The 57671-nt window shown below is 43.5% G+C and carries 43 protein-coding genes, 1 pseudogene and 2 riboswitches (1 of these 46 running past the window's edge); of the genes and pseudogenes, 38 read left to right on the top strand and 6 right to left on the bottom strand.

The window, feature by feature from the left end; all coding sequences use genetic code 11:
* The 13 genes and pseudogenes from WBS51_RS09390 to WBS51_RS09335 form a co-directional block, all read left to right on the top strand.
* Positions 1–395, top strand: the 3' portion of a protein-coding gene (locus WBS51_RS09390) for a carbohydrate ABC transporter permease (RefSeq protein ID WP_294461017.1). The gene continues 508 nt to the left of window position 1, outside the view; the window shows 395 of its 903 coding nt (coding positions 509–903); the start codon falls outside the window, past its left edge; the stop codon is at positions 393–395.
* Between the two features lie 3 nt (positions 396–398).
* A complete protein-coding gene (locus WBS51_RS09385; protein WP_294461020.1) occupies positions 399–1250 on the top strand; it encodes a carbohydrate ABC transporter permease in 852 nt (283 codons plus the stop codon).
* A 135-nt stretch (positions 1251–1385) separates the two neighbouring features.
* The gene (locus tag WBS51_RS09380) at positions 1386–3173 is read left to right on the top strand and encodes a sensor histidine kinase (RefSeq protein ID WP_294461025.1); all 1788 of its coding nucleotides are present in this window, start codon (positions 1386–1388) and stop codon (positions 3171–3173) included.
* Positions 3166–3504, top strand: a pseudogene (locus WBS51_RS15250) (response regulator); the annotation flags it as partial. The gene WBS51_RS09380 and the pseudogene WBS51_RS15250, both read left to right, overlap by 8 nt.
* 12 nt (positions 3505–3516) lie before the next feature.
* Complete coding sequence (locus tag WBS51_RS09375; RefSeq protein WP_342694071.1) at positions 3517–4749, top strand: helix-turn-helix domain-containing protein; 1233 nt, start codon at positions 3517–3519, stop codon at positions 4747–4749.
* Complete coding sequence (locus WBS51_RS09370) at positions 4746–5756, top strand: hypothetical protein (RefSeq protein WP_294461030.1); 1011 nt, start codon at positions 4746–4748, stop codon at positions 5754–5756. Before WBS51_RS09375 ends, WBS51_RS09370 begins: the two co-directional genes overlap by 4 nt.
* A gap of 241 nt (positions 5757–5997) precedes the next feature.
* A complete protein-coding gene (locus WBS51_RS09365) occupies positions 5998–7299 on the top strand; it encodes a substrate-binding domain-containing protein (protein WP_173750070.1) in 1302 nt (433 codons plus the stop codon).
* A 155-nt stretch (positions 7300–7454) separates the two neighbouring features.
* Positions 7455–8963, top strand: a complete 1509-nt coding sequence (locus WBS51_RS09360) for a sugar ABC transporter ATP-binding protein (RefSeq protein ID WP_173750071.1) — start codon at positions 7455–7457, stop codon at positions 8961–8963.
* Positions 8964–8981: 18 nt separating this feature from the next.
* Positions 8982–10637 carry an ABC transporter permease subunit gene (locus WBS51_RS09355; RefSeq protein WP_291682869.1) on the top strand — a complete coding sequence of 552 codons (1656 nt, stop codon included), beginning with the start codon at positions 8982–8984 and terminating at the stop codon, positions 10635–10637.
* Positions 10638–10753: 116 nt separating this feature from the next.
* On the top strand, positions 10754–12364 hold the full coding sequence (locus WBS51_RS09350; RefSeq protein WP_173750073.1) for a response regulator: 1611 nt from the start codon (positions 10754–10756) through the stop codon (positions 12362–12364).
* Between the two features lie 22 nt (positions 12365–12386).
* Positions 12387–14222 (top strand): cache domain-containing sensor histidine kinase, encoded by a 1836-nt coding sequence (locus tag WBS51_RS09345; RefSeq protein ID WP_302702780.1) that lies wholly within the window; start codon positions 12387–12389, stop codon positions 14220–14222.
* A complete protein-coding gene (locus tag WBS51_RS09340) occupies positions 14209–15183 on the top strand; it encodes a substrate-binding domain-containing protein (protein ID WP_173750075.1) in 975 nt (324 codons plus the stop codon). Before WBS51_RS09345 ends, WBS51_RS09340 begins: the two co-directional genes overlap by 14 nt.
* 37 nt (positions 15184–15220) lie before the next feature.
* Positions 15221–16273, top strand: a complete 1053-nt coding sequence (locus WBS51_RS09335; RefSeq protein WP_294461044.1) for a galactose ABC transporter substrate-binding protein — start codon at positions 15221–15223, stop codon at positions 16271–16273.
* Positions 16274–16353: 80 nt separating this feature from the next.
* On the opposite strand, the gene WBS51_RS09330 is transcribed toward WBS51_RS09335, so the two are convergent.
* Positions 16354–17928: a glycoside hydrolase family 43 protein gene (locus WBS51_RS09330; protein ID WP_291682898.1), complete on the bottom strand. Its 1575-nt coding sequence runs from the start codon at positions 17926–17928 to the stop codon at positions 16354–16356.
* Positions 17929–18135: 207 nt separating this feature from the next.
* On the opposite strand from WBS51_RS09330, the gene WBS51_RS09325 reads away from it, so the two are divergent.
* On the top strand, positions 18136–19278 hold the full coding sequence (locus WBS51_RS09325) for a polysaccharide deacetylase family protein (protein ID WP_173750078.1): 1143 nt from the start codon (positions 18136–18138) through the stop codon (positions 19276–19278).
* An 83-nt stretch (positions 19279–19361) separates the two neighbouring features.
* Here WBS51_RS09325 and adhE read toward each other — a convergent pair whose 3' ends face one another.
* Positions 19362–21980, bottom strand: a complete 2619-nt coding sequence (adhE, locus tag WBS51_RS09320) for a bifunctional acetaldehyde-CoA/alcohol dehydrogenase (RefSeq protein WP_173750079.1) — start codon at positions 21978–21980, stop codon at positions 19362–19364.
* A 396-nt stretch (positions 21981–22376) separates the two neighbouring features.
* Positions 22377–24206, bottom strand: coding sequence for a translational GTPase TypA (typA, locus tag WBS51_RS09315; protein ID WP_294461049.1), 1830 nt, complete (start codon positions 24204–24206; stop codon positions 22377–22379).
* Positions 24207–24456: 250 nt separating this feature from the next.
* Between typA and WBS51_RS09310 the strand changes: the two genes are divergently transcribed.
* From WBS51_RS09310 to WBS51_RS09250, 13 genes are all read left to right on the top strand, one after another.
* Positions 24457–25083 (top strand): single-stranded DNA-binding protein, encoded by a 627-nt coding sequence (locus WBS51_RS09310; RefSeq protein WP_178024390.1) that lies wholly within the window; start codon positions 24457–24459, stop codon positions 25081–25083.
* Positions 25084–25202: 119 nt separating this feature from the next.
* On the top strand, positions 25203–25694 hold the full coding sequence (locus WBS51_RS09305) for a cob(I)yrinic acid a,c-diamide adenosyltransferase (protein WP_173750082.1): 492 nt from the start codon (positions 25203–25205) through the stop codon (positions 25692–25694).
* A 62-nt stretch (positions 25695–25756) separates the two neighbouring features.
* Entirely contained in the window at positions 25757–26647 is an 891-nt protein-coding gene (gene dapA, locus WBS51_RS09300) for a 4-hydroxy-tetrahydrodipicolinate synthase (protein WP_342694070.1), read from the top strand.
* Between the two features lie 46 nt (positions 26648–26693).
* Positions 26694–27452, top strand: coding sequence for a 4-hydroxy-tetrahydrodipicolinate reductase (gene dapB, locus WBS51_RS09295; RefSeq protein WP_173750084.1), 759 nt, complete (start codon positions 26694–26696; stop codon positions 27450–27452).
* A 177-nt stretch (positions 27453–27629) separates the two neighbouring features.
* Positions 27630–27980: a hypothetical protein gene (locus WBS51_RS09290; RefSeq protein ID WP_173750085.1), complete on the top strand. Its 351-nt coding sequence runs from the start codon at positions 27630–27632 to the stop codon at positions 27978–27980.
* A gap of 237 nt (positions 27981–28217) precedes the next feature.
* The gene (gene hpf, locus WBS51_RS09285) at positions 28218–28748 is read left to right on the top strand and encodes a ribosome hibernation-promoting factor, HPF/YfiA family (protein WP_291682966.1); all 531 of its coding nucleotides are present in this window, start codon (positions 28218–28220) and stop codon (positions 28746–28748) included.
* A 419-nt stretch (positions 28749–29167) separates the two neighbouring features.
* Positions 29168–35602, top strand: a complete 6435-nt coding sequence (locus tag WBS51_RS09280) for an endo-beta-N-acetylglucosaminidase (RefSeq protein ID WP_294461071.1) — start codon at positions 29168–29170, stop codon at positions 35600–35602.
* Between the two features lie 169 nt (positions 35603–35771).
* On the top strand, positions 35772–38342 hold the full coding sequence (secA, locus tag WBS51_RS09275) for a preprotein translocase subunit SecA (protein WP_173750213.1): 2571 nt from the start codon (positions 35772–35774) through the stop codon (positions 38340–38342).
* A 90-nt stretch (positions 38343–38432) separates the two neighbouring features.
* The gene (locus WBS51_RS09270; protein ID WP_173750212.1) at positions 38433–38678 is read left to right on the top strand and encodes a hypothetical protein; all 246 of its coding nucleotides are present in this window, start codon (positions 38433–38435) and stop codon (positions 38676–38678) included.
* A gap of 15 nt (positions 38679–38693) precedes the next feature.
* Positions 38694–39812, top strand: coding sequence for a peptide chain release factor 2 (gene prfB / locus WBS51_RS09265; RefSeq protein ID WP_294461078.1), 1119 nt, complete (start codon positions 38694–38696; stop codon positions 39810–39812).
* Between the two features lie 77 nt (positions 39813–39889).
* Positions 39890–40333 (top strand): ACT domain-containing protein, encoded by a 444-nt coding sequence (locus WBS51_RS09260; protein WP_173750210.1) that lies wholly within the window; start codon positions 39890–39892, stop codon positions 40331–40333.
* Between the two features lie 16 nt (positions 40334–40349).
* Positions 40350–41567 (top strand): homoserine dehydrogenase, encoded by a 1218-nt coding sequence (locus tag WBS51_RS09255; RefSeq protein WP_291683735.1) that lies wholly within the window; start codon positions 40350–40352, stop codon positions 41565–41567.
* 10 nt (positions 41568–41577) lie between these two features.
* Entirely contained in the window at positions 41578–42780 is a 1203-nt protein-coding gene (locus WBS51_RS09250) for a cofactor-independent phosphoglycerate mutase (protein ID WP_173750208.1), read from the top strand.
* A 58-nt stretch (positions 42781–42838) separates the two neighbouring features.
* Here WBS51_RS09250 and WBS51_RS09245 read toward each other — a convergent pair whose 3' ends face one another.
* Positions 42839–43597 (bottom strand): DUF975 family protein, encoded by a 759-nt coding sequence (locus WBS51_RS09245; RefSeq protein WP_173750207.1) that lies wholly within the window; start codon positions 43595–43597, stop codon positions 42839–42841.
* 87 nt (positions 43598–43684) lie between these two features.
* On the opposite strand from WBS51_RS09245, the gene WBS51_RS09240 reads away from it, so the two are divergent.
* Both WBS51_RS09240 and WBS51_RS09235 read left to right on the top strand, forming a co-directional pair.
* Complete coding sequence (locus tag WBS51_RS09240; RefSeq protein WP_173750206.1) at positions 43685–44113, top strand: DUF2752 domain-containing protein; 429 nt, start codon at positions 43685–43687, stop codon at positions 44111–44113.
* 62 nt (positions 44114–44175) lie between these two features.
* Entirely contained in the window at positions 44176–44658 is a 483-nt protein-coding gene (locus WBS51_RS09235; RefSeq protein WP_294461086.1) for a hypothetical protein, read from the top strand.
* A 66-nt stretch (positions 44659–44724) separates the two neighbouring features.
* Here WBS51_RS09235 and WBS51_RS09230 read toward each other — a convergent pair whose 3' ends face one another.
* Positions 44725–45327 (bottom strand): DUF4190 domain-containing protein, encoded by a 603-nt coding sequence (locus WBS51_RS09230; protein ID WP_173750204.1) that lies wholly within the window; start codon positions 45325–45327, stop codon positions 44725–44727.
* Between the two features lie 176 nt (positions 45328–45503).
* On the opposite strand from WBS51_RS09230, the gene WBS51_RS09225 reads away from it, so the two are divergent.
* The 7 genes from WBS51_RS09225 (at position 45504) to WBS51_RS09195 (ending at position 54411) form a co-directional block, all read left to right on the top strand.
* Positions 45504–47648 (top strand): Tex family protein, encoded by a 2145-nt coding sequence (locus WBS51_RS09225; RefSeq protein ID WP_173750203.1) that lies wholly within the window; start codon positions 45504–45506, stop codon positions 47646–47648.
* Positions 47649–47665: 17 nt separating this feature from the next.
* The gene (locus tag WBS51_RS09220) at positions 47666–49468 is read left to right on the top strand and encodes an aminopeptidase P family protein (protein WP_173750202.1); all 1803 of its coding nucleotides are present in this window, start codon (positions 47666–47668) and stop codon (positions 49466–49468) included.
* 67 nt (positions 49469–49535) lie between these two features.
* Positions 49536–49655, top strand: a riboswitch (FMN riboswitch).
* A 132-nt stretch (positions 49656–49787) separates the two neighbouring features.
* On the top strand, positions 49788–50426 hold the full coding sequence (locus tag WBS51_RS09215; protein ID WP_173750201.1) for an ECF transporter S component: 639 nt from the start codon (positions 49788–49790) through the stop codon (positions 50424–50426).
* A 1-nt stretch (position 50427) separates the two neighbouring features.
* The gene (locus tag WBS51_RS09210; protein ID WP_342694069.1) at positions 50428–51039 is read left to right on the top strand and encodes an NUDIX hydrolase; all 612 of its coding nucleotides are present in this window, start codon (positions 50428–50430) and stop codon (positions 51037–51039) included.
* Positions 51040–51214: 175 nt separating this feature from the next.
* Entirely contained in the window at positions 51215–52372 is a 1158-nt protein-coding gene (gene ytvI, locus WBS51_RS09205) for a sporulation integral membrane protein YtvI (RefSeq protein ID WP_173750199.1), read from the top strand.
* Between the two features lie 17 nt (positions 52373–52389).
* The gene (locus WBS51_RS09200) at positions 52390–53736 is read left to right on the top strand and encodes a TrkH family potassium uptake protein (protein ID WP_226853743.1); all 1347 of its coding nucleotides are present in this window, start codon (positions 52390–52392) and stop codon (positions 53734–53736) included.
* Positions 53737–53760: 24 nt separating this feature from the next.
* Positions 53761–54411: a potassium channel family protein gene (locus WBS51_RS09195; RefSeq protein ID WP_173750198.1), complete on the top strand. Its 651-nt coding sequence runs from the start codon at positions 53761–53763 to the stop codon at positions 54409–54411.
* Positions 54412–54449: 38 nt separating this feature from the next.
* On the opposite strand, the gene WBS51_RS09190 is transcribed toward WBS51_RS09195, so the two are convergent.
* Positions 54450–56006: an AMP-binding protein gene (locus WBS51_RS09190; RefSeq protein WP_173750197.1), complete on the bottom strand. Its 1557-nt coding sequence runs from the start codon at positions 56004–56006 to the stop codon at positions 54450–54452.
* A gap of 244 nt (positions 56007–56250) precedes the next feature.
* Between WBS51_RS09190 and WBS51_RS09185 the strand changes: the two genes are divergently transcribed.
* Together WBS51_RS09185 and WBS51_RS09180 are read left to right on the top strand one after the other, a co-directional pair.
* Positions 56251–57216 (top strand): carbohydrate kinase family protein, encoded by a 966-nt coding sequence (locus WBS51_RS09185; protein WP_173750196.1) that lies wholly within the window; start codon positions 56251–56253, stop codon positions 57214–57216.
* 112 nt (positions 57217–57328) lie between these two features.
* Positions 57329–57413: riboswitch (ZMP/ZTP riboswitch) on the top strand.
* A gap of 124 nt (positions 57414–57537) precedes the next feature.
* Positions 57538–57671, top strand: a 134-nt coding sequence (locus WBS51_RS09180; RefSeq protein ID WP_342694072.1) for a formate--tetrahydrofolate ligase, incomplete at its 3' end; no start/stop codon positions are given.

The following is a 57671-nucleotide window of genomic DNA, read 5'->3' as shown; positions in this document are numbered from 1 at the left end:
TTGTTATAGCATGGCAGTTTGTACCATTTTATATGGTTTATACCATGGCTGCATATACGAATATTTCAGAAGACGTATATGAGGCCTCTTTGATAGATGGAGCAACAAAAGGACAATATTTTTGGAAAATAGCACTTCCGCTTCTGACACCGTCATTAAAGAGTGCGGCCATTCTTTCTATGGTTGGTTCTCTTAAATATTTTGATTTGATTTATGTTATGACAGGCGGAGGACCTGGAAATTCTACAGAATTAATGGCTACCTATATGTATAAAAAAGCATTTACAGAATTTAATATGGGATATGGTTCTGCGGCAGCAGGAGGCATGTTTTTATTGATTACTTCTCTTTCCTTAATTACCATGCGCCTTATCAATGGAAAAAAGGAGGACTAGATAATGGAAGAACGTTATAAGAAAACAAAAATAAAGAGCACAGTGAGCTGGATAATTGCGATTGTTTTGGCTCTCACAGCCACAATCGTGGCAATTTTACCATTTGTGTTTATGATTATTAATTCTTTTAAGAATAAATTTGAAATGCTTACAAAGGGTGTTTTTGCGTTGCCGCAAAAGATTGACCTGGCTAATTATAAGGAAGTGCTTAGCGGCGGGTTTGCAGGATATTTTTTAAACAGTGTATTTCTGTTGGCAGTAGTGTTGGCATTGATTTTGTTTATTTCTGCCTGTGCAGCTTATCCTCTTTCTCGTTTTAAATTTAAACTAAATGGATTTATTTATGGAATTATTGTTGCCTGTATGTCTATTCCGATTCACATTACGCTGATTCCGGTATTTCAGATGACAAAAAATGTAGGAATTTATGACTCTATCTGGGCTTTGATAGGGCCAGATGTGGCATTTGCACTTCCAATTTCTGTATTTATTCTTACCAGCTTTATGAAAGGAATTCCAAAAGAAATTGAGGAGTCTGCGGAGATTGATGGATGCAACAAATATAAGATGTTTTTCAAAATGATATTACCCCTTGCAAAGCCGGGTTTATCTACATTGGCTATTTACAATGGAGTGAATGTATGGAATGAATTCAGTTTTGCATATACTTTGACTCAGTCCGTTCAGAGTAGGACATTGCCGTTAGCTGTATGGGATTTTCAAGGACAATATGCTATGAATACACCAATGATTATGGCAGTTTTGACTTTGACAGTTCTTCCAATGATTATTCTTTTTATTCTTGCACAGGATAAACTTGTAAAAGGTATGACGGCAGGTGCTGTAAAAGGATGATGTTACATTGTGGAAAATACATAATAATGTTAATATGGAAAAGCGTGTAAAACACTTTGGGATAAAAGAAAGGTATCGAATTTGCAAAGTTCGGTACCTTTCCGTATACAGATAGCAGGGAAGGCGGACAGAGGAATGAGAAAAAAGAGACAGAAGGTAAAGTTTAGGGAGAAGTGGAGAAAGCTGTGGAGTGTAGAGAAAAAAATTCACTTTGTAATGCTGACAGTGATTATTAGTCTGACTTTGATTGCTATTATTGTGTCTACCGTGTTTTTAACGAATGCTTTGACAGAACAAAATAGGCAATATGCATCAGAACAGTTAGGAATTATGGCTTCGGATTGTGAAGGAAATCTGGAACAGTATAAAGCACTTATGATAGCTACTGTGTTGGATGATTCGATACAGGAATACTGTCGTAGTGAATCTTTGCAGACGGCAGATAAAGTGTCAGATAATGTATATAGGGTATTGCAAAATATATTGAATATCCAGTCTAATGCCAACTTTGTAGCAGTTATAAATGGTAGAAATGAGAAATATGTCTACAACGGAAATTCAGGAATGACAGAGACTAATTTTGAAGAAATATATGAAACAGACTATAACGAGAATATTAAAAATCAAGACAGCAATAATATTGTTTTTAGTTTTTCTAACCATTATTACAGAGGAAAAAAATATACATTGACAGCCTATTTCCCTGTGTTTTCCAGTCAGCATGTAGGAGAAATAAATGGAACTATTGTTATGAATTTAGATGATAATATTCTTACACAATTGCAAAAAAAGAGAAAAGTTCCTTATTCTCAGATGTATCTCACGGATATGGAGGGACGGATTGTTTCGGGAAACCAAGAGAAAGAAAGTGCAGATAAGGTGAGGTATGGGAAATGGCTGAAGGGAAACAGTGGTTCTATACAAAAAGAAGGAAAATTGATTAATTATCAAAAAGTGGGGGAATGGAATTATTATTTAATTGATGAGATGCCGCTTTTTTATTTGTATAAAGACTGCATAGGGGTAATAGGAATATTGCTTATCAGTACGGTTATTATTATGCTGATTGCAGTTATTATTTCAAGAAAACTAATAGGAAGTCTTTATGCTCCCATGAATAAAATCATCCAAAAAATGAATGCGGTTTCAAAGGGGAATTTGAGAACTCGAATTAGTAATACGGATATGGATAGAGACAGTCAGCAACTGGCTGATGGATTTAATTTAATGATGAATGAAATTGATGTATTACTTGGAAAAGTGAAAAAAGAGCAGGAACAATTGAATCAAATGAAACTGAATAGCCTGCAATCCCAAATTCAGCCGCATTTTCTTTACAATACTTTAGAGTGTATTCATTGGCAGGCTGCTTCTGAGGGAAATCATGAAGTTTCTACTATGGTAAAAGCCCTTGCAAAGTTTTATCGCATATGTCTCAGCAAGGGAGAAGATATCATTCCACTGGCTACAGAATTAGAACACATTCGTCAATATATCATTATCCAAAATATGAGATATGGAGATATTATTGATATGGAAATTTTAATTCCTAAGCAATATGAAACGATTTTAATTCCTAAAATTACACTTCAGCCTCTGGTAGAAAATTCTATTTATCATGGAATTAAGGTCAAAGAAGGACGAACAGGAAAGATTTGGATATATGTGGAACCAAGTGAAAAGGATTTTTATCTGGTTGTATCTGATAATGGGGAGAGGCTGAACCAGAAACAGATTCAGCACATAAATGAAAGCCTTTCTTTTTTTGACAGAGATATAGGATATGGAATTAATAATGTTAATAAAAGAATTGAATTGATGTTTGGAAAAAAATATGGATTAAAGTTTTATCAAAATGAAAAATCTGGAATCAGTGTAAAAATAAAACTGCCTGGAACTGCGGAGGAGTCAGAAAATGTATAAAATATTGATTGTTGATGATGAACGAATGATTAGAATGGGGATAGAGAAAACAATTAATTGGAAAAGCCTGAAAATCGGAGAGGTTTATACAGCTGCATCTGCAAGAGAAGCTATGGAAATGATAGAGAAGTATAAACCGAATATTTTAATTACAGATATTAGCATGACAGAAATGTCAGGGCTGGATTTGGTGGGAATTATACGGGAACAGGAATCTGATATGCGTATTATTATTCTTACAGGATATGACAGATTTGATTATGCAAGACAGGCTTTACAGCTCCAGGTTCATGATTTTTTGCTCAAACCGATTGATGAGCGGGAACTTACGGAAAGTATACGAATGCAGATACAGAAAATCGAGGAAATAAAAGAAGAAAAACAAAGAACTTTGAATATAAAAAGAACAGAAGGAGTGTACCAGCAAGAATATCTGGAGTCTGTAATCTGGGATTACATGAAAGGAAATACGGTAGAAGCACAAAGAGAACAGGAATTTTTGCAGCAGTTCGGATTTGAGAGAAATGAAATGATGCGAATTGGAATTGTGATACCGGATAAAAAAACGGATCAGAGTTCAGATGAGGAAAAATTTTATCATCAAATGATGAAGCAAATTGCAATGAATTTGATAGATGACTGCAATAAAGGAATTACCATAACGGACGGAGAAGATCATTTAATTATAGTTTTCTTTTCCGGTTATGGAGAGGAGAAATTTGATACCTCTTCAGAAGCAGAAGAGTTAATGGATATTTTAAGAAACGAATGTAATGCAGAGCCTAAATTGGTTTTTGGAAGTGAAGTTTCAGGATTCAAAAACTTGCAAGTATCGTATAATGATGCTTTGTATGTGGTAAAAAGTGAAAGAAAAGAAATAGCAGATGTTTTTTATAGCAAAACAGATTCTAAGAGGAATGATATTTTTCAAGAGGTTTTCAGAGAATTTAAACAGGCTTGTATTCTTAATTGTTCCAATATTGAACAAGTTATGCATATTTTAAAACGTTTTAAAAGAGCAGTGGAATCTTATAATCTGGGAAGGAAATATGCAATAAATTGCTATTTTGAATTAGCTTCAGCTATTTATTTTTCTTACATTAATGAAACAGGAAATACTCCGGAGGAGAGCCTTAATTCTTTTACCCAGTCTTTAGTGGGGACTGACAAAGAGAAAGCAGAAGAAGTAACAGAAATGTTTCTTCAGAAAATATTGGCAAAAGAGGAGGGAGACGAACATGAGATTATCAGGAAAGTCAAGAATATGATTCATGAAGACTTAAATCAGGATTTAACAGTTGCCAATCTTGCCGCTCAGTTGTATGTGTCCCCTAACTATTTGTCAAGGTTATTTAAGCAAATAACAGGGGAAGGGTGTAACGAATATATTGTGCGTAAAAGAATTGAGAAAGCAAAATCCTTGTTGGAGACAACTAGCTTAAAAACAGGAGAAATTGCTATGATGGTAGGATATCATGATATGAATTATTTTTCCCTGGCCTTTAAGAAACATATAGGAAAAGCACCGACAAAATATAGAAATATTGTGCAAAAGCAGGAAAGGGCAGATTCATGAAATACATATATAGAAAGAAAATAGTTATGGTCACTGCATTGTTACTTTTAAGTGTATTGTGCAGTTGCAGAGAGAAACAAGAAAATAAGATTTCCGAAAAGAAGATAAATTATGAAAAAGAAGAGAATAGCATAGAAGTGTGGAAAGAAGAGCTTACGTTTGAAGAGGAGGAAGTTCCCAGTGCGGCGTCCGTTAGAGGCATGCAGGTTATAAAAGAGGGGGAAGTAAAGTTTGCTGTTTCCTATGAACCAAGAGAATATAAAAATTCTTATGACTGTTGGGCTATGTCTGTTCCGTATCATTCCTGGGTATCTGTAGATACAGAAAGATTGTATGAATATTTCTCATGTTTGGAAAATCTTTCATTAGAAAAAATTACTGATATACCAGAAAATACAGGATTGGAAGATAGTCAAACGTCTCTGTTTATAGCATACTATAGTGGACAAAATCAGCAAGAGCAGGGACAAGCAGAACCAGACAAAGGGATTACTTATCAGATAGGACTGAAAAATGCAAATGGAGATTATTATGTGAAAATAAATGAAGAAGAAGGGGTATGGCAGGCCGATGGAGCGGTTGTGAATGAACTTTTAAATCTGAATCCATTTGATTGTGTGCTAAAGGTAGCGAACGTGGTTAGTATTGAAACGATATCTACAGTAGATATAGATATAGAGGGAAAAAAATATATCATAGATTTTACAGACGGAGAAAGCTGCAGATTTAATAAGAAAAAGGTAGAGAAAGAAGAGGCATATGAACTGTATACTTCTTTAATAAGTATTTTTGTGGAAAAAGAAAATTTGAAAAAGGAACATACAGGAGAGATACCATTACTCACAATAACTTATAATCGAAATATGGATTCGGCACCCAGAATAGTAGAAGAATTTTATGCGTATAATGAGGAATACGCTTCTGTTAGTATAAATGGAGATGAAATTTTTCTGGTTGACAGAGAATCCGTAGATACTCTTATTGCCCAAATCCAATCGGCTTTCTGATTGCTCAGTATGATTTCAAAAAATATGCTTAGAATACCTTGTATCTGAGTGCGGTTAAAATATCCATATTTCGACAAAATATATGAAAATATTATACCATATAACCAATAAAATCTTAAAAATTTCAATGTAAAGCGAAAAAAATTCTATGTTTTATTTCCTGGATATTGTGTATAGTGTCAATATCAATAAAAGGCACGGACGAAAAAGAAAATGTGCCGATGGAAGGGAGAATATTTCAATGAAAAGAAAATTAGCAGTATTAACAATGGCAGCCGTTTTAGGTCTTTCCGCTGTTGCATGTGGTTCTGAACCAGCAAAAGACACAGCGAAAACAGAGGATACCGGCAAAACAGAAGACACTGGAAAAACAGAGGGTTCTGAAGTGGCGAACAAAGACAAACCTCTGGTATGGTTCAACCGTCAGCCGTCTAACAGCTCTACAGGTGAGTTGGACATGAACGCTCTGAACTTTAACAAAGATACATATTATGTAGGATTTGACGCAAACCAGGGTGCTGAACTGCAGGGACAGATGGTGAAAGAATACATCGAAAAAAATGCAGATACTATTGACCGTAATGGCGATGGCGTAATCGGATATGTTCTGGCTATCGGTGATATCGGACATAATGATTCTATCGCACGTACAAGAGGTGTTCGTAAAGCTCTTGGAACAGGTGTAGAAAAAGACGGCGCTATTAACAGTGAGCCGGTTGGAACAAACGTAGACGGAAAAGCTTCTGCAGTACAGGACGGTTCTTTAGAAGCTGGCGGAAAGAAATTCGTAGTTCGTGAGTTGGGTTCTCAGGAAATGAAGAACTCTGCAGGCGCTACATGGGACGCAGCTACAGCCGGTAACGCAATTGGAACATGGTCATCTTCCTTTGGTAAAGAAATTGATGTTGTTGTTTCTAACAACGATGGTATGGGAATGTCGATGTTCAATGCATGGTCAAAAGAAAACAAAGTTCCTACTTTCGGATACGATGCGAACAGTGATGCAGTAGCAGCCATTGCAGAAGGCTACGGCGGAACCATCAGCCAGCATGCAGATGTACAGGCTTACTTAACACTTCGTGTTCTTCGTAACGCATTAGATGGTGTTGATATTGATACAGGTATCGGTACAGCAGATGAAGCTGGAAACGTTCTTAGTGACCAGGAATATGTATACAAAGAAGACGAGCGTTCTTACTACGCATTAAACGTAGCTGTAACCGCAGACAACTATCAGGATTTCACAGACTCTACTAAGACCTTCGAGCCTGTATCCAAACAGTTAGATGAAAGCAAATCTCCTTCCAAGAAAGTATGGCTGAACATTTACAATGCTTCTGATAACTTCTTAAGCTCTACATACCAGCCGCTTCTTGAAAAATATGATGACCTTCTGAACTTAGACGTTGAATACATCGGTGGTGACGGACAGACAGAGTCCAACATTACAAACCGTCTTGGAAACCCGGGTCAGTATGATGCATTTGCTATTAACATGGTGAAAACAGACAATGCAGCTTCTTACACAGCTTTACTGCAGTAATTCATAACTCAGTAGCGTTTATGTAAAACGATGACAGACGGAGGGTGTCGCGTTAAGACAGTGTTTTTGATAATGTCCTTAATGCAGCAGCCTCCGTTCAATCTGAAAGCGAGAGTGCGCTGCAATACCAATATACAGATACAGGAGTAAAAAGAATGGCAGATAAGAAAGATGAAGTTGTCTTATCCATACGCAATATGAGTAAGTCCTTTGGACGAAACCGGGTTCTTGACCATATTAACCTGGATTTGAAACGGGGAACCGTTATGGGGCTTATGGGTGAAAACGGTGCCGGTAAGTCAACAATGATGAAATGTCTTTTTGGAACTTATCAGAAAGATGAAGGAAAAATCACTCTGGACGGCAGAGAAGTCAGTTTCTCCGGGCCGAAAGATGCTCTGGAAAACGGAATTGCCATGGTTCATCAGGAGTTGAACCAGTGTCTGGAAAGAAATGTTATGGATAATCTTTTCCTGGGACGTTATCCCGTGAATTCCATGGGGGTTATCGATGAAGGAAGAATGAAAAAAGAAGCTTCTGAACTTTTCAGAAAGCTGGGCATGACTGTAAATCTGACGCAGCCTATGCGCAATATGTCAGTATCCCAAAGACAGATGTGTGAAATTGCAAAGGCGATTTCCTATAATGCGAAGGTAATTGTTCTTGATGAACCGACTTCTTCTCTGACTGTACAGGAAGTCGATAAGTTGTTTGAAATGATGAGAATGTTAAAAGAACAGGGAATTTCTCTGATTTATATTTCTCATAAAATGGACGAAATCTTTGAGATTTGTGATGAGATTTCCGTACTCCGAGATGGTAATCTGGTTATGACAAAGAGTGCCAAAGACACGGATATGAATGAACTGATTGCAGCTATGGTTGGACGTTCTTTGGAAAACCGGTTTCCACCGGTAGATAACCAGCCAAAGGATGTAATCTTATCCATACAGCACCTGTCCACAAAATTTGAACCTCATCTGCAAGACATCAGTTTTGACGTAAGAGAGGGAGAAATTTTCGGACTTTATGGCCTGGTAGGCGCAGGTCGTACAGAACTTCTGGAAACGATTTTCGGTATTCGTACCAGAGCGGCAGGACGTGTTTACTTTAACAAGAAACTAATGAACTTCAACAGCGCAAAAGAAGCAATGGACCATGGTTTTGCCCTGATTACAGAGGAAAGAAAGGCGAATGGTCTGTTTCTGAAGTGTGATTTGACGTTTAACACAACGATTGCAAATCTGCCGCAGTATAAAACCGGCCTGGCTCTTTCCGATGCCAAGATGGTAAAGGCAACCGCCAACGAAATTAAAATTATGCATACGAAATGTATGGGACCGGATGATATGATTTCCAGTCTGTCCGGCGGTAATCAGCAGAAAGTTATTTTCGGAAAATGGCTGGAACGCAGCCCTCAGGTGTTCATGATGGACGAACCTACCCGAGGAATCGACGTTGGTGCAAAATATGAAATTTATGAGCTGATTATTCAGATGGCAAAACAGGGAAAAACAATTATCGTTGTTTCTTCGGAAATGCCTGAAATTCTGGGTATCACAAACCGTATCGGCGTTATGTCAAACGGACATCTCTCCGGTATTGTGAATACAAAAGAAACAAATCAGGAAGAACTCTTAAGACTCAGCGCAAAATACCTATAATAAGGGAGAAGAATGGATATGGCGAACGGAAATAGTAATATCCTTACAGCTGAACAGGAAATGAAACTGCGTCAGCCAATCGAGGATTATGTTGGTAAAATTCAGAAAAAAATTGACAGCCTGAGGGCTGACGGTACGGATAAAATCGTAGAGCTCCAAAACTTAATGGACAGCATTAAAAGAGACCGTACCCTTACAAAAGGAGAAAAGGAAAGCAGGCTTGCAAAATGTAAAACAGAGTTGGAAGCAGCAAAAGCAGTGGAAGCAAAGCATAAAGACGAAGTTTCTAAACTGATTGCAGATGCTGAAAATTATTTGAAAGAGCATTTTGATAAGGATTATTATCAGGCTGTAAAAGCCAGCTGTGCGGCAGAAAAAGCAGCAGCCAAAGCTCGCTATCAGAAAAAAGTGGCAGAGCTGGAAAAAGAACATAAAGCAGCTGTGGCAAAGCTTTCCGATCATCAGGAAATTAAAGACGAAAACTATGTTTATAAAAACAGGCTCTTTGACGCAAAGATGACCATGGAAAAAGAATTCCAGGAAGCAAAAGACAGAAGACATGCGGCGTATTCTTATAAGTTTCACTTAATTGATTTGCTGCGTATGTCCAAGTTTACTTTTATAGAAGCGAGAGCACAGAAATGGGAAAACTACAAATATACCTTTAACCGCAGAACGTTCCTTTTGCAGAACGGTTTGTATATTGCCATTCTGTTGATATTCGTTGCACTGTGTATTATTACGCCGATTGTTAAAGGTTCACCACTTTTGACTTACAACAATGTGTTAAATATTCTTCAGCAGGCTTCCCCTCGTATGTTCCTTGCGTTAGGTGTAGCAGCGTTAATCCTTTTAGCTGGTACAGACCTTTCTATCGGACGTATGGTTGGTATGGGTATGACAGCCGCAACGATTATTATGCATCAGGGTGTGAACACAGGTGGTGTGTTCGGGCATATTTTTGACTTCACAGGTATGCCGGTTATAGCCAGAGTGATTTTGGCCTTGGTGGTTTGTATTTTGTTATGTACTTTCTTTACAACCATAGCAGGTTTCTTTACAGCGAAGTTTAAAATGCACCCGTTTATTTCTACCATGGCAAACATGCTGGTAATCTTCGGTCTTGTTACTTATGCAACAAAGGGTGTGTCCTTCGGTGCTATTGAAGCTACAATTCCAAATATGGTAATTCCGAAAGTAAACGGCTTCCCGACTATTATTCTGTGGGCTGTTGCAGCTATTGCCATTGTGTGGTTTATCTGGAATAAAACAACGTTTGGTAAAAATCTGTATGCAGTAGGCGGAAACCCGGAAGCTGCATCTGTATCCGGTATTTCCGTATTCGGTGTAACAGTAGGCGCTTTCGTTATGGCTGGTGTTCTTTATGGATTTGGTTCCTGGCTGGAATGTATCCGAATGGTTGGTTCCGGTTCTGCAGCTTATGGACAGGGCTGGGAAATGGACGCTATCGCAGCCTGCGTGGTAGGTGGCGTATCCTTTACGGGTGGTATTGGTAAAATCTCCGGTGTCGTAGTCGGTGTATTTATCTTTACAGCGCTTACTTATTCCCTGACAATCCTTGGTATTGACACGAACCTGCAGTTCGTATTCTCAGGTATCATTATCCTTGTAGCCGTTACACTGGACTGTCTGAAATACGTTCAGAAGAAATAGGCGGAAGGTTTAAAAAGACATTATTCATAAGAAGATTTTCAAAAGAGTCAGATGCGGGTCTGGCTCTTTTATGTTATAATAATGCAAAAAGATGAGTGAAAATACGGAGAAGGAAAATGGATACATATACAGTACTTTTGGTAGATGATGAAGAAGAAGTCATTCAGGTGATTATGCGAAAGATTAACTGGGAGGGGTTGGGATTTTCTGTTATCGGATATGCCAATAATGGTGTGAAAGCACTGGAAATGGTGGAAGAATTTCAGCCGGATGTGGTGATGACGGATATTAAAATGCCCTACATGGACGGCATGGAACTGGCGGGACATATCAAAGCCGATTATCCGGCTACCAAGCTGCTTCTTTTTACCGGGTTTGATGAATTTGAATATGCCAAAGAAGCCGTCCATCTGGAAGTGGAGGAGTATATTCTGAAACCGGTGAATTCTGTGGAACTGACGAATGTGTTTACCCAGTTGAAGATAAAGCTGGACCAGGAAATCGGCGAAAAGCGAAATGCAGAATCCTTAAAAAAATATTATATGGATTCTCTGCCGCTTCTGCAGGCGAATTTTTATGCAACTTTGCTGGAGGGGCGGATTCGTGAAGAGGAACTGGATCGCTATCTTTCTGATTACCAGATTTCTCTTTCGGGCCCTTTTTTCTGCTGTCTTGTGATTCATACTTCATCGTCCCAGATACCGGAAGATATGAATCCGCTGCTTCTGGCGGCTTCCGTGGAAAAGCAGGCCAAGGAATATCTGGGGGAAAAGTGGAGAGCCAGGTGTTTCTCTTATCTGGGGAAAACCATTTTGATTGCCCAGTTGTCCGGAGAAAATGAAATGTCTGAACTGACGGATGACAGCGACCGTTTTTGCCGGTACGCACACCGGATTATCGGCGCCAATGTAACTGTGGGAATCGGCCAGGTGTGCGGAAGTATTCTGGAACTGTCCCAGTCTTACAGCAGCGCCAGAGAAGCCATTTCCTACCGGGTGCTCTACGGAACTTCCAGAGCCATTAATATTCAGGAAATTGCTCCACATGAGAGGAATAACCCGGGTTCCAGCCACGAAGGGGAACTGTCCCACCTGTTTAAAACCATTCGTCTGAACGAGCCGCCGGAAATCGCCCAGGCAGTCCATGAGTATCTTGGCAGCATTTCCTTTAAGGAAAAATCCCTGCAGCAGCACCACCTGGACGTCATGGAACTTCTCAGCGAATTCTGCCGGTTTGCGGCAAACAATGATATTGTACTGGGAGAACTGTCAAAAGATATGGGAAAACTATACGGCAGAGTTCTGGACATGGGACCGGATACGCTGGAAAAGTGGCTGGTAAACATCAGTGTTTCTCTTCACGAAAAACTGTTGAATGCCCGGACAAAGTCTACCAAATCCTTTGTGGAAAAGGCAAAAGATTATGTGCACAACAATTATGTGAACGAAGAACTTTCTCTGGACCGTATCTGTGAAGTGCTGGGAGTCTCCAATTCTTATTTTTCTACCATTTTTAAAAAGGAGACAGGGAAGTCCTTTATTGGCTACCTGACGGATTATCGCATGGACAGAGCATCCCGGCTTTTGTTGGAGACAAACGAAAAGAGTTATATTATAGGGAAGAAAGTGGGATATACGGACCCCAATTATTTCAGTTATGTGTTTAAACGGCGGTTCGGAGTATCGCCTTCCAAGTACAGAACGGAGTACAGAGAAAGTGAAAAATAAGTATTTCAGACAACTGAAAAAAATGAAGCCAAAGGAAATTCAGACCACCATTATGCTGGCTTCTTCCGTGGTGTCGATTTCCATTATGCTGATTCTGGGAGTGGTTCTGTATCTGCGGTTTTCCAATTCTGCCAGGGCGGAAACCATAAACAGTACACAGAAGCTGATGGAGCAGACTGGGGAGAACCTGGAAGAATATCTGATGAGCATGCGGCAGATTTCCGATGCGGTTTATTACAACGTGGTAAAGGAAAATGATTTTGAGAAGAATAAGCAGGATATTCAAAGCGGAATGAATCTCTTGTACGAGGCAAACAAAGAAAAACTCAGAAGTATTGCCATATATAACAACTACGGAAGCCTTATGGCGGCGGAACCGGTGGCCTCCCAGAAGGAAGACCCGGACGTGACCAGCCAGGACTGGTATCAGAAGGCCATGGAGGAAATGGAAAATATGCATTTTTCCACACCTCATATTCAGAATTTGTTCAATGACACAACACACCGTTATTATTGGGTGGTTTCTTTAAGCCGCGTGGTAGAATTGACAGACCAGGGAGTTCCACAGGCAGGTGTACTTTTGGTAGATATGGATTTTTCCAGTATTTCTCGTATGATGAAGCAGATTAATGAAGTGAACAACGGGCAGTATTATTATCTGTGCGACAGCAGCGGTGAAATTGTCTATCACCCCAGGCAGATACAAATCAGCGACGGAATTTGCGAAGAAAACAGCAAACGGGCAGCGACCTACAAAGACGGCGTTTATGACGAGGCTTTTCAAGGGGAAAACCGGAAAGTGGTGGTAAATACCATCAGTTATACCGGATGGAAACTGGTAGGAGTGATTCCCTATTCTACGTTTAATCACGGCATGGTAAATCTCCGTTATTTTGCGGCTATGATGATTCTGTTGATGACCATGATGCTGGTGGTGATTAACCGGGTGGTTTCCCTTAGGATTTCCAGCCCGATTTTGAAACTGAATCAATCGGTGCGGAAGTATGAAGCAGGGGAGAAACCGGAAATTTACATTGGCGGTTCTCAGGAAATCCGTCATCTGGGGTATTCCATTCAGAAGTCTTATGAACAGATTGATGAACTGATGAAGGAAATTGTCCTGGAACAAAATGAGAGAAGAAAGAGTGAATTAGACGCCTTGCAGGGCCAGATTCATCCCCATTTTCTGTACAATACGCTGGAATCCATTACCTGGATGATAGAGGGAGAACGGAACGATGAGGCGGTCTTTATGATTTCCCAGCTGGCCAGACTGTTTCGTATCAGTCTTTCTAAGGGCAGAACCGTGATTTCCGTAAAAGATGAACTGCAGCATGCGCAGAGCTATATGAATATACAGAAGGTCCGGTATAAAAACTCTTTTTCTGTGACCTTTGATGTGGAGGAAGAGTTGTATTCCTATTGTACAGTTAAGCTGATTCTGCAGCCCATACTGGAGAATGCTATTAATTATGGCGTGGGCAATATGGAAGACGGCGGAGAAATCCGGATAACCGGAAGGCGTGAAGGAGACTTGATTGTTCTGGCTGTTTCCGATAACGGGCTTGGTATGTCAGAGGAGGAAGTGGCTCTTGTACTGACGGACAGTAACCGGATTCACAAGCACGGCTCCGGGGTAGGACTGGTGAATGTCAACAGCCGTATCCAGATTCTCTTTGGAAAGGAATACGGGCTTGTGGTGGAAAGTGAACCGGATGAGGGAACCCGGGTTTCCATACACATTCCGGCTGTCCCTTATACAGAAGAAAATCGCAGGATACTGGAGATGGGACATATGATGAGCCGGGAAGAAATCGTAGACAGGAAAGTACAGGGACAAAGCAATGAAAAAGGATAAGAAGATGTTTATTCTGATACAGGCAGTTCTGAGCCTGCTGGTGATTCTGCTGGTGGTTGTCATGCTGCGGGAGCAAAGTGGAAAAGAGCAGTATCAGGTGTCTGTGATTGTGGAAAACTCAGACGACAATCAGTGGTCTGCCTTTAAATACGGATTGAAAATGGCAGCAGAGGACAGAGGGGCAGAAATGTTTATGGTCAGCACAGGGGCGGTGCTCACCCCGGAGGAAGAAAAAAAGCTGATAGAACAGGAAGTGAAAAACGGCGCAGACGCTGTGATTGCAGAGCCCGTTCCCGGCACAGACCCAGCGAAACTGCTGAAGGAAGTTCAGGGGAAAATTTCGGTTATGCTGGTGGGAGGAGAATTGCCCAAAAGTGAAAAGCGCAGGGGATTTCCGGTGGTTCGGGCAGATGATTATGCAATGGGACAGGCTTTGGCAGAAGAACTGTTAAAGGATTACGACGGAAAGCTGAATGGAAAAAGTCTTGGTATGATAGGCGGGCGGAGAGACTCACAAAGTATCCGGAACCGGGAGGAAGGATTTACAGAAACCTTAAAGGAAACAGGGGTGGAAGTCCTCTGGTCTGGTATGAAAAATCCGGAGGAAAATATTAAGGCTTTTCTGGAAAGCCAGCCGGAGGTGGATTTTGTGATTGCGTTTGATGATGACAGTCTGACTGCGGCGGGAGAATGTGGAGAAGCCAATAATCTCCACGGGGCTCTTGTGTATGGAATCGGCAATTCCACAGAAGCGGTTTATTATCTGGATGTGGGAACGGCAGAATGTGTGGTTGTGTCAGATGCCTTTTATGCAGGATACCAAAGTCTGACAGGACTTATGAACGGAATGGAGAATTCCTTCCGCAATTATGAAGAACCACAGATTTCTTATACGGTTATGAGGAGAGAAAATCTGTTTTCCAAAGAGAATCAGGATATTCTGTTTACTATGAGTCAGTAAAGGACGGGAAAACGGAGAAGAAATGCGGAGGTAAAGCATGAGAAAGAACAAAAGAAGGGCAGCGGGAATGCTCCTGGCTTTTGCAGCGCTGTTTCTGGGCGGCTGTAAGGAGGGGGAGTCAGAGGCGCCGGATAAACTTCATGTGGGAGTTGCTTCTTATAATCAGAGTGATACCTATATGAATGCCCTGATTGGAAGGTTTAAAGAAAATATGAATGAATTGGGCAGCGACAGGCTGGAAGTAACCGTAACGGTCCGGGACGCGGCTGGTCTGCAGAAGACGCAGAATGACCAGGTGGAAGAAATGATAGATGAGGGGTGCAATGTACTCTGTGTAAACCTGGTGGACCGGGCAGACCCGTCGGAGATTATTGATTTGGCCAGAGAAAATGACGTGCCGATTATCTTTTTTAACAGAGAGCCGGTGGCGGAAGACCTGCACCAGTGGGAACATCTGTATTATGTAGGAGCGGATGCCAGACAGTCCGGCATATTGCAGGGAGAACTGGCGGTTGACCTTATCAAGGAGGACGACCGTATTGACAAGAATAAGGATGGAAAAATCCAGTATGTGGTTCTGGAAGGAGAAATGGGACACCAGGATGCAATTATCCGCACAGAAAATGCAGTGAATACGCTGAAACAGAATGGCGTTGAAGTGGAAAAACTCAGCTGCAAAATCGCAAACTGGAACCGGGCACAGGCACAGAACAGAATGGAGCAGATAATAGGAGAGTATCAGAACAAAATAGAACTGGTTCTGGCCAACAATGACGACATGGCCCTGGGCGCTGTGGATGTGTATAAGAAGTTGAATTATACATCTTCGGCCTTGCCTGTGTTTTTTGGAATCGACGGTACGGATGTGGGACTGGAAGCTGTCAAAAAGGGAGAATTGCAGGGCACTGTATATAACGACAAAGAAGGCCAGGCTGAAGTCATGGCAAAGCTGGCGGCAGCTCTGATTACAGGCCAGAGTATGGAAGAGATTCCCTTTGAAAATGACAGGTATGTGTACCTGCCTTATCACAAAGTGAGCGATGAGAATATAGAACAATTTTCGGAGAAATCCATGGAACTGTCGCAATAAGAAGAAAGAACAGCCCCATGGCACGGCAATCCTGTATAAAGATTCTGATTGCCGTGTCATGGGGCGCTTTTTATGAGAGATTATTCCCCCTGGTAAGTAAACCAGTCAAAATCGGCGAAAGCCAGGGAATCTCTGTGGTTGGCGCTGGCGTACATACCCAGATAAGTACCGGTGAAGCCATTGTTTACATCGGAACTTAAAAGCACACCATCTGCGCAGAGGACCAGAGGAAGCATTTCCTGTTCCTCATATCCGTAGTAAAAAGAATACGTATCGGTATGTCCCTGTACACTGAGATAAAGGCGGGAGGATTCTTTGATTTCCTGTTCTTTTTTCAGGCTTCGGATTCCATTTCGGGTTTCCCAAAGCTGCAGGAAAGTCTTTCCCTGTTTTTTACGCATCGTCATAAGATAGTGGAAACGGTCATCCTGTACCAGAGCTAAGCCCGCCTCCTGAAAATCGGTTTCAGGCGAAAATTCCATAGCAGTTTTGGCCAGGAAATTTTTGTGCTGTTGTCTTCTGCCCACAAAAGCAGGGGTACAGATTTCTTCCATAACTTCAGGCCTTGTATAGAGCCGCAGAAATCCTTTGCGCTCAGTCAGGGAATACAGTGTCTGCAAGGGGGGATGAATGGTGTTCCACTGCATTTGCAGCACAGGGCTTTCAAAGTTATCAGAGGCAGGTAAGGGAGGATAAATGGTTTCCGGGAGTCTGGGCAGTCGTTCCCGTTCATTTACCATACCGTTTGCATTGTCAATTCTGGGCCAGCCGTCTTCGTCCCAGACCATGGGAATCATGAAGGTTTCCCGGCCGATGTTATAGTGTCCGCCTGTGTAGGGGCGCACAGCCAGCAGAACCATCCACCATTCCCCGTTCTGGGTATCGGTAATGTCCGCATGTCCTGTGACGGCAATGGGGATTTCCAGGGGAAGATGTCTGTGAGATACGATGGGGTTTCGCGGGCAGATTTCATAATCCCCATCAATGGTACGGCAGCGGGCCATCTGCACACTGTGGTTGATAAAGGTACCGCCTTCTGCAACCAGCAGGTAATACCAGCCGTCTTTTTTGTAAATATGGGGCGCTTCAATCCAACGGCTGTAGGTTTTCTTTCCGTCCCAGATAATGCGGCGTTCTCCTTTAAACTGCAGGGTGACAGGGTCCAGTTCGTTTAAGTAAATGCCATGGTGGCCTTCATAGAGACATTCGCTGCTGATGAAATTTCCCACATACCATACAGAGCCGTCATCGTCAAAGAACAGGCTGGAATCAATACCGTCAGCGCCCTCTACAAAGACGGGGTCACTCCAGGGGCCGGCTGGATTTTTTGCAGTGATGATATAGTTGTCACGGTCTGCCTCTCTGCCTTTGGAAACAAAGGTATTGATGATGTAAAAGGTACCGTTGTGATAACGGATAGAGGGCGCCCAGAGTCCTTCGGAAGTCTCACAGTTTTTGTAGTCTAACTGGTCGGGGCGGTGGATTCCGTGTCCGATTTGTTCCCAGTGCACCAGGTCTTTGCTGTGGAAAATGGGAAGGCCCGGAAAGTACACAAAGGAAGAGGTTACCATGTAATAGTCCTCGCCTACCCGGCAGATAGAAGGATCCGGATAAAAGCCGGGCAGCAGGGGATTGGAAAAAGTTTTTTCTGGCATTGTAAAAGTTCTCCTTGTTTTGAATTTCTACCTTGATTATAGAAAGAAATCCTGCGGTGGTCTACGAAAAAATTGCTTTTTTCTGTGCAAAAAGAAAGTTGAAACAAACTGGAGAAAAAAAGGAAAATTTGTCGAAAATTACCTATACAAGTACCGGAGGGTTGTGTATAATAAAAGTATATCAGAAACAGGAGAAAGGAGCGGATTATGGGACAACCATTCGATGAAATAGACGAAGAAGAGTACGAAAGACGAAGACGGGCATTAATTATGCGCAAACGGCAGGAGAAAATTCGGCAGATGAAAATTCGGAAGCTGACACGGTTGGTTATTATGGCGGTTCTTTTGGTAACCGTGGTTGTGGCAGCAGGAACGGGAATTACCAAATTAGCCGGAGGCGGAGACAAAAAGGAACCATCTAAAATTACCCAGGAGGTACAGGCTGACACAGAAAAGGGGGAGACGGAAACATCAGCGGCAAAACAGCCGGTCATGAGTTCCTCGGACATTGAAAAGCTGGCCTCTGATACCACGATTTTCGGCTGGCAGCAGGACGAAACTGGCAAATGGTATCGCAATGCAGACGGAACTTTTTATGAAAATGGCTGGAAAGAAATAGATGGTGCGCAGTACTATTTTGATGAAAACGGTTATGTAACTACCGGTTGGTTGGAACTGGACGGAAAAGATTATTATTTTGACGAGGAAGGAAAGTATGACAGCACGAAGGTTCGTCCTATGGTTGCACTGACTTATGATGACGGACCGGGACAGTACACAGAGAAGCTGTTGCAGTGTCTGCAGGAGAACAATGCCAAGGCTACCTTCTTTATGTTGGGAGAAAACGCAGAGAAGTATCCTGATATTGTGAAAGAACTGAAGGACGCAGGCATGGAATTGGGCAATCATACATATGACCATCAGATTCTTACCAGTCTCTCTCAGGACCAGATAAGCAGTGAAATCAGTAAAGCCAATGAAGCAATTCAAAACGGTGCGGGTGTTCCGGCAGATACGCTTCGTCCGCCGGGAGGAAGCTGTAATGAAACCGTACAGCAGCTGGCAAATATGCCTATTATCAAATGGAGTTTAGATACCAAAGACTGGAAGACAAAGAGTGCAGATAAGACGTATCAGAAAGTAATGGATAACGTGCAGGACGGTTCTGTAGTCCTTATGCATGATATTCATGAGTGGTCTGTAGAAGCGTCTTTGCGCATGATTCCGGAACTGGTGGAAAAGGGTTACAAGCTGGTAACCGTACAGGAACTGGCAGAAGCCAAAGGAATTACTCTGGAAAACGGAAAAGTGTACTATTACTTTGGTGAAGGAACCCAGCAGGTGGAATAAAACAGTCTCGTTAGATTGTGAAATAGGAAAAAGGAGGAAACTGCCAATGGACGGCAGTTTCCTCCTTTTTCCTATGGTCTTTATCAGCCTTCATGATAAGCTTTCAGATACATTTCTTTTATCTCTTTCATAAGCGGATACCGTGGGTTGGCGCCTGTACACTGGTCATTGAAGGCATTTTCAACCATTTCGTCCAGAGTAGCCATAAAGTCTTCCTCGGTAACGCCATACTCTTTAATCGTTCTCTTGATTCCTACTTTTGCTTTCAGTTCAGCAATGGCTTTGATGAAGTTTTCAAATACTTCGTCATCGTTTTTGCCCTGAATACCAATGAAACGAGCCATTTCGCAGTATCTTTCCTTTGCATGCGGATATGGATACTGGGAGAAGGTTCCCATCTTCACCGGTGCCGGGTCTGCGTTGTAGCGCATCACATGCTCAATGAGCAGGGCATTTGCAATACCGTGAGGCAGGTGATGGTAAGCGCCTAATTTATGTGCCATGGAGTGGCATACACCCAGGAACGCATTGGAGAAGGCCAGACCTGCAAGGGTGGAAGCATTTGCCATTTTTTCTCTTGCAATAGGGTCATCTGCGCCTTTTTCGTAAGCGGAAGGCAGGTAGTCAAAGATTAATTTGGCTGCCTTTAAAGCCAGACCATCGGTGTAATCCGTAGCCATAATAGAAGCATAGGCTTCCAAAGCATGGGTCAGTGCGTCAATACCGGAAGCGCTGGTCAGTCCTTTTGGCTGTCCCATCATATAATCAGCGTCAATAATAGCCATGTTTGGCATTAATTCATAGTCTGCAATGGGCCATTTCGTTCCGGTTGTGGCGTCTGTAATGATCGCGAACGGTGTTACCTCAGAACCGGTACCGGAAGAGGTAGGAATAGCAACCATCATAGCTTTTACACCCATTTTTGGGAATACGTAAACTCTCTTTCGGATATCCATGAAATCCATAGCCAAATCTTCAAAATTGCATTCCGGATGTTCGTACATCAGCCACATGATTTTAGCAGCATCCATAGCAGAACCGCCGCCCAGGGCAATAATGGTGTCAGGAGCAAAGGCTGTTAATTTTTCCAGACCTTTCTGAGCGCACTGCAGTGTAGGATCCGGGGCAACTTCAAAGAAGCAGTCATAAGTAATTCCCATTTCATCCAGTTTGTCTGTGATTGGTTTGGTGTAACCATTGTTATATAAGAAAGTATCGGTAACAATAAAGGCTTTTTTCTTGCCGTATACGTTTTTCAGTTCATCTAAGGCAACAGGCAGGCAGCCTTTTTTGAAGTAAACTTTTTCCGGTGTTCTGAACCAAAGCATGTTTTCTCTCCTTTCGGCAACGGTCTTCACGTTCAACAGGTGTTTCACTCCTACGTTTTCAGAAACAGAGTTTCCACCGTAAGAACCACAGCCAAGAGTCAGGGAAGGTGCCAGCTTGAAGTTGTATAAGTCACCGATACCGCCGTGTGCAGAAGGTGTATTTACCAGAATACGGCAGGTCTTCATACGGTCAGCAAATTTGTTCAGCTTTTCTGTCTGCGATGGGTGCAGATAGATAGAAGCAGTATGTCCGTAGCCGCCGTCTTTTACCAGCTGGTCAGCCATATCCAGGGCGGTATCGAAGTCTTTTGCTTTGTAAAGAGCCAGAACCGGTGACAATTTTTCATGGGCAAAAGGTTCGGAAATATCTACGGAAGTTACTTCACCAATGAGAATCTTGGTATCAGAGGGAACAGCAACACCTGCCATTTCCGCAATGACTGCCGCAGGCTGTCCGACGATTTTAGCGTTTACTGTGCCGGCTTCTGTAAGGATGATTTTCCGTACTTTATCCAGTTCTTCTTTGTTCAGTACATGGCAGCCGCGTTTGATAAATTCAGCTTTTACTTTATCATAAATATCAGCCAGAGCTGTTACAGACTGTTCGGAAGCACAAATCATACCATTGTCGAAAGTCTTGGAATGAATAACGGAATATACCGCTGTCTGAATGTCACAGGAACTGTCCATAATAACCGGTACGTTTCCAGGACCTACGCCGATAGCCGGTTTGCCGGAGGAATACGCAGCCTTTACCATGCCCGGGCCGCCTGTAGCTAAAATAACATCAACAGATTTCATTAATTCATTGGAAAGTTCAATGGTGGGTTCTTCAATGCAGCCGATAATGCCTTCCGGTGCCCCTGCTTTTACAGCAGCTTCCAGAACGATTCTTGCAGCCTCTGCAGTACATTTTTTTGCACGGGGATGAGGGCTGATAAGAATGGCATTTCTGGTCTTTAAGCAGATAAGGCACTTAAAGATTGCGGTGGAGGTTGGATTGGTAGTTGGGATAACTGCGCCTACAACTCCTACAGGCTCTGCGATTTTCTTAATTCCATAGGAGGTATCCTGCTCGATGACGCCGCAGGTTTTCACTCTTTTATAAGTGTTGTATGTATATTCTGCCGCATAGTGGTTTTTGATAACCTTATCTTCCAGCACACCCATACCTGTCTCTTCACAAGCCAGTCTTGCAAGAGGAATACGCATTTTGTTGGCAGCCATAGCCGCTTCAAAAAAGATTTTGTCCACCTGCTCCTGGGTGAATGTGGCAAATTTTTTCTGGGCTTCTCTCATAGAAGAGATTTTAGCCTGAAGAGCCTCGACACTGTTAATGGTTTCCGGTACTTTTGTTTCTGCTTTTTTAGCCATGGGAAATCCTCCTTAAATTAATTAAATAATAATTTTAATACAGTGTGTTGCAATAGCAGGAAGCATCTGATTTCCTGTTTTATTGATAAATATTTAACAAGTGTTGAGGCTATTATATCTCGTTGTTAAATATTTGTCAATATCAGATTCTAAGAAAAAAGGAAATACTAAAGTCGTTTTGTATGCCCTTATTATACCATAAACAGTGAGAAATATAAAGAAAAAAGATTGTTAAAATTAAAATTATCAGAAAATAGAGAAGAAGAGGATTTGAATACAATATTCTGGAATTAATGTACATTTCCATGGGTGAAATTGATAAAAAAATAACATAGCGGCAAAAAAGAAGAACTGTTCACAGGAACAGCTCTTCTGGTTATAGAAAATATAGAAGAATTATTTTTTCAGATTCTGTCTTTTCCGAAGTCTGGAATCCAGGATTTTTTTACGGATACGCAGGGTTTCCGGTGTGATTTCCAGAAGTTCGTCCGTATCGATAAATTCCAGGGCCTGTTCCAGGCTGAGGATTTTCGGCGGCGTCAGCTTTAAGGCTTCGTCTGCGGAAGAGGAGCGGGTGTTGGTCAGATGTTTGGTCTTACATACGTTCAGTTCAATATCCTCCGGCTTGCCGCTCTGTCCGATAACCATACCGCTGTAAACTTTTTCGCCGGGGCCGATAAACAGCGTTCCTCTGTCCTGTGCGGAAAACAGACCATAGGTAACGGATTCGCCTGTCTCAAAGGCAATTAAGGAGCCCTGTTTACGATACTGCATGTCTCCTTTGTATGGAGCATAGCCGTCAAAGGCTGTGTTCAGAATGCCGGAGCCTTTGGTGGAGGTCATAAATTCTCCGCGGAAGCCGATAAGTCCTCTGGAAGGAATGTTGAATTCCAGGCGGGTAGTGCCGTCGCTGGCGGGGCTCATGCCCTGCAGTTCACCCTTTCGCTCGCTGAGTCTTTGGATAACCGTACCGGAAAATTCTTCAGGAACATCTACATAAGCGATTTCCATAGGCTCCAGTTTACGGCCTCTTTCGTCCTCCTGATAGATGACCTCTGCCTTGCTCACAGCAAATTCATAGCCTTCCCGGCGCATGTTTTCAATCAGTACGGATAAGTGCAGTTCGCCCCGTCCGGACACCTTGAAGCAGTCGGTGCTGTCCGTATCCTCCACCCGCAGGCTGACGTCTGTGTTTAACTCTCTCATGAGACGTTCTCTTAAGTGGCGGGAGGTTACAAACTTCCCTTCCTGTCCTGCAAAAGGACTGTCGTTGACCATGAAGTTCATGGAAATCGTAGGCTCTGAAATTTTCTGGAAAGGAATGGGCTCCGGATTTTCCGGTGAGCATAAGGTATCTCCGATATGGATATCTGCAATGCCGGCAATGGCAACAATAGAGCCAATACCAGCTTCTTTTACGTCTACCTTGTTCAGACCGTCAAATTCGTAAAGTTTGCTGATTTTTACCTTCTTCATTTTGTCCGGGTCATGATGGTTGACCAGCACCACTTCCTGGTTCACGCTTAAAGTGCCGTTTTCCACCTTGCCCACACCGATACGGCCCACGTATTCATTGTAGTCAATGGTGCTGATAAGGGCCTGAGTAGGCGCTTTTGGGTCGCCGGTAGGAGCCGGGATGTATTTTAAGATGGTTTCAAACAGAGGAACCATGTTTTCCGGTGTGTCGTTTAAGTCCAGAACCGCATGACCTGCTTTTGCGGAGGCATACAGGAAGGGACAGTCAAGCTGCTCGTCAGAGGCATCCAAATCCATAAGAAGTTCCAGGACTTCATCTATAACCTCATCAGGACGCGCCTCAGGACGGTCGATTTTGTTGATGCACACAATGACATGAAGGTCTAATTCCAGTGCTTTTTTCAGAACAAATTTTGTCTGGGGCATAGCGCCCTCAAAAGCGTCTACCAGAAGGATTACGCCGTCCACCATTTTCAGTACACGTTCTACCTCACCGCCGAAGTCCGCATGGCCGGGTGTATCAATAATGTTGATTTTGGTATCTTTGTAATATACAGCGGTATTTTTTGATAAAATGGTAATGCCGCGTTCTCTTTCAATATCATTGGAGTCCATAACACGTTCCTGTACGGCCTGGTTTTCACGGAATACACCGCTCTGGCGTAAAAGCTGGTCTACCAGAGTGGTTTTGCCGTGGTCAACGTGAGCAATAATGGCTACGTTTCTGATATCTTCTCTTGCTGTTTTCATAAATAACCTCTTTTCTTTTAAATCAACAGATTTCAGTTGTTTTTATGCAGTAAACAGAATTTCCGCCGGAAAACCGGGGAAAAGCCTGTGTTTTCGGTAAAATCCGGATTTCATTCTATCACACTTGCTTCTAAATACAAAGGGGAAATAAAAATTTTTTGAAAAAAATAGAAAATGTGGTTCTAAAAGGTGCCGGGGCTGAATAAACATAATACAGACAAGATACGAGAAAGAGGAGAGGGAAAAAATCATGGCAGATAAAATTATTGAAAACAATCAGGTGTCAATTATGGGAAAGGTTGCATCCGGCTTTACCTTCAGCCATCAGGTGTATGGAGAGGGCTTCTATCTGGTGGATGTGCTGGTAAAGAGACTAAGCGATTCAGAGGACAGAATTCCGCTGATGGTTTCCGAGCGTCTGGTTGATGTCACACAGGATTACGAGGGAGAGTACATTATGGTGCAGGGACAGTTCCGGTCCTATAACCGCCACGAGGAGAAGAAAAACAGGCTGGTGCTTTCTGTTTTTGTAAGAGAACTGTCTTTTGTGGAAGAGGAAGATGATACGGTGAAGACGAACCAGATATTCCTGGACGGATATATCTGTAAGCCTCCGGTATACAGGAAAACCCCTCTTGGAAGAGAGATTGCGGATTTGCTGCTGGCAGTGAACCGGCCTTACGGAAAATCCGATTACATACCCTGTATCTGTTGGGGAAGAAATGCCAGATATGCGTCTGCTTTTGAAGTGGGCGGACATGTTCTTATCTGGGGAAGAATCCAGAGCAGGGAGTATATTAAGAAATTAAGTGAAAACCAGACCGAGAAGCGGACGGCTTACGAAGTATCTGTGAGCAAACTGGAATATGCGGATTAATACGGTCCGCATGGCTTTTGGGCTGTTTTGGTTGCAATATGCCCGCAGGTGTAGTAATATATACACAACTCTTAAACAAAACAAAAGCAGAACAGGCAGTCTGTAAGAGGTGTAGTATTATGTATGAAAAAAAAGGATTAACGCAGATATACTGCGGCCCGGGGAAAGGGAAAACCAGTGTGGCAATCGGCCAGGCTATCAGAGCCGTGGGGCATGGAAAACGTGCCATTGTGATTCAGTTTTTAAAGGGAAGAGAGACGTCCAGACTGGATTATCTGTCTTCCATGGAACCGGACGTCCGTTTGTTCAGGTTTGAAAAGAAAGACAAATATTATGAAGATTTGACCGAAGAAGAGAAGAAAGAAGAAAATGAAAATATCCGCAATGGTCTGAATTTTGCAAGAAAGGTGTTGCTGACAGAGGAAAGCGATATGCTGATTCTGGATGAGATTCTGGGTGTTCAGGAATTTGGAATTGTGACAGAAGAAGAAGTAATTGCACTGATTCAGGCAAAAGATGACGAGACAGAACTGATTATGACAGGCAATGTGGTAACAGATGGCGTAAAAAATGCGGCGGACAGAGTGGTTTCTCTGGAAGTAGTCAAATAGACTGCAGGTTTTGGAGCAGGAAAATGAAGAGAAAGAATCTTTACTATTGAAGGAGGAAGCGTATGTCTATTTTTACAGGTGCAGGTGTAGCCATTGTCACACCGATGAAGGAAAACGGAGACGTGAATTTTGAAAAGCTGGGAGAAATTCTGGAAGAGCAGATTGCAGAAGGAACAGATGCCGTTATTATATGCGGAACTACCGGCGAATCTTCCACCATGACCCATGAAGAGCATCTGGAGGCTATCAAATATACAGTTGATAAAGTCAATAAAAGAATTCCTGTCATTGCAGGAACAGGTTCAAACTGTACGGAGACCGCGATTTATCTGTCAAAAGAGGCAGAGCAGTATGGTGCAGACGGATTGCTTTTAGTGACTCCGTATTATAATAAAGCGACACAGAAGGGACTTATTGCCCATTACACAGCTGTGGCAAATGCAGTGAAACTTCCTATTATCCTGTACAATGTGGCCAGCAGAACCGGCTGCAACATTACCCCGGAAACGGCTGCATATCTTGCAGAGCATGTGGAAAACATAGTAGGTATCAAAGAAGCATCGGGAAATATTTCCCAGGTGGCGCAGATTGCAGCGCTGACAAAAGGGAAAATGGATATTTATTCGGGAAACGATGACCAGATTGTACCCATTCTTTCCCTGGGAGGAAAGGGTGTTATTTCCGTATTGTCCAATGTAGCGCCCAAATATACCCATGAAATTGTAGCGAAGTTTATGGAAGGGGAAGTGAAGGAAAGCTGTGAAATGCAGCTGGCAGCACTTCCGCTGGTACACGCACTGTTCAGCGAAGTAAATCCCATTCCGGTAAAAGCGGCTATGAACCTTATGGGAAAAGAAGTAGGGCCTCTTAGAATGCCTTTGACAGAGATGGAAGAGGGACATAAGGAGGCGCTGAAAAAGGCCATGACAGATTTTGGCCTGAAACTTGCATAAGAAGAGAGGAAAGTAGAGAAACTGCAAAAGAAAAGAGGATAAAAAGATGGTCAGAATCATTATGAATGGCTGTAATGGCCATATGGGGCAGGTGATTTCCGGGCTGGTATCTGAAGACGGCGGCGCGGAGATTGTGGCAGGTGTGGATGTTGCAGACAAGGGATTGTATACTTATCCTGTATTTACGGATATAACCAAATGTGATGTGCAGGCAGATGTGATGATTGATTTTTCTTCTGCCAAAGCGGTAGACGGGGTGCTGGATTTCTGCAGGGAGAAAAAACTGCCTCTGGTGCTTTGTACCACAGGTTTATCTTCCGGGCAGCTGGAGAAAGCGGAAAAAACGGCACAGGAAACCGCAGTGCTGCGCTCGGCAAACATGTCTTTGGGAATTAATACCTTGCTGAAGCTTTTGCAGGATGCAGCAAAAGTGCTTGCAGCAGCAGGTTTTGATATGGAAATTGTGGAGCGCCATCATAATTTAAAAGTAGATGCTCCAAGCGGTACGGCTCTGGCTCTGGCAGACAGCCTCAATGAGGCCATGGATAACCAGTATCACTATGTGTATGACAGAAGCCAGACCAGAGAAAAGAGAGATACCAAAGAAATCGGAATTTCCGCAGTCAGGGGCGGTACCATTGTCGGAGACCATGAAGTGATTTTTGCAGGTCCGGACGAGGTGATTGAATTCAGGCATACGGCTTATTCCAAAACTGTATTTGCAAAAGGCGCCGTGGAAGCGGCGAAATTCCTCAGCGGAAAACCAGCAGGTATGTATGATATGAGTCATGTAATTAACGGCTAAAAGCAGAGCTGTCACAGAAAGCGTTATAGAGAAGCAGAGACTTTTTCGGAGCGTTTTTTGGGGCAGTTTTTGTTTTATAAATTTTTATGAAAAAAATGGTTCTGTATGTCTCCTGCATAAAAAGTGTCCGGTATGCGCATATTAACAGCAGAACTTAAAAGAAAAGGAGACAATCTTATGAAAAATCTAAGAAAAATATCTTTGGGGCTGCTTCTGGCTATGAGCTTCTGTGCATTGACAGCATGTGGAAACAACACGACAAAGGATAACAATGGAAATACCACGACAGAGGACGCCAGAGACAAAAACAACACCAACACCAACAGAGACACGAATGGAACGAACAGAACAGACAGCACAACAGACGGAACAGGAAGTCGCGACGGAGTAATAGAGGATACCGGGGAAGCCATAGGAGACGGTATCGAAGATTTGGGTGAGGATATCCGTAACGGTGCAGAGGATATGGGGGGAAATACCAACGCAGCAGGAGAACGCACCCACACAGAGACAGATAATAACCGCTAGATTCTCGCAGAAACAGAGAAGTTTTGTGCTGCTTTTCTATTAAAAGTGTAAAAGAGCGCAAAACTTTTCTTTACATACAGAGTCCGGGAAAGTATTGGATTCGGTTATACAAAATATAATCAATTTCTAAATTTTCTAAAAACTCTTGAATTTGAGAAGGAATATTGGTATAATAAGGATACATTACAAGACCAAAGGTTCATTCTTGTAAAATACATGTAAAAGGGGTTGGACATAATGAAGTTTGTTATAAGCGGAAAAAATATTGAGGTCACACAGGGACTGAAAAATGCAGTCGAAGATAAATTAGGAAAGTTGGAACGGTACTTCACCTCTGACACAGAAATCATGGTTACATTGAGTGTGGAGAAAGAAAGGCAGAAAATAGAAGTTACCATTCCCGTAAAAGGAAATATTATCCGCTCCGAACAAGTAAGCAGTGACATGTATGTTTCCATTGATTTGGTAGAAGAAATTATTGAAAGGCAGTTAAGAAAATACAAAAATAAGATTATTGATAAAAAGCAGAGTGCAGGTTTCCAGCCGGAATTTGTGGAAAAAGACTACGAAGAGGATACGAATGAAATTAAGATTATCCGTACCAAGAAATTCGGCTTCAAGCCTATGTATCCGGAAGATGCCTGTGTGCAGATGGAACTTTTAGGACATAACTTTTTTGTATTTCTCAATGCAGAGACAGAAGAAGTCAATGTGGTTTATAAGAGAAAAGGCAATACTTATGGTTTGATTGAGCCGGATTTTGGTTGAATCAGGTACGGAGCAGCATAAAGAATAAAAAGAAAAAAGGATAGCAAGAATACCGTGTATACAGTCTGAGATTGTGTATACGGTATTTTTTTGTTTGCCAGTTATCAGGAAAATGAAATTTGGAATAAGAATAATGTTAAGTAACAAAATTAAAAGTTAACATAAAAATAGGTAAACAAACAAAATAAAAAGGAAGATAACAAAAGATGATGTCGTGCATGATGTGCAGGGTGTTTTTTGCATAAAAATAAAAAGCGGAAAAATGTACAAAAAATAAATGTAAAAACTAGGAAAAACAGATAAAATGTAAGTTGATATAAGAAAAGTATTGAAAAAATATAGGGAATATGTATACTCTAAATGTAAGGTAACAAAAGCAAAAACAATATTACTAATTATGTACCAAGAAAGGGGAAACCATGAAGAAAAAAAGCTTGAAAAAGACCGTGGCTGTCATGTTGAGCGGTGTGTGTCTTGCATCGGGAGTTGCAGTTCCGGCAGATACGGTGCAGGCATCAGCTGGTCTGGGGTATTGGCCGGAGAACCTGCCCATTCCCAACCAGTATTACTATCAAAAGGAGTCGCTGCAGCCATATGGAACCTGTCTGCAGATAGGAGAATTGAAGAACTGGAGTCCGGATAATGACCCGGATGCACGGTATAACCGGAGTTCCATTCCTCTGCGGCAGAGGTATATGGGACCCAGTGTAAATCCTCTGGCTTCCAGGGATGCCAAAGTAATGCCTCTAGCCATGTCTAACGCAAGGGCCAGTGAGGCAGAATCCCAGGGAGGAGAAGGAGATTTTGTCTATGCCTTCAATAATTTCCAGTATATAGACACCTACAATTTCTGGGGCGGTTCTTCAGCAGAAGGACCTATCTGTATTCCGTCTCCGGAGCACATTGATTCCGCTCACCGGAATGGAGTGCAGGCAACCGGTACGATTTTCATTCCGTGGGGGGATGAGGAGTATGGCGGAAGATTTGTGCGGGAACTGGTGGCGCAGGACGAACAGGGCAATTATCCATGCGCAGATAAGCTGATTGAAGTGGCTCAGTATTATGGTTTTGATGGCTATATTTTCAATGCGGAATCCGGTACAGGTGTCAGTGGGTTTAAAGAGTTTCTGGCTTATATGCAGGAGAAAGCCCCGGAAAATTTTCGAATCAGCTGGTACAACGGAAGCGGAACGCTGGGAGCAGATTCTATTGATGCCTGGATGCAGGATGAAGACAAGCGTATTACGGATGAGTGGTGGCTGGATATGTCCGGAAACGGAAACGTAGACAGTACGATAGACGCAACTTATGAAGCAGACAGAGATAAGTGGGACATCCATTCTACCTGGGAGTACATTCCTATGCAGGACGGTGCAAAGGGAGGAGATTACCACACGAGACTGGATAAGGACGGGAAGCTGAAGATTTCCCTTGGTATTCTGGCCCCTACGTCTACTTTAACCCAGTCGAAAAATTCGGATGACTTTATGAATGTGCAGGACCAGAAACTCTGGGTGGGACCGGATTTTGACCCGTCATCCACCAATCGCCCCGACGATGAATTTTGTGGTTTTGCCAATCTGGTAGCAGACCAGACACCGGTTCTGGGAACAGATTTCGTAACACATTTTAATCCGGGAAACGGCTATAAATTCTACGAAAACGGTGCAGTGATCGGCATGGAAAGCGGTTGGCACAACCGTTCTCTGACAGAAGTGCTTCCGACCTGGCGTTGGATTGTAGATGCCGAAGACGGTGCAAAAAAGGTGGAGCCTAAGATTGATTATGAAGATGCCTACTGGGGCGGTGCATCCATGAAAATCAGCGGTGGTTTAAGCGCAGGCAAGGCAAATCATATCAAGTTGTACAGCACTCAGTTGGATATTACAGACAGCTCTACGTTTGAACTGGTTTACAAGACAAAGAAAAACAGCGATGTGAAACTGTCTGTGGGACTTTGTTTTGGCGATACATATGAAGATAAGAATTTCCAGTTCTATCCCGTGGAAATTCAGGGAGATGGAAGCTGGAAAGAGGCGTCTATTCCTCTTGCAGATGAAAGCGGACAGAGGGTCAGTGCGATTTCTCTGAAACTGGAATCAGCAGGCGGTGTGGATGACTATAGCATGAATATTGGAAAGATGGGGATTGTGACAGACAAATCCCAGCCGGAAGCACCGGGAGAGATTACACTGGATGATGTGATTTATCCTACGGATTTAAGTGCAGAGGCAAGAATTTACTGGGATAAGGGGGAACATTCTTTTATCGATATTATTCACCGTGTACGTCCGGATGGACAGGAAGAATTTGTAGGTGCTACTCCTTCCGATGCGTTCTACATTCCAAAATTCCGCAAGCTGGAAGGGGAAAAAGAAGCAACCTTTAAGATTACTTCTATCAGTGAAAATGGAATTGAGGGTGATTCCAGAGAAATTAAGATTGCATGGCCCAAAGAGGTGCCGGACGGCTTTGGTCCCAGTGCAGAGTTGGGAGAAAATCTTGCTCTTCGAGCTCCGGCCGTGTGTGATGTGCCCTGTGCAGCAGATGGCCCGGTAGATAAAATCAATGATGGTGTTATTCCTTCCAGCAAATGGTGTGGTACGGCAAACAGCGGAAGCGCTTATTTGGATTTGGGGAAAGAAGTGGATATCAGCCGCTGGATTGTTTATCATGCGAATTGTAGAGGAGCCGGAGAAGGTGTAAACTACAATACGGTAGATTTTGAACTTTTATATGCTCCGGATGACGGAAAGCCAGTGTTGGACCCAACGGATAAAACTGCAGCGGAACGCGTGAAAAAGCTGAATTATAAAGAGGCAGACAAGGTAACCGGCAATAAGCAAAATGTGACAGACAGAAATCTGGATGGGCCAATCAAAGCCCGGTATATCAAGCTGCACATTACAGACTCAGATAACAGTCCATGGTCTGCAATCCGTATTTACGAGATGGAACTGTATGGAGAAAAAGGAGAAGGCAGTGTAGCGGTGCCTACAGCTCCGCTGGAAAGAAATGTTACCGTTTATAACGAAAAGGGCAATCAGGATAAGGTGATTATTGACAATGTGGGCATGCCTTATGCAGAAGGTTCTTATCCGAATGGAACTGTAAATGAGAAAACCGGAGTGGTATCTCTTTATGACAGCATGGATGCAAAAGAGCCCATTGCACAGGTTCGGGCCCAGCAGCCGGATAATGTGTATAAGCAGTACGCCGTGGGAATTGCCCAGTTTGACAATCTGAAACTCAAACCAGAGGGCGGACGCCTTTGGTATTCTGTGCAGGATGCATCCACGGGGGAAACGGTTACTACTCAGCGCTCCAGTGTGGCGTATCCGCCGGAGGATGGAAAGAAAATTCCAGAGGCTCAGGCAAAGCTTTATGGAGAGGCAGCCGGTGTGAACCTTTCCGGTGCATACGGCGCTCTGGAAATCAGCGGACTTCCCAAAGAAGCTACAGTGAAGGTTTATGACAGCAAAGATGCCTTAAAACCCATTCTGCATTCCGCTCCTGCAGGCGAAGATAAGAAAATTCTTTTGGAGAGCGTACCATTAAAAGAAGAAGGCGGAACGGTATATTATACCATTCATGCACCTGGATATTCAGATACAGAAAGATTGGAATTGGCCTATGGAGAGGTGGGGGCGCTTCCGGCTTATCAGGGAACCCTGGCAGAAATGGTCAATATGTATGAAAGAGGATTCTTTGAAGAAGAGTATATGGATTCTACCTGGGGTGCGTTTGCTTCTGCACGCACAAAGGCGGCCGGACTTTTGGAAGGAAATCCTACAAAAGCGGAAGCGGATGCGGTGCGAATGGAATTGAAACAGGCAGAATGCGGGCTTTTAAAGAAAGCAGATAAATCCAGAATTCAGGAAGTATGTGCAGACTATGAAGCAAATAAAGGTCATTATTCCAAAGAAAGCTGGGAAAAATTCCAACCAGTGTTTGAAGAAGTAAAAGCTTTTGCTCAGGCAGAGGATGAAACAGATAAAATGACCATTCAGACCCAGCGGGTAAAGCTGGACAAGGCAGCCAGACAACTGGTAGAAATTGTACCGATTAACAGCTCGGTGATTCCGGATGAAGCGCTTTTAAAAGCTATTAAGGAGCAGACGGGCTTTGAATCTGTGGACCAGTTAAGCACCTATGAGGGCACTCTGGATTTGACCAATCTTCCAGTGAAAGACCTTACTGGTTTGGAAAAAATGGAGAAACTCAAAGGACTTATTTTAGACGGAACAAAGGTAAAAGAAGTAAATGCAAAGAATCTGCCCAAAACGCTGGAAACGCTCAGTATGAAAAACTGTGGGGGTCTGGAAACCATCGACCTGAGAAACAGCGGAATGGATAAGCTGAAACAGGCAGACATTACAGGCTGTGAAAAACTGGTTCTGGTGTATATGAATACCGGAAATCTGGAAAAACTGGAAGTTTCCGAAAATGGAAAATATGCCAATATTTACGCTCTGGATATCAGTGGAAATAAGCTGGATTTAAGTGAGAAAACTCCAGAAGGCAAGTTGGCTGCAAAGGTGGAAGAAAATCTGAAGAAGAATCCGCCTGAAAAATTGGAGAAATATACAAATGTAACACAGGGACGGAATGTAACCGCAGACGTGATGCAGGGACGTCACGAAAAACCGGAAGTCATGGTAGATGGAAAGAAAGACCAGAATGCAGATATTTATTATCTGGATACAAATGGGAAGGCGGTTATCAATCTTGGAGAAGCAAAAGATATTTCCAAAGTGGGAGCAACTTTCCAGAAGGATAACTTCCCGGCAGAGTACAAGTGGGAATATTCCGAAGACGGAAAGGATTACAAAGAACTGGCTGTTGTAAAGAAGAATGAGAAGTATCAGACTGAAAATACGTTAAAAACTCCGGTGAAGGCGCAGTACTTGAGATTTACTGTGTTAAACAAAGGAAAAGGAGAAGCCGTTGTGGTGGAACTGGAAGGGTTTGAGAAGAAAACCATTGCAAGTGGTGTTACCAGCGGCAATCAGAAACCGGAAGCAGTAGTGGATTATAAGACCATTCCGGCAGAACTTTCACTAAAACAGGGAAGCGAAGCGGTGGATATGCTGGACTATATGAAAAACTGCTACAAAGAAGTAAAAACAGTCAGAGGAACAAAAATTGCAGAGTTGACTGACGCAAAATGGCTGGCAAAAGATTACGATATTGAGGCGGCTGCAAAGATGCCGGAAGGTATGAAGGTTGTGATTACCAAAGAAGATGGAAGCGCGTGTCAAAATCCGTTTGTACCTGAAAATACAGGAAACTACACGGCAGAATACCGAGTAGGAGAAGGCAAAGCACTGGCTTCGGTCAAGGTAAAAGTAACCGCGGATAAGTCTTATCTGGAAGAGTTGGCTGCTTCCTGTGAAGGAAAGAAGGAGACGGACTACACGCCTGCTACCTGGGCCGTTTTCCAGGAAAAACTGGCAAAGGCAAAGGAACTCTTAGAAAATGAATTTACAGGACAGGATGAAATTGATGCGGCAGAACAGGAGCTTTCAGAGGCATTGACCGGCTTGCGGGTGAAACCGATAAAAACGGTGCTGCATGTATTTATTGAACTCGCAGAAAAAGAACTGGAAAATGCAGCAGGTAAGGCGCCGGAAACCATGGATGCTTTAAATACTGCTCTGACGGAAGCCAAAACTGTTTTTGAAAATCCAAATGCAACGCAGGAGGAAGTAGATGCAGCAGGCGATAAACTGTTGGAGGCTCTGAACAGAATTCGTCCTATGGCAGATAAAGAAAAACTTCTGAATCTGATTGCTCGTGTGGAAAGCATGGAGACAAGCGGCTATACAGATGCAAGTGTAAAGACTTTGGAAGAGAAACTTGCAGAAGCAAAAACAGTGGCAGAAGACGACAATGCCTTTGAAGAAGATGTGGAACTGGCATACAATAATCTGTTGCAGGCCGTGGCTCATCTGGAGGTAAAGGTTCATACTGCAGAACTGGAATATGTGATAGCAAAAGCAGAAGATATTCTTGCTAAAAAGGACAAATATATTGCGGCAACACTGGAAGGTTTAAGTGAGGAAATCAAAAAGGCAAAAGAAGTTCTGGAAAAAGCGGACGCAACACAGGAAGAAGTGAATCAGGCAGCAGCAGACCTGGCATGGAAAGTCGGGAATGCAAGACTCAAAGCAGAGAAACAGGCACTTTTGGATATGCTGGAGGAGGCAGAGAAAATGGATGTTGCTCTGTACACCGAGGAAAGTGCCCGTGCCTTTACAGGGGCACTGTTGAAGGCCCGTCAGGCAGCAGAGGATGAATATGCAACGCAGGCGGAAGTGGATGCGGCCGTTTCTGAACTGGATGATGCTATGACAAATCTGGTGAAAGCAGAACCTGAGCAGCCGGAAACAAAACCTGAGGAAGAGCAGAAACCGGAGCAGAAGCCGGAATCAGAACTTGAGGAAGAACAGAACCAAGACAAGGGAACAGAAGAAGGGCAACAGGAAGAAGCTAAAGAAGAGAAACCGGAAACTCCTTCCTACCAGGCTCCTTCTAAGAAACCGGTAAGCGGTACCAGAGACTATGCAGTTCGCAGCAGAAGACAGCACAGTGATAATACAGCGTCACAAAGCAGCAAAGAAGAACAGACGGAAGAGAGAAAGGAAACAAAAGAAGAAACTCTTCTGGCAAAGGGAGACGGTGAAGAGAATTCCAACAAGGAGACGGAAGACACCGCTGATTCAGAAAAGGCAGAAAAAGATAAAACTGTCCAGAAAGAAGAGAAAGCTTCTTATGGCTGGATTCTGGCGGGAGTCCTGATTCTTGCAGCAGCTGGAGGTCTGTGGTATTGGAAGAAAAAACAGAAAAAATAAGCAGCAGTAGAAGATAAAAGAAAGACTGCAGGAAAGCAGAAACCGGATTTTGCGAGGACGGCTTCTGCTTTCCTTTATTTCGTGGAATTATTTGTTGTGCTGACAGGCGGAAAGTGATACAATAATCCATAGCAGTGTTAAAAATGGATAGATTTTAGGAGTATGACACATGAATGTATTTGAAAAAATGTTTGGAACACATAGCGAGAGGGAATTAAAGCGCATTACCTCCATTGTGGATAAAATTGAATCTCTTCGTTCCGATATGCAGGCGTTAAGTGATGAAGAACTGCGGGGCAAGACAAAAGAGTATAAGAACAGGCTGCAGGAAGGGGCAACCTTAGATGACCTTCTTCCGGAAGCATTTGCAACGGTAAGAGAGGCGGCCAAGCGCGTGCTGGGTATGGAACATTATCGGGTGCAGCTTATCGGTGGCATCATTCTTCATCAGGGGCGTATTGCAGAAATGCGTACCGGTGAAGGAAAAACTCTGGTATCCACCCTGCCGGCATACTTAAATGCCCTGGAAGGAAAGGGTGTTCACGTCGTTACCGTCAATGACTATCTGGCTCATCGTGATGCAGAATGGATGGGAAAGGTTCATGAATTTCTGGGGTTGACCGTTGGTGTGGTCTTAAACGATATGAAAAACGACGAAAGACGTGCCCAGTATGCATGCGATATTACTTATGTAACCAACAACGAGCTGGGATTTGATTATCTGCGTGACAACATGGTTATTTATAAGGAACAGCTGGTGCAGAGAGAATTAAACTATGCCATCATCGATGAGGTGGACTCTGTACTGATTGACGAAGCCCGTACACCGCTTATTATTTCCGGACAGAGCGGCAAATCCACGAAGCTTTATGAAGTCTGCGATATTTTGGCAAAGCAGTTGGAGCGTGGAGAAGCCAGTGGGGAAATGACAAAGATGACCGCTATTATGGGTGAGGAGATTATCGAGACCGGAGACTTTATTGTCAATGAAAAGGACAAGATTGTAAACCTCACCGAAGAGGGTGTGAAAAAGGTTGAGAAGTTTTTTAACATTGAAAACCTGGCAGACCCGGAAAACCTGGAAATCCAGCACAATGTGATTCTGGCTCTTCGTGCTCATAATCTGATGTTCCGTGACCAGGATTATGTAGTAAAGGATGACGAGGTTCTCATTGTCGATGAGTTTACCGGACGTATTATGCCGGGAAGACGTTATTCCGACGGTCTGCACCAGGCCATTGAGGCGAAAGAGCATGTGAAGGTAAGGCGAGAGAGTAAGACACTGGCGACGATTACCTTCCAGAACTTCTTTAACAAATATAACAAAAAATCCGGTATGACCGGTACCGCGCTTACCGAAGAAAAGGAATTCCGGGATATTTACGGTATGGACGTTATTGAAATTCCAACCAATAAACCGGTAGCCCGTGTGGATTTGGAAGACGCGGTTTACATGACAAAGAAAGAAAAATTCCGTGCAGTAGTAGAGGCTGTTAAGGAAGCGCATGCAAAACAGCAGCCGGTACTGGTAGGTACTATTACCATCGAAACTTCTGAACTTTTAAGTCGTATGCTCACCCGTGAAGGTATTAAGCATCAGGTATTGAATGCGAAATTCCATGAGCAGGAGGCAGAAATCGTGGCACATGCCGGAGAAGCCGGAAATGTTACCATTGCCACCAACATGGCAGGACGTGGTACAGATATTAAGCTGGATGATGTGTCAAAAGAAGTCGGTGGTCTGAAAATCATCGGTACAGAGCGCCACGAATCCAGACGTATTGATAATCAGCTGCGCGGCCGTTCCGGACGTCAGGGGGACCCGGGCGAATCCCGTTTCTACATTTCTCTGGAAGACGATTTGATGCGTCTGTTCGGCTCTGAGAAGCTGATGGGCATGTTTACCTCTCTGGGGGTTGCCGAGAATGAGCAGATTGAGCATAAGATGCTCACCAGCGCCATTGAAAAGGCACAAAGAAAGATAGAGGGAAATAACTATGGTATTCGTAAGAACCTGCTGGAGTATGACCAGGTAAATAATGAACAGAGAGAGATTATCTACAAAGAAAGACGTATGGTTCTGGATGGCATGAACATGAGGGATTCCATCTATAAGATGATTACGGAAACGGTTGAGCATGCGGTAGATATGTGTCTGTCAGACGATGTAGAGCAGGAAGAATGGGATTTTAATGAAATTAACACCGTGCTGCTGCCGACCATTCCTTTAAAACCTCTTTCTTTAGAACGGGTAGAAGGAATGAAGAAGAATCAGGTAAAACAGTCCTTAAAGGAAGAGGCTGTGAAGCTGTACGAGGAGAAAGAAGCGGAATTCCCGGAAGCAGAGCAGCTGCGGGAATTAGAGCGAGTGATTCTTTTAAAAGTTATTGACCAGAAGTGGATGGACCACATTGATGATATGGACCAGCTTCGTCAGGGTATTGGCCTGCAGGCTTATGGACAGAGAGACCCCAAGGTAGAATACAAAATGCAGGCATATGAAATGTTTGACAGCATGATTGCAGCGATTCAGGAGACAACACTGAGACTGCTGTACCATGTCCGCCTGGAACAGAAGGTAGAAAGAGAGCAGGTGGCACAGGTTACGGGAACAAACAAGGATGAGTCAGGACCGAAGAAGCCGGTACAGCGGGTAGAAAAGAAAGTATACCCCAATGACCCATGCCCATGCGGCAGCGGAAAGAAATACAAACAGTGCTGCGGCAGAAAACCAATCTGATAGAAGCTTAGGCAGATAAGACTGCTGTAGATATAGGAAACTGTAGCTGCAGCAGTTTCGTTGTTTCTGCCGGAAAAAGGAGGAATTCTTGTGGGACAGACGGTGGATTTTACAATGGAGAGGGAAGGACTGGTCAAGCCGGGAGACCGGGTAGAACTGAAAGAAGACCAGGCTTCGACAATGGCGGGACTGATGTATTATTACACGATTAAACCCGCCGTGGCCATGTCCAGCAATCTGAAAAAAAGGCTGCCAAGGCTTACAGGAACTGTGACAAAGGTAGAGCCCCAGGTGAGTATTTATATGGTAACCGTGGAAGTAGATGAAGAGGAATAATCAGGAGGAATGACTGTGGTTGAATTAGATGCATTTAAATCAGAACTGAATACGTATACAGAGCCTTTGAAGGAGGTGAGGGATTCTCTGGATTTGGAGAATAAAGAGAAAAGAGTGGAAGAACTGGAGAGGGAAATGGAAGCTCCGGGCTTTTGGGACAATGCAGAGCGTTCCCAGAAAATGATGAAGGAATTAAGCGCTTTAAAAGGCGATATGGAAATCTATCACAAGCTGAAAAATCAGAAAGAAGAGATTGAGCTGATGATAGAAATGGGATACGAAGAAAATGACGAGTCTGTGATTCCGGACATCGAAGAGATGATGGAAGAGTTTAAAACAGATTTTGACCATATCCGTATCAAAACGCTGCTTTCCGGAGAGTACGACAAGGACAATGCCATTGTAACCCTTCATGCAGGTGCCGGCGGAACGGAGTCCTGTGACTGGGCGAGCATGCTCTACCGCATGTATTTAAGATGGGCAGACCGGCAGGGCTTTACCACAGAGGTGCTGGACTATCTGGATGGTGATGAAGCGGGGATTAAGTCGGTGACGTTCCAGGTAAACGGAGAGAATGCTTACGGATATCTGAAATCTGAAAAGGGAGTGCACCGCCTTGTGCGTATTTCCCCTTTCAATGCGGCAGGCAAACGCCAGACCTCCTTTGTGTCCTGCGATGTCATGCCGGATATTGAGGAGGATGTGGATATTGAAATCAATCAGGACGATTTGAAGATTGATACTTACCGCTCCAGCGGCGCCGGCGGACAGCATATTAACAAAACTTCTTCTGCCGTGCGTATTACCCACCTCCCTACCGGAATTGTGGTGCAGTGCCAGAATGAGCGCTCTCAGTTCCAGAATAAAGATAAGGCCATGCAGATGTTAAAGGCAAAGCTCTATCTTTTGAAACAGCAGGAAAACGAGAAAAAACTGTCCGGTATCCAGGGAGAACTGACCGAAATTGGCTGGGGAAACCAGATTCGTTCCTATGTTATGCAGCCTTATACTATGGTAAAAGACCATCGTACCAATGAAGAATCCGGCAATGTAGACGCAGTGATGAATGGAAATATTGACAACTTTATCAATGCGTACCTGAAATGGGTTGCATTGGGAAAAAAGGAAAAATAGTTGCTTCATGGGGAAAAATGTGGTAATATCTGTTGGAGACGCACAAATGTATTTTGTAAAAGAACAAAGGGGAGAAAATGGAAGACAATCGAAGATATTTTGTGGTAACAGAAAAAGCCGTGCCGGATGTTCTTCTGAAAGTGGTTGAGGCAAAACGACTTCTGGAGGTACAGAAATCCGCGACTGTGCAGGACGCGGTGGAAGCAGTGGGAATCAGCAGAAGTTCCTTTTACAAGTATAAAGACGACATTTTTCCTTTTAAAGAAAAGACGAAGGGACGGAATATTACCTTTATTATTCAGATGGATGATGAACCGGGACTTCTTTCTGCAGTGCTGAAAATGATTGCAAGGTTTCACGGCAATATTTTAACTATCCACCAGAGTATACCTATGAACGGCGTAGCCAGTCTGACTCTGAGTGTGGCGATTTCTGCGGCGCAGGGGGATGCGGCCGCTATGGTGGAACATATTCAGCAGATAGAAGGCGTTCATTATCTGAAGATACTGGGCAGAGAATAGACAGAAGGAGAATGAGATGATTCAGACAGCAGTGTTAGGTTACGGAACTGTAGGTTCCGGTGTGGTAGAAGTGTTAGAAACAAACAGAGAGAGTATTGAGAAAAGAGCCGGAGAAGCTATTGGTATTAAATATGTGCTGGATTTGCGGGAATTTCCGGGAAGTTCCATAGAGGATATTCTGGTGCATGATTATGAAGTGATTGTAAATGACCCGGAGGTACAGATTATTGCAGAGGTTATGGGGGGAATTGAGCCTGCTTATACCTTTACAAAACGTGCTCTGGAAGCGGGGAAAAGTGTGTGTACCTCTAATAAAGAACTGGTTGCAGAGCATGGGCTGGAGCTTATGAAACTGGCAAAGAAGCATAAAGTAAACTATATGTTTGAGGCCAGCTGCGGCGGTGGAATCCCCATTATCCGCGCGTTGAATTCTTCTTTGACAGCGGATGAAATCGACCAGATTTCCGGTATTTTAAACGGCACAACCAATTTCATTCTTACGGAAATGGCAGAGAGCGGCGCTGACTTTGACCAGGTGTTGAAGGACGCCCAGAACAAAGGCTATGCAGAGCGCAATCCGGAAGCAGATGTGGAGGGTTATGACGCCTGCAGAAAAATTGCTATTTTGTCCTCTCTGGCATACGGCGCTCATGTGGATTATCGGGATGTCTATACGGAAGGAATTACAAAAATCACAGCCGAAGACATGAAATATGCAAAAATGCTGGGCATGAGCATTAAGCTGCTGGCAGACAGCAAAAGAGAGGGAGAGCGTTTTTCAGCCATGGTATGCCCGACCATGGTAGGCAAAGGCAGTCCGCTTTACAGTGTCAATGGTGTCTTTAATGCAGTATTTGTACATGGGAATGTGCTGGGAGACGCAATGTTTTACGGCAGCGGCGCAGGAAAGCTGCCAACAGCCAGTGCTGTAGCGGGAGACATTGTAGACTGTGCCAAACATCTTGGAAAAACAGTTATGATGAACTGGAGCAGCAAGGAACTGGAACGGGTGGATATTAAAGAAGTAAAGCATGCGTTCTTTGTTCGCATAAAGGGAAAAATGGAAGAGCGGCTCAATCAGGTGAAAGCAGTTTTTTCAAATCCGCAGACCGTATCCGTTCCGGGGCTGGAAGAGGAGTTTGGTTTTGTGACGGAATGTATCAGTGAAGAAGACTTTGCAAAAAAGGCAGAAGGACTGGAAGGAATCATAAGCAGAATTCGTATCAGAGCATAGGAGTGGGAAGATGAAGTACATTGTGGTATTAGGTGATGGAATGGCAGACAGACCCATAGATGCATTAGGGGGAAAAACCCCTCTTGCGGCAGCAGAGACACCGGCCATGGACAGTCTGGCAAGAAAAAGTGAAATTGGCATGGTAAAGACTGTGCCGGAGGGCATGAGCCCGGGAAGCGATACAGCAAACCTGTCTGTGCTGGGGTATGACCCAAAAGTTTACTACTCCGGGCGCTCGCCTCTGGAAGCGCTGAATATCGGTGTCCGGATGGAGCAGGGAGATATTGCCATCCGTGCTAATCTGGTTACCCTTTCTGAGGAAGAGGAGACTTATGAGGAGAAGCATATTTTAGACCACAGTGCAGATGAAATTTCCACGGAGGAAGCGGAGGTGCTTTTGCAGGCGGTAAAGAAGGAACTGGAAAATGGAATGTTTCAGTTTTATACGGGAACCAGCTATCGGCACTGCCTTATCTGGAAAAAGGGCATGGTAGTACCACTGACACCGCCGCACGATATTCGCGGAAAAAAAATCGGGGAGTATCTTACAGATGAAGCACTGCTTCTTGCCATGCAGAAGAAAAGCTATGAAATTTTAAAGAACCACCCTGTTAATTTAGAAAGAAAGAAAAAGGGCTTGAATCCGGCCAACAGCCTGTGGTTTTGGGGCGCAGGAACAAAGCCTGCTTTGTCTTCTTTTGAAGAGAAGTTTCACAAAAAGGGTGTGATGATTTCCGCAGTGGATTTGCTGAAAGGAATTGCTGTGGGAACGGAAATGGGAAATATTGCGGTAGAAGGCGCAAACGGCGGTCTGCATACCAACTATGAGGGAAAAGCAGCTGCGGCTGTTTCGGCACTTTTAAAGGACGGCTATGATTTTGCCTATATTCATGTAGAGGCGCCGGATGAAATGGGACATCAGGGCAGCCTGGAGAAGAAACTGCAGGCTATTGAATACCTGGATACACGGGTGATTCAGAGAGTCAAGGACAGTATGGAGGAATCGGGAGAGGCGTACCGGATGCTGATTTTACCGGATCATCCGACTCCGGTCAGTGTTAAGACCCATACGGCAGACCCGGTACCATATCTGCTGTACGACAGCAGAAAACAGGAGGAACGGGACTGCGTATACAATGAAGCAGAGGCTTTGCGTCAGGGAAATCTGATACAAGAGGGCTATCGGCTGATTGAAAAATTATTTGAAGAATAGAGAAAAAAGAAACCGAAACATACACTTTGCAGTGGTGTTTTCGGTTTCTTTTTCTTTGTTAAAACGGATTGTTTATAAAGGAGTCAGGCGTTTCCTTTGGAGCCGCTTTTGGAGCGTCAAGTTCTCCGGCGACATCCATGTAGAAGTAGGCCATGGTAGTCTGCATATACGGTATCAGCCATAACATTCCAATGTAGCAGGTAAAGACAGAGGCCAGATACAGAGGCAGAAAGCTGAACTGAATGTAGAGATATCGTCCTTTATTGCCCTTCATCAGACATAAACTTTCCTTTAAAGCTGCTATAGCCCCCATGTCGGGATTATCCAGCAGCAGATAATTGGCCAGACCGAAGAAAGTGCTCACAATCAGGTTTACCAGAGCCTGTATAAGCAGTGTCAACATAGAGAAAACCATAGAGGTTTCTATATCAGAGGTAGTATAGCTTAAAATATCCAGAGGCAGACCAAAGAGAATTTGCACCAGTAAAAACAGCAGATTGACTACTAAAAACCGGTCCGGATTGTGGGAAAACACATAGAACAGGTTGCTGATGGTATAAGGCTGTCTGCGGTTCATATTCAGAAGCATTTTTCCATAGCCTGCATTGCACAGAGCAATCAACAGAGAAAGCATATAAAGCAGTATCTGGTTGGTAATCATGCTTGTTATGCTGGAGGTGTCCAGAAAGGCGGTGACAAGCATGGAAAAAAGTATAACCAGAACAACGATAATCAGGTTTGCCAATATGGGGAGTCCGAAATTTCCGTTGAGGGATTCCCGCGCAAGCGTTTTCAAATTCGCAGATGAGCGTTTCATAAATAATCTCCAATCTTTTCTGTAGTTCGTGGTATAATAACTGCACATGGTAATTATAGCATAATCATGGGAGGTTACAAGAGGATAATGAAGAAGAAAGACAGGAATTTTCAACAGGAGAGGGGATTGTATACAGGCGGATGGATTTTGCTGGCTCTGGCGGTGCTTCTGATGGCGGCAGAGAAGGGGCTCCACCTGTCCTGGCAGAGTTTTCCCTGCCTTTTTCATAAATGGACAGGGTATTACTGTCCCGGCTGCGGCGGAACCCGGGCAGTAAAAGCGCTGCTTCGGGGGCATATTGGGCAGTCGTTTCTGTATCATCCGGTGGTATTGTACGGGGCAGTCTTGTATGCCTGGTTTATGATTTCTCATACCATAGAATATCTGACAAAAGGACGGTGGCACACGGGTATGAGGTATACGGATAAGTATTTGTATGTGGGACTCGGCATGATTGTGGTGCAGTGGGTACTGAAAAATGTAATAAAACTGGTTTGGGGTGTGGGGATTGGTTGAAATTTTTCAGAAGCTGCATTATACTGAGAACAAGAAAGATTAGGTATGGTAGGAGGTATTCTATGAAAAAAGCAGGGATATGGGCAGCAGTATTATTCGTGGTCATGCTTATGACAGCGGGGTGCGGGGCAAAAAATCAAAAAGAGGAAACAGCGCATTTGAACCGTGTTATGGAAAACATTTTTAAAAGTACGGATGAAAAAGAGTATCAGCAGTCTGAAGAAAGTACGGAAGTTCCTGCCTGGGTAGAAGAATGCTTTCAGTCACATATGACAGCAAATGGATATGCAGTTCTCACATCTACAGCCGTCTATAACATGGCAGTTTTGTCTTATCAGAACGAGAAAACCATGCAGATAGAGGATTTGTCCATAGAGAAAAAGGACAACTACTATGACCTGAACTGGAAAGTTTCCGTAAAAGATGATGAGGGAAAGACAGAGAGTCTTCCTATGGAAGGCAGCGCACAGTTAGATGAGGAAGGGCTGGTAAATTCTTTCAATATTACAAATTTGTCTGAACTTCAGAAAGTCATAGAATCCTGAACAAGAAAAAGCGTTATCGGGGGAAGATAGTTCCGCTGATAACGCTTTTTTTTAAATACTGAAATATTAAATCACGTCGCTTCCGGTATCCGGCTGTGGCTGGTAAAAATCAGGAAGGTCTCCGTCATAGAAATCATAGCCGCCGTCGTCATTGAAGTAATCGTCGTAATTGTCATAATTGTCATATCCATTAGGAGTATCGTAACTGTCTGTATCCGGATAAGGCAAGAAATCTTCTCCATACATATATTTGTAAATAAAGTTGTATAAATCTGCCTCGGTAACGTTGTCCGAGGTAATGAGATGATAATATTCCTGCAGAAAGCTCTGGCCTTTATCGGAGACCAGGAAAAAGGTGCATATAAATATTACCAGAGCAGTAAAAATCGTCAGGCAGCTTACGCAGATAGCCATACCCGCCTTTGCATTTCCGGGACGTCTGTGTTCTCCTTTGGACAGACAGGAAAAAAGAATGCCCAGCCCCGAAAAGACAAAAACCATAGGGAAAAAGCAGCATATAGAAAGGATAGACAAAATTCCCATGACCAGAGAAAGCGTGGCAAAAGTAGCGTTTCCCTGATAAACAGAAGAATTCGGTGCAGATTCCGGTTCATAGACCGGAGGTGGGGTGTATGGCCGGTAATTTTGTCCTTCGTAAGGGTTTTCCATAAGTGTAAGACCTCATTTCTTTCAAAATAATATAAAGATTATTACATATTCTATCATGTATTATAGGGGGTGGCAATAGAAAACAGCACAGAGAAAATGAATTTCTTGACAAATTCCTTTCACATTGATAAGGTTGTAAGGTAGTAAAAGAAAGCTGAGGCGGAAAGGACAGATTTATGGATATTATACAGATAATAACGCAGGAATTGCAAGTGGAAAAATGGCAGGTGGAAGCTGCCGTTTCATTAATAGATGAGGGAAATACCATACCGTTTATTTCCCGTTACCGTAAAGAGGCTACCGGTGCATTAAATGATGAACAGCTGCGAAATCTCTTTGAACGGCTTACTTATCTGCGCAATCTGGAAGACAAGAAAAAACAGGTGCTTTCCAGCATTGAAGAGCAGGGAAAACTCACAGAAGAACTGAAAAAACAGATTACAGAAGCCCAGACACTGGTTGTGGTAGAGGATTTGTACCGTCCGTACCGGCCAAAGAGAAGAACAAGAGCTACCATTGCAAAAGAAAAAGGACTGGAACCTTTGGCCAACATCATTCTGCTGCAGATGACAGATAAGAGCCTGGAAGAAGCAGCAGAGGCTTTTGTATCCGAAGAAAAAGAAGTAAAAAATGTAAAAGAAGCGCTGGCAGGCGCCAAAGACATTGTGGCAGAGAGTATTTCTGATGAAGCGGATTACCGTATCCGGATTCGTGAGATGACAGCCAAAAAAGGAACGCTGGTTTCAGCAGCAAAGAAACCGGAAGAATCCACCGTTTACGATATGTATTATGAATACGAAGAACCGGTATCCAAGGTGGCAGGACACAGGGTACTGGCTATTAACCGCGGAGAAAAAGAAAAGATTCTGACCGTGAAAATTTCCGCGCCGGAAGAAGACATTCTCCGCTATCTGGAAAAACAGGTCATCACAAAAGACAATGCACAGACCACTCCTGTTTTAAAGGAGGTAGTGGAGGATTGCTACCGCCGTCTCATTGCGCCTGCCATTGAAAGAGAAATCCGCAATGATTTGACAGAAAAGGCAGAAGACGGCGCCATCAAGGTGTTTAAGAAAAATCTGGAACAGCTTCTGATGCAGCCCCCAATCGTAGGTCAGGTGGTACTGGGCTGGGACCCGGCTTTTCGTACCGGCTGTAAGCTGGCTGTGGTAGACGCCACAGGAAAAGTGCTGGATACGGCTGTGATTTATCCCACAGCGCCTACGACTCCGGCGAAAATCGCTGCGGCAAAAGAAACCTTAAAGGCTATGATTGAGAAATATAACATTACGCTGTTTTCTGTGGGAAACGGAACAGCCAGCCGGGAGTCTGAGCAGATTATTGTGGAACTGCTCAAGGAAATTCCTCAGAAAGTGCAGTATGTCATTACCAATGAAGCGGGGGCTTCGGTGTATTCTGCCAGCAAGCTTGCCACAGAAGAATTTCCGAACTTTGACGTGGGACAGAGAAGTGCGGCGTCTATTGCCAGAAGACTGCAGGACCCTCTGGCCGAACTGGTAAAAATTGACCCGAAATCCATTGGTGTGGGACAGTATCAGCACGATATGAACCAGAAAAAGCTGGGAGAAGCCCTGTCCGGTGTGGTAGAAGACTGTGTAAATAAAGTTGGCGTGGACTTAAACACTGCGTCTGTTTCCCTTCTGGAATATGTGTCGGGTATCAGCAAAGCCATTGCAAAAAATATCGTAATTTACAGAGAAGAAAACGGCCAGTTTACCGATAGAAAAGAACTCTTAAAGGTGGCAAAATTAGGGCCGAAAGCCTTTGAACAGTGTGCCGGTTTCCTGCGCATCCGGGGCGGAAAAAATCCTCTGGACGCTACCAGCGTACATCCGGAAAGCTACGCAGCGGCAGAAAAATTCCTGGAAAGCATGGGGATGAAGCCGGAAGATATTTTTGGCGGTCATGGCGTGTATTTTGTCAAAGATTATGCAAAAACCGCTGAAAAGCTGGGTATCGGCGAAATTACCCTGCGGGATATGGTAAAAGAACTGACCAAGCCGGGACGCGACCCGCGTGAAGAGATGCCGAAGCCGATTCTGCGTACAGACGTATTAGATATGAAAGATTTAAAAGAGGGTATGGTGTTAAAGGGAACCGTCCGGAATGTGATTGATTTCGGCGCTTTTGTGGACATCGGCGTCCATCAGGACGGGCTGGTGCATATTTCCCAGATGACAGAGCGTTACATTAAGCATCCGCTGGAAGCAGTCAGCGTAGGTGATGTGGTAGACGTAAAAGTTCTGGGCGTAGATATGAAGAAAAAGAGAATTTCCCTTACCATGAAAGGAATTCAGTAAAGAAAGGCGGGTTTATCATGAATGTGAATCAGGAAAGAATCAAAATGCTGCAGCAGGAAATGAAGGCAGCGGGCATGGATATGTATCTGGTGCCCACTGCAGATTTCCATCAGTCAGAATATGTGGGTACTTATTTTAAAGTTCGGGCCTGGCTCTCCGGTTTCTCCGGTTCTGCGGGAACTCTGCTGGTGACAGCGGACGGCGCATATCTGTGGACAGACGGAAGATACTTTATCCAGGCAGCAAAGCAGCTGGAAGGCACAGGCGTTGCGCTGATGAAAATGGGAGAAGAGGGTGTTCCCACAGTAGAAGAATTTCTGGAAGAACATTTGCCGGAGAATGGCTGTCTTGGCTGTGACGGAAGAACCATTCATGTGGCAGAGGGCAAAGAGTTTGAAGCGCTTCTGGCGAAGAAAAACGGCACTTTAAAATGCGGTGAGGACCTGGGCGGTAAAATCTGGACAGACCGTCCGCAGATGTCCAAAGAACCGGTTTATCTGCTGGATGTAAAATATGCAGGACAGCGCAGAGAAGAAAAAATAGCGGCTGTCCGTGAAGAAATGAAAAAAGAGGGAACCAATACCCATATCATCTGCAGTATGGATGATATTGTATGGCTTTTGAATATCCGCGGCAATGATATTGTGTACAATCCAGTGGTACTTTCCTATGTCATGATAACCATGGATAAGGTATACTTCTATGTACAGGAAGAGGCTGTTTCCGGAGAAGTACGGGCAGAATTAGAAAAAGCGGGAGTAGAACTGCACCCATATTTTGAAATTTATGATGCAGTAAAAACATTGAAGGATTCCGACAAAGTGCTGGTGGAGGACATCTGTACCAACTATACCCTGTACAAGTCTATTCCGGAGCACACAGAAGTAGTGTTTGCTCCCAATCCGGCGGCTGTTATGAAGGGGAATAAAAATCAGACAGAAATGGAGAATATCCGTATTGCCCATATCAAGGACGCAAAAGCTATGTGCCGTTTCATTTACTGGCTGAAGCAAAATGTGGGAAGCGGAGAAGTCACAGAATACAGTGCAGCCGAAAAAAGTCTGGAACTCAGAAAAGAAGACCCGGACTGCCTGGACTTGAGTTTTGAAACTATCTGTGCCTATGGACCAAACGCTGCTATGTGTCATTACGCGCCTACAGAAACGGAATTTGCAAAAGTAGAGCCAAAGGGATTTTTCCTGATTGATTCCGGCGGACAGTACTGGCAGGGAACTACAGATATTACCAGAACCATTGCCGTAGGGGAACTGACACAGCAGCAGAAAGAACATTTCACTCTGGTGCTGCAGGGACATATCCGTCTGGCTATGGCAAAATTCCAGTACGGTTGCAGCGGCGCCAATCTGGACGCTCTGGTAAGGGGACCGCTCTGGGAAAGAGGGCTGGACTTTAATCATGGAACCGGACACGGCGTTGGATATCTTCTGAATGTGCACGAAGGTCCTCAGAATATCAACTGGAGAGTGCGCGCAAACGGAAGACGCGGCAACACCACACCATTAGAGGAAGGCATGCTTACTTCCAATGAGCCGGGACTGTATCTGGAAGGAAAATACGGTATTCGTACCGAAAACCTCCTTCTGTGCAAAAAAGCAGAGAAAAATGGATATGGACAGTTCATGGAATTTGAAAACGTAACCTGGGTTCCTTACGAAAGAGAAGCTATTCTTCCGGAGATGCTGACAAAAGCAGAACGGCAGTGGTTAAATGCATATCATAAAAAGGTTTATGAAATCGTTGGCCCCATGCTGGAGGAAGAGGAACGTACATGGCTTCTGGAGGCCACAGCAGAAATTTAAAGCGGCAGCATGGAAAAAACAGTTGCAAGATATGGATACAAGGTATATAATGCATAGTAAATAAAAGAAAATTCTTCGGGGCGGGGTGCAATTCCCCACCGGCGGTAAAAGTCCGCGACCCGTATTTTACGGCTGAACCGGTGTGATTCCGGTACCGACAGTATAGTCTGGATGAGAGAAGAAGGTTATGATTTTGTACGACTTTCAAAGAGAGGAGCCCCCAAAAGGTGCGGTTGCCTTTCTTTTTTTGAAGTTTCAAAAATCATAGAAGAAGAATTTCCTTTTATGAAAAATCATTCATGAAAAGGAGAAATGAAACATGAGTCAGGAAGCAGTTGTAAACAAGAGAATCCAGGGAACACAAAACAGGTCAAAATTAAGAACTACCATACAGATAGCCATGCTTGGGGCTGTGGCTACGGTTCTGATGATGTTTGAATTTCCGCTGCCGTTTATTGCACCGCCTTTTGTGCAGATGGATTTTTCGGAGATTCCGGTAGTAGTGGGAACCTTTGCCATGGGGCCTCTGGCAGGTATTATCATTGAACTTCTGAAAAACCTGCTTCACATTGTCACTCACGGTACTACCACAGCAGGGGTGGGAGAATTGTCAAATTTCCTAATCGGCTGCTCCTTTGCAGTGCCGGCAGGTCTGTTTTATAAACGCAGAAAAACAGCGAAAAACGCACTGATTGGAATGTCTGTGGGAACTGTGACCATGGCAGCTGTGGGATGTCTCTCCAATGCCTTTGTGATGTTTCCCCTGTATAGTGTGGCAATGGGAATCCCTGTGGACAGCTTTATTGCCATGGGAACGAAAATTAACCCGGCTATCAACAATATGGTGACTTTTGTTCTGCTGTCCATGGTTCCTTTTAATCTCATAAAAGGTGTGATGATTTCAGGGATTACCATGCTTTCCTACAAGCGTCTGAAGGTTCTGCTGAAAGGAGAATAAAGTGGCGAAAATCACAGGAATTACCCGTAAGACAGCAAATCCCTTTGTCAATCTTTACGAGTTGGACAGGGAGAGCAAGACCGGGAAAAAGGGAAAATATTATGTGGCTTCCAGAGCAAAAGAAGAAAGAGAACTAAAGCTGAAAAGCCATACGCTGCATCCGGATGGCGTGGTCATCTACAGTCTGTACGGTGAAGCGCAGGATAAAGTGGTACTGATACGCCAGTACCGATACAGCATTGATGATTATGTCTATGAATTTCCGGCAGGTTTGGTGGAAAGAGGAGAGGATTACCGGGAAACCGCAGTTCGGGAGATGAAAGAAGAGACAGGGCTTACGTTTGTCCCTGCTTCTGTTTCCGAGGCATATGAAAAACCGGCTTTTACCACCATTGGTCTGACTGACGAATGCTGCGCCACTGTGTTCGGCATAGCATCGGGTGAAATTTCAGGAGACTATCAGGAGGACACAGAGGAAATAGAAGTTGTCCTGGCAGACCGGGAAGAGGCAAAACGGATTTTAAGAGAAGAAAATACAGCGATAATGTGTTCTTACATGCTGATGCATTTTATACATGATGAAGAATCGTTCGGATTTCTGAAAGAATTGTAAAAATTTCAGATAATTGGTTTCCAGTTCCGAAACATGTGGTATAATGATTGCATATAGTGCAATCCAAGCCACTAGAACACACCGGCTGGGAATGGATTGCCCATATGTGCAGAAATTATATGCATATATGGGCAGTTTACGTTTACGGAAATTTGCAATGTCAGGAGTCTTGAAAATGAAATGGAAAAAATATGCGAAAAGTATTTTGGTATTTATGATAACCATTGCAGCAATGGCGGCAGGGATTTTTATAGGAATTAAATTTCTGAGATTTTTTATGCCCTTTGTCATTGGCTGGTGTATTGCTCTGATTGCCAATCCGCTGGTGCGTATGCTGGAGCGGCGGCTTAAAGTTGCCCGAAAGCATACGTCCATGCTGTTGATTATTGCGGTTTTGGCGGGAATTGTGTGCGGCATTTATTTCGTAGGAGTAAAGGCCGTAGAAGAAACGCGGTCACTGATAGACCAGGCTCCGGAAATTTATGGGAGTATACGCCAGGAATTTCAGGATGCAGGAGACAATATGTCCCGGTTGATAGATGAAATGCCGGAGAGTGTACAGACGGCTATTGAAGATTTTCAGACGAGTATTGGACAGATTACCGGAGAGGCTGTGGGAAAAGTCAGCCAGATTACCGTAGATCAGGCCAGTGATCTTGCCAAAAATCTGCCCAGTATTTTGATTTCCATTATTTTTACCATATTATCTGCCTATTTTTTTATTGCGGACAGAGATAAAATTCTGGAATTCGGGCGGGCCAATACACCTATGCTGATTCAGGAAAAATGGCGGATTCTCTCAGACAGCTTCAAGCAGGTATTTGGAGGCTATTTTAAAGCGCAGTTTAAAATTATGGGTGTCATTGGGATTATTTTGTTTGTAGGATTTCTGATTATGCAGGTGAAATTCGCAGCCCTGGTGGCTGTTCTTATCGCTTTTCTGGATATGCTGCCGTTTTTCGGCACCGGTACTGCACTGATTCCCTGGGCGCTTTTTAAAATTATTTCAGGGGACTTGCAATATGCCGTAGGATTGATTATTCTGTATCTTGTGACGCAGCTGGTGCGAAGAGTGATTGAACCTAAGATGGTGGGAGATTCCATAGGCGTAAATCCGCTTCTGACCCTGATTTTTATGTATATCGGATACCGTATCGGAGGTGTGCTGGGAATGATTCTGGCAGTTCCGGTGGGGGCCATTGTGATTAATTTCTATAATCTGGGCGCTTTTGATGGGATTAGGAAGGGGCTGAAAGAAGTTACCAATGATATACTAAAATGGCTGTATCGGGATGATGAAGATTCCCCACATAAAGATTTGAAGACAAAGTAAATGAGACGGAGAATATTGTGACTAAGAAAAGAAAGATAAAATGGACAACTACCAAAATTATTGCAGCAGGCTATTTTACAGTCATTGCCTTGGGCACGCTGCTGCTGATGCTGCCAGTTTCCAACAGGGGAGGCGAGGCGGCCTCTTTTATGGATGCCTGGTTTACGGCTACGTCTGCTACCTGTGTGACGGGCCTGGTTACTCATGATACGTACACTTTCTGGTCCGAATTCGGACAGGTTGTGATTTTAATATTGATTCAAATAGGAGGCATTGGCTTTATGACCATTGCCATATCTGCGCTGACTTTGACTCGAAGGAAAATTGGGCTGTCGGAACGGATGCTGATGCAGGAAAGTGTGGCAGCTCCTCAGATAGGTGGAATTGTACGAATGTCAAAGTTTGTGTTATCAGGGACTTTTTTCTTTGAAGGAGTGGGTGCGGTTCTTCTGGCCTGTTATTTTGTCCCCAGGCTGGGACTGGGAAAAGGTTTGTATTATGCTGTGTTTCATTCCATATCTGCATTTTGTAATGCAGGAATTGATCTTATGGGATATTACAGCCCAAGTTCGTCCCTTATTACAGCAGGGGACAGCTATTTGGTAGGACTGACCATAGCGGGGCTGATTATCATAGGTGGTATTGGCTTTTTGGTATGGGAAGATTTGAAGAAATGGAAATGGCATATCCGTTCTTATAAACTGCATACTAAGATGGTGCTGTTTGCCACCGCCATTCTTATTGTGGGAGGAACTTTGCTTATCTTTGTCTTCGAGTGGGGAAAACCCTCCATGGAAGGCAAAAATTTGGGACAGCAGATTCTTTGTGCTTTTTTTCAGGCTGTGACCCCCAGAACGGCAGGGTTTAATACCATAGATTTGAATATGCTCACAGACAGCAGTCAGGCGCTTATGATAAGCCTGATGTTTATTGGCGGTTCTCCCGGCTCTACAGCGGGAGGTATTAAAACCACCACCATGCTGATTCTGGTGCTGACTATTTGGACAGAGCTGAGAAAGCGAAAAGATTTGGAACTGTTCAGGCGGAGAGTGGAGAGTGAAGCCATTCGTCATGCCTGCTGTCTGATGATGTTTTATGGTTTGCTGAGCATAGGTTCTTCTATGATCATTTCAACCATAGAGAATCTGGGAATGAAGCAGACGCTTTTTGAAACAGTGTCTGCACTTTGTACAGTAGGGCTGTCCTTGGGAATTACCCCTGGTCTGGGAACAGTTTCACAGATTATATTAATTCTGCTGATGTTTATCGGAAGAGTGGGAGGTATTACCATACTGATTGCATTTACCAACCGTATCTCCATGATTCCGTCAAAACTTCCGGTGGAAAAAGTGTCTGTAGGATAAAATAGTTTAAGGAGGAAAACAGAGATGAAATCAGTGCTTCTGATAGGTCTTGGCCGTTTTGGAAGACATATGGCAGAACGATTAATTGCGGAGGGAAATGAAATCCTTGCAGTGGATATTAATGAAGAAAGGGTCAATGACGCCATAGATATGGTAACGGATGCGCAGATTGGCGATGCTACCAATGAACATTTTGTGGAATCTCTGGGAGTGAGAAACTTTGATTTGTGTGTTGTGGCTATTGGAGATAATTTTCAAAGTTCGCTGGAAGCTACGGCACTTTTGAAAGACTGTGGGGCTTCTCTTGTACTGGCAAGAGCTAACCGGGATGTTCATGCTAAATTTCTTTTGCGAAACGGTGCGGACCATGTGGTTTATCCGGAAAAGGAAATGGCTCAGCGCCTTGCTGTGAAATATGGAAATGACAATATCTTTGATTATATTGAACTGACAGAGGAGTATGCGATTTATGAAATTCCGGTTCCGGATACCTGGGTGGGAAGTTCTATTGTGGAAAAAGAAGTAAGAAAGAAATACCATATAAGCATTCTGGCTACGAAAGAAGCTGGGAGGATGAATCCGCTTCCCGGTGCAGACCATGTGTTCAGAGGTGCGGAAACATTGATTGTTATGGGACATTTCCGGGACGTGCGGACTGTGACAAAGGTGAAATAGAGAGACAAGAGAGCTGAAAAGCTGACGGGGCTGCCGCATTACATGCGATACAGCCCTGTTTTCATGTTCTTTAGGGCATTTAAGTCCAGTTTTCCATTTTGTGATACAGGAAATCGGTTTACATAAATAAATTTCTTTGGAATCATGTATTCCGGCAAAATGGAAAGCAAGTCTTCTTTTAATCTGGCAGAATAGCTTTTATCGGAAATGGATTTTTCCGGACAAACTACATAAGCATAGAGATTTCGTACACGGTGTTCCCGAATGTGAGGAAGGACTGCAGCGCGGCTGACCTGAGGTAGCTTCATAAGTCCTGTTTCCACATCGTCCAGCGCAACGGGATGGCCGCTGAGCCGGATAGCGGCATCTTTTCTGCCGCAGTAGAAAAGAACGCCGTCCTGAAGATAGCCTCTGTCCTGCGTATGAAAACCCTGTACAGAACCTGTTTTGTGTTTTTCTGTGAAGAAAGTTTTTTTCGTATGGAAGGGATTTTTGTAATATCCGGGAGGAGATGTATGGCTTAGGATTACAATTTCTCCTTTGTCACCGTCTTTTAAAACTGTGCCTGTTTCGCTTCGAATTTCGATTTGCACCCCTGGTTTTATGGAGCCGGAAGGCAGTATCTGGCTGTTTTGCAGAAGTTTTTCCGTGATTTCTGTACTGGTGACTGCCAATGCAGTCGGAGCAGGAATATAGAGATTGAAAATCCGGGCATCAGGAAATTGTTTTTTTAATTTGGCGGCAGTTTTTACAGACAAAGGTTCTTTTCCCAAAAGGAAGCAGGACAGCGAAGGAATCTGTTTGGCACAGAAAGCTTCTTCGACAAGGCACATCTCCAGAAAGGATGGGGTAGAGATTAACACAGTTCCCTTTGAAGCGGCAAAGGTATGCAGAAGCAGCCGGGGATTGTCCATATCCGTTTCTGATATACACCAGAGTGTTCCCTGGAGAAAGAGACAGGTATAAATATCCGTTACGGACAAATCAAAAGAAAAAGGAGCTTGATTGAGAAATACCGGCACTTTTTCAAAAGAAGCAGAAAGGCAGGGGATAACACAGCTTTTTAAATGTTCTTCCAGGGAACGAAGAGAGATTTGAACTCCCTGTACAGTTTCACCGGAATCACAAGCATACATAATGCAAAAAACATCATCTTTTGCAATAGGGGTGAGATAAGCCGTCATAAGCCGGATGTCACAGTCCGGGATTTTATTTTTCTGAGTAATCTCCTGGAATACATGCAGAGAGAGCATAGAATTACAGGGAAAGGGAAATGGTTCCAATGCGCAGACAAGAGAGGGCTGAATATCTTCCAGTACCATTTTTACAGTCTGTATAGGCAGAGAAACATCCAGAGGACAATAGGGAATTCCCGCTTTCATGCAGGCCAGAAAGCAGACCAGCATAAAGGGACTTTTGTGCCCGTAAATAAGCACGGGATTTCCCTTTTTGCTGCATTTTCCGTCCAGGTACAGGGCAAGCCGGTCAGAATAATCAGCCAGTTGTCTGTAGGTAAGCATAGAAGTTCCGTCTGTGGCTGCTATCCGGGAAGGAAACCGTTGAGCAGACTGGGAAAGTATATGAAAAAGTTCCATGATGAAATCGCCTCCTGCGTACAAAAAATTTATGTTCTTCATTTTAGAAGGAAATCATTAAGAACTTTTCCGGATAAATCGAAAGAAATCCTAAAGTTTTCAGAAAAGCATCAAAGGAAAATACTCTGGTTTCGGTAGAAAAATTCGGGAAAGGTTTGGGGAAATATTGCACAAGTTAAAAAAAAAAGATATAATGCACAGTAAAGTAATAACAAGTGAAAAATTGAGAAAGTGAGTAGAGAATATGTGTAAAAAATTTGATGTAATTGCATTAGGTGAACTTTTGATTGATTTTACTGAAAACGGAGTAAGTGGGCAGGGAAATCCTATTTTTGAGGCAAACCCGGGAGGAGCACCCTGTAATGTGCTGGCTATGCTGAATAAGCTGGGCAAGAAGACATCTTTTCTGGGTGTTGTAGGAAAAGACCAGTTCGGAACCGCTCTTAGGGGAACACTGGAATCTATAGGCATTGACACTAGCCATTTGTATGAAGACGAAGAAGTACATACCACACTGGCCTTTGTTCATACTTTTGAAGATGGGGACCGTGATTTTGCATTTTACAGAAATCCGGGAGCAGATATGATGCTGCAGGAAGACCAGATTGATGAGGCCTATATACAGTCTGCAAAGGCTTTTCATTACGGTACTTTATCCATGACGCACGAAGGGGTGAGGAAGGCAACTTACAAGGCAATCAATGTAGCGAAAGAAGCAGGACTTCTGATTTCTTTTGACCCCAATCTGAGACCGCCGCTGTGGAAATCTATGGAAGAGGCAAAAGCACAGATTGCATACGGCTTGTCCAAATGCGATTTGTTGAAAATTTCTGAAGAAGAACTGGAATTTATGACAGGAACAAAAGATGTAAAAGAAGGGGCTCATATCCTTCTGAAAGAATATCCTAACTTAAAACTTATGAATGTGACTATGGGAAAAGAGGGGAGCATTGCTTTTTACGAAGGAAAAGAGGTATTTCAGAAACCGTTTTTACAGGAAAACACCATTGAAACCACAGGAGCAGGCGATACCTTCGGCGCGTGCGCATTGAACTATGTGCTGGAACATGGCCTGGAAGGACTGACAGAAGAAAATCTGCAGGAAATGCTGCGTTTTGCCAATGGTGCGTCTTCTCTGATTACCACGAAAAAGGGTGCTCTGCGTGTTATGCCGGAGAAAGAAGAAGTGACCGCTTTTATTGGTGCATAGACAAAAGAGAGTCTTGTAAGATTTGCATAGAAAACAGAATAAAATTGGTAAAAAATTCACAAACTTTATTATGGTAGATTGACATTGAGATGATTTTGTGTTAGATTATAACCATAGTTCTGATTACTGACGGATAAATGTGGAGTACCACAGGGGAATCAGAATAAGATAGTAAGCCGACCGTCTGGGCAGCATTTGTAGCTTTACAAGTGTTGCCCTTTTTTCAATCAGGCAATAATTTCGGAAATTTCGCATAGGAATAGATGGAGAAGGATTGGAAGAAGGGCGAGGAAAACTATTATTTTTAAGGAGGATGTTATTATGGGATTCAAATCAGACATTGAAATTGCACAGGAATGTACAATGGAGCCGATTACAAAAATTGCGGAGAAAGCAGGTATTGATGACAAATATCTGGAGCAGTACGGCAAGTACAAAGCAAAAATTGACTACAA

This window comes from Blautia acetica (genome assembly GCF_038739805.1).
Taxonomy (GTDB): Bacteria; Bacillota; Clostridia; order Lachnospirales; family Lachnospiraceae; genus Blautia.
Note: the sequence above shows the minus strand (reverse complement) of the source record. Positions and strands in the feature narration are given on the sequence as shown.

Excerpts from the sequence above, each read along its gene's own strand:
- typA (WP_294461049.1), bottom strand. The coding sequence starts at position 24,206 with ATGAAAACAGCAAGAGAAGATATCAGAAACGTAGCCATTATTGCTCAC.
- WBS51_RS09375 (WP_342694071.1), top strand. The coding sequence starts at position 3,517 with ATGCAGATACAGAAAATCGAGGAAATAAAAGAAGAAAAACAAAGAACT.
- WBS51_RS09260 (WP_173750210.1), top strand. The coding sequence starts at position 39,890 with ATGGAAGACAATCGAAGATATTTTGTGGTAACAGAAAAAGCCGTGCCG.
- WBS51_RS09350 (WP_173750073.1), top strand. The coding sequence starts at position 10,754 with ATGGATACATATACAGTACTTTTGGTAGATGATGAAGAAGAAGTCATT.
- WBS51_RS09255 (WP_291683735.1), top strand. The coding sequence starts at position 40,350 with ATGATTCAGACAGCAGTGTTAGGTTACGGAACTGTAGGTTCCGGTGTG.
- WBS51_RS09220 (WP_173750202.1), top strand. The coding sequence starts at position 47,666 with ATGAATGTGAATCAGGAAAGAATCAAAATGCTGCAGCAGGAAATGAAG.
- ytvI (WP_173750199.1), top strand. The coding sequence starts at position 51,215 with ATGAAATGGAAAAAATATGCGAAAAGTATTTTGGTATTTATGATAACC.
- WBS51_RS09215 (WP_173750201.1), top strand. The coding sequence starts at position 49,788 with ATGAGTCAGGAAGCAGTTGTAAACAAGAGAATCCAGGGAACACAAAAC.
- WBS51_RS09380 (WP_294461025.1), top strand. The coding sequence starts at position 1,386 with ATGAGAAAAAAGAGACAGAAGGTAAAGTTTAGGGAGAAGTGGAGAAAG.
- WBS51_RS09230 (WP_173750204.1), bottom strand. The coding sequence starts at position 45,327 with ATGGAAAACCCTTACGAAGGACAAAATTACCGGCCATACACCCCACCT.
- WBS51_RS09225 (WP_173750203.1), top strand. The coding sequence starts at position 45,504 with ATGGATATTATACAGATAATAACGCAGGAATTGCAAGTGGAAAAATGG.
- dapB (WP_173750084.1), top strand. The coding sequence starts at position 26,694 with ATGGTCAGAATCATTATGAATGGCTGTAATGGCCATATGGGGCAGGTG.
- adhE (WP_173750079.1), bottom strand. The coding sequence starts at position 21,980 with ATGGCTAAAAAAGCAGAAACAAAAGTACCGGAAACCATTAACAGTGTC.
- WBS51_RS09365 (WP_173750070.1), top strand. The coding sequence starts at position 5,998 with ATGAAAAGAAAATTAGCAGTATTAACAATGGCAGCCGTTTTAGGTCTT.
- WBS51_RS09185 (WP_173750196.1), top strand. The coding sequence starts at position 56,251 with ATGTGTAAAAAATTTGATGTAATTGCATTAGGTGAACTTTTGATTGAT.
- WBS51_RS09290 (WP_173750085.1), top strand. The coding sequence starts at position 27,630 with ATGAAAAATCTAAGAAAAATATCTTTGGGGCTGCTTCTGGCTATGAGC.
- dapA (WP_342694070.1), top strand. The coding sequence starts at position 25,757 with ATGTCTATTTTTACAGGTGCAGGTGTAGCCATTGTCACACCGATGAAG.
- WBS51_RS09360 (WP_173750071.1), top strand. The coding sequence starts at position 7,455 with ATGGCAGATAAGAAAGATGAAGTTGTCTTATCCATACGCAATATGAGT.
- WBS51_RS09355 (WP_291682869.1), top strand. The coding sequence starts at position 8,982 with ATGGCGAACGGAAATAGTAATATCCTTACAGCTGAACAGGAAATGAAA.
- WBS51_RS09310 (WP_178024390.1), top strand. The coding sequence starts at position 24,457 with ATGGCAGATAAAATTATTGAAAACAATCAGGTGTCAATTATGGGAAAG.
- hpf (WP_291682966.1), top strand. The coding sequence starts at position 28,218 with ATGAAGTTTGTTATAAGCGGAAAAAATATTGAGGTCACACAGGGACTG.
- WBS51_RS09345 (WP_302702780.1), top strand. The coding sequence starts at position 12,387 with ATGAAGCCAAAGGAAATTCAGACCACCATTATGCTGGCTTCTTCCGTG.
- WBS51_RS09325 (WP_173750078.1), top strand. The coding sequence starts at position 18,136 with ATGGGACAACCATTCGATGAAATAGACGAAGAAGAGTACGAAAGACGA.
- secA (WP_173750213.1), top strand. The coding sequence starts at position 35,772 with ATGAATGTATTTGAAAAAATGTTTGGAACACATAGCGAGAGGGAATTA.
- WBS51_RS09305 (WP_173750082.1), top strand. The coding sequence starts at position 25,203 with ATGTATGAAAAAAAAGGATTAACGCAGATATACTGCGGCCCGGGGAAA.
- WBS51_RS09370 (WP_294461030.1), top strand. The coding sequence starts at position 4,746 with ATGAAATACATATATAGAAAGAAAATAGTTATGGTCACTGCATTGTTA.
- WBS51_RS09245 (WP_173750207.1), bottom strand. The coding sequence starts at position 43,597 with ATGAAACGCTCATCTGCGAATTTGAAAACGCTTGCGCGGGAATCCCTC.
- WBS51_RS09250 (WP_173750208.1), top strand. The coding sequence starts at position 41,578 with ATGAAGTACATTGTGGTATTAGGTGATGGAATGGCAGACAGACCCATA.
- WBS51_RS09330 (WP_291682898.1), bottom strand. The coding sequence starts at position 17,928 with ATGCCAGAAAAAACTTTTTCCAATCCCCTGCTGCCCGGCTTTTATCCG.
- WBS51_RS09340 (WP_173750075.1), top strand. The coding sequence starts at position 14,209 with ATGAAAAAGGATAAGAAGATGTTTATTCTGATACAGGCAGTTCTGAGC.
- WBS51_RS09235 (WP_294461086.1), top strand. The coding sequence starts at position 44,176 with ATGAAAAAAGCAGGGATATGGGCAGCAGTATTATTCGTGGTCATGCTT.
- WBS51_RS09280 (WP_294461071.1), top strand. The coding sequence starts at position 29,168 with ATGAAGAAAAAAAGCTTGAAAAAGACCGTGGCTGTCATGTTGAGCGGT.
- WBS51_RS09240 (WP_173750206.1), top strand. The coding sequence starts at position 43,685 with ATGAAGAAGAAAGACAGGAATTTTCAACAGGAGAGGGGATTGTATACA.
- WBS51_RS09195 (WP_173750198.1), top strand. The coding sequence starts at position 53,761 with ATGAAATCAGTGCTTCTGATAGGTCTTGGCCGTTTTGGAAGACATATG.
- WBS51_RS09385 (WP_294461020.1), top strand. The coding sequence starts at position 399 with ATGGAAGAACGTTATAAGAAAACAAAAATAAAGAGCACAGTGAGCTGG.
- WBS51_RS09335 (WP_294461044.1), top strand. The coding sequence starts at position 15,221 with ATGAGAAAGAACAAAAGAAGGGCAGCGGGAATGCTCCTGGCTTTTGCA.
- WBS51_RS09190 (WP_173750197.1), bottom strand. The coding sequence starts at position 56,006 with ATGGAACTTTTTCATATACTTTCCCAGTCTGCTCAACGGTTTCCTTCC.